Origin of the sequence: Mucilaginibacter lappiensis (assembly GCF_050433765.1) — a bacterium.
GTDB classification, from domain to species: Bacteria; Bacteroidota; Bacteroidia; order Sphingobacteriales; family Sphingobacteriaceae; genus Mucilaginibacter; species Mucilaginibacter lappiensis_A.
The window spans coordinates 1-57,671 of sequence record NZ_JBNPWP010000008.1; the positions used below are offsets into that span (position 1 = coordinate 1).

General features: G+C 42.9%; 34 protein-coding genes (1 of these 34 running past the window's edge). 22 read left to right on the forward strand and 12 right to left on the reverse strand.

Features of this window, described 5'->3' with window-relative positions; translation table 11 throughout:
- Positions 1-281: 281 nt before the first annotated feature.
- From M2273_RS21740 to M2273_RS21750, 3 genes are all read right to left on the reverse strand, one after another.
- Complete coding sequence (locus tag M2273_RS21740; RefSeq protein ID WP_429399880.1) at positions 282-581, reverse strand: hypothetical protein; 300 nt, start codon at positions 579-581, stop codon at positions 282-284.
- A 94-nt stretch (positions 582-675) separates the two neighbouring features.
- Complete coding sequence (locus M2273_RS21745; protein WP_429399881.1) at positions 676-1,392, reverse strand: pirin family protein; 717 nt, start codon at positions 1,390-1,392, stop codon at positions 676-678.
- Positions 1,393-1,541: 149 nt separating this feature from the next.
- A complete protein-coding gene (locus M2273_RS21750; protein WP_429399882.1) occupies positions 1,542-2,129 on the reverse strand; it encodes a Crp/Fnr family transcriptional regulator in 588 nt (195 codons plus the stop codon).
- Positions 2,130-2,442: 313 nt separating this feature from the next.
- On the opposite strand from M2273_RS21750, the gene M2273_RS21755 reads away from it, so the two are divergent.
- From M2273_RS21755 to M2273_RS21775, 5 genes are read left to right on the forward strand one after another with little or no spacing between them, the layout of a single operon-like run.
- Positions 2,443-3,615 carry a glycoside hydrolase family 172 protein gene (locus tag M2273_RS21755; protein WP_429399883.1) on the forward strand — a complete coding sequence of 391 codons (1,173 nt, stop codon included), beginning with the start codon at positions 2,443-2,445 and terminating at the stop codon, positions 3,613-3,615.
- 22 nt (positions 3,616-3,637) lie between these two features.
- Complete coding sequence (locus M2273_RS21760; RefSeq protein WP_429399884.1) at positions 3,638-4,495, forward strand: fumarylacetoacetate hydrolase family protein; 858 nt, start codon at positions 3,638-3,640, stop codon at positions 4,493-4,495.
- Between the two features lie 7 nt (positions 4,496-4,502).
- Positions 4,503-5,717: a DUF6786 family protein gene (locus M2273_RS21765; protein ID WP_429399885.1), complete on the forward strand. Its 1,215-nt coding sequence runs from the start codon at positions 4,503-4,505 to the stop codon at positions 5,715-5,717.
- Positions 5,718-5,756: 39 nt separating this feature from the next.
- Positions 5,757-7,034, forward strand: coding sequence for an L-fucose:H+ symporter permease (gene fucP, locus M2273_RS21770; protein ID WP_429399886.1), 1,278 nt, complete (start codon positions 5,757-5,759; stop codon positions 7,032-7,034).
- 29 nt (positions 7,035-7,063) lie between these two features.
- Positions 7,064-7,852: an SDR family oxidoreductase gene (locus tag M2273_RS21775; RefSeq protein WP_429399887.1), complete on the forward strand. Its 789-nt coding sequence runs from the start codon at positions 7,064-7,066 to the stop codon at positions 7,850-7,852.
- A 73-nt stretch (positions 7,853-7,925) separates the two neighbouring features.
- Here the strand turns inward: M2273_RS21775 and M2273_RS21780 are convergent, their stop codons facing one another.
- Positions 7,926-8,702: a GLPGLI family protein gene (locus tag M2273_RS21780; RefSeq protein ID WP_429399888.1), complete on the reverse strand. Its 777-nt coding sequence runs from the start codon at positions 8,700-8,702 to the stop codon at positions 7,926-7,928.
- Between the two features lie 5 nt (positions 8,703-8,707).
- Positions 8,708-11,497, reverse strand: a complete 2,790-nt coding sequence (locus tag M2273_RS21785; protein ID WP_429399889.1) for an outer membrane beta-barrel protein — start codon at positions 11,495-11,497, stop codon at positions 8,708-8,710.
- Between the two features lie 507 nt (positions 11,498-12,004).
- Here M2273_RS21785 and M2273_RS21790 point away from each other — a divergent pair.
- From M2273_RS21790 to M2273_RS21820, 7 genes are all read left to right on the forward strand, one after another.
- Positions 12,005-14,590, forward strand: a complete 2,586-nt coding sequence (locus M2273_RS21790) for a Kelch repeat-containing protein (protein WP_429399890.1) — start codon at positions 12,005-12,007, stop codon at positions 14,588-14,590.
- 480 nt (positions 14,591-15,070) lie between these two features.
- Complete coding sequence (locus tag M2273_RS21795) at positions 15,071-18,247, forward strand: SusC/RagA family TonB-linked outer membrane protein (RefSeq protein WP_429399891.1); 3,177 nt, start codon at positions 15,071-15,073, stop codon at positions 18,245-18,247.
- Between the two features lie 14 nt (positions 18,248-18,261).
- Positions 18,262-20,187: a RagB/SusD family nutrient uptake outer membrane protein gene (locus M2273_RS21800; protein ID WP_429399892.1), complete on the forward strand. Its 1,926-nt coding sequence runs from the start codon at positions 18,262-18,264 to the stop codon at positions 20,185-20,187.
- 11 nt (positions 20,188-20,198) lie between these two features.
- Entirely contained in the window at positions 20,199-20,954 is a 756-nt protein-coding gene (locus M2273_RS21805; protein ID WP_429399893.1) for a DUF3823 domain-containing protein, read from the forward strand.
- A 98-nt stretch (positions 20,955-21,052) separates the two neighbouring features.
- Positions 21,053-23,233, forward strand: a complete 2,181-nt coding sequence (locus M2273_RS21810; protein ID WP_429399894.1) for a hypothetical protein — start codon at positions 21,053-21,055, stop codon at positions 23,231-23,233.
- Positions 23,234-23,275: 42 nt separating this feature from the next.
- Positions 23,276-24,295, forward strand: coding sequence for a hypothetical protein (locus tag M2273_RS21815; protein ID WP_429399895.1), 1,020 nt, complete (start codon positions 23,276-23,278; stop codon positions 24,293-24,295).
- A gap of 232 nt (positions 24,296-24,527) precedes the next feature.
- A complete protein-coding gene (locus tag M2273_RS21820; protein WP_429399896.1) occupies positions 24,528-26,804 on the forward strand; it encodes a GH92 family glycosyl hydrolase in 2,277 nt (758 codons plus the stop codon).
- A gap of 278 nt (positions 26,805-27,082) precedes the next feature.
- On the opposite strand, the gene M2273_RS21825 is transcribed toward M2273_RS21820, so the two are convergent.
- Positions 27,083-28,402 carry an amino acid permease gene (locus M2273_RS21825; protein WP_429399897.1) on the reverse strand — a complete coding sequence of 440 codons (1,320 nt, stop codon included), beginning with the start codon at positions 28,400-28,402 and terminating at the stop codon, positions 27,083-27,085.
- 172 nt (positions 28,403-28,574) lie between these two features.
- Here M2273_RS21825 and M2273_RS21830 point away from each other — a divergent pair, with 172 nt between their 5' ends.
- Positions 28,575-29,300: a hypothetical protein gene (locus tag M2273_RS21830; protein ID WP_429399898.1), complete on the forward strand. Its 726-nt coding sequence runs from the start codon at positions 28,575-28,577 to the stop codon at positions 29,298-29,300.
- Positions 29,301-29,489: 189 nt separating this feature from the next.
- The gene (locus tag M2273_RS21835; protein ID WP_429399899.1) at positions 29,490-31,286 is read left to right on the forward strand and encodes a c-type cytochrome; all 1,797 of its coding nucleotides are present in this window, start codon (positions 29,490-29,492) and stop codon (positions 31,284-31,286) included.
- 19 nt (positions 31,287-31,305) lie between these two features.
- Here M2273_RS21835 and M2273_RS21840 read toward each other — a convergent pair whose 3' ends face one another.
- The gene (locus tag M2273_RS21840) at positions 31,306-33,825 is read right to left on the reverse strand and encodes a hypothetical protein (RefSeq protein WP_429399900.1); all 2,520 of its coding nucleotides are present in this window, start codon (positions 33,823-33,825) and stop codon (positions 31,306-31,308) included.
- Positions 33,826-34,205: 380 nt separating this feature from the next.
- Between M2273_RS21840 and M2273_RS21845 the strand changes: the two genes are divergently transcribed.
- The 4 genes from M2273_RS21845 (at position 34,206) to M2273_RS21860 (ending at position 49,905) form a co-directional block, all read left to right on the forward strand.
- A complete protein-coding gene (locus M2273_RS21845; protein WP_429399901.1) occupies positions 34,206-46,196 on the forward strand; it encodes a gliding motility-associated C-terminal domain-containing protein in 11,991 nt (3,996 codons plus the stop codon).
- A gap of 79 nt (positions 46,197-46,275) precedes the next feature.
- Positions 46,276-47,277 carry a PorP/SprF family type IX secretion system membrane protein gene (locus M2273_RS21850; RefSeq protein WP_429399902.1) on the forward strand — a complete coding sequence of 334 codons (1,002 nt, stop codon included), beginning with the start codon at positions 46,276-46,278 and terminating at the stop codon, positions 47,275-47,277.
- 12 nt (positions 47,278-47,289) lie between these two features.
- The gene (locus tag M2273_RS21855; RefSeq protein WP_429399903.1) at positions 47,290-49,272 is read left to right on the forward strand and encodes an OmpA family protein; all 1,983 of its coding nucleotides are present in this window, start codon (positions 47,290-47,292) and stop codon (positions 49,270-49,272) included.
- Between the two features lie 300 nt (positions 49,273-49,572).
- Positions 49,573-49,905, forward strand: a complete 333-nt coding sequence (locus tag M2273_RS21860; protein ID WP_429399904.1) for a hypothetical protein — start codon at positions 49,573-49,575, stop codon at positions 49,903-49,905.
- A gap of 248 nt (positions 49,906-50,153) precedes the next feature.
- Here the strand turns inward: M2273_RS21860 and M2273_RS21865 are convergent, their stop codons facing one another.
- Complete coding sequence (locus tag M2273_RS21865; RefSeq protein ID WP_429399905.1) at positions 50,154-50,951, reverse strand: SDR family oxidoreductase; 798 nt, start codon at positions 50,949-50,951, stop codon at positions 50,154-50,156.
- Positions 50,952-51,052: 101 nt separating this feature from the next.
- Here M2273_RS21865 and M2273_RS21870 point away from each other — a divergent pair, with 101 nt between their 5' ends.
- The 3 genes from M2273_RS21870 to M2273_RS21880 are packed head-to-tail and all read left to right on the forward strand — an operon-like array spanning position 51,053 to position 53,198.
- Positions 51,053-51,487, forward strand: a complete 435-nt coding sequence (locus M2273_RS21870) for a winged helix-turn-helix transcriptional regulator (protein WP_429399906.1) — start codon at positions 51,053-51,055, stop codon at positions 51,485-51,487.
- Positions 51,484-52,587 (forward strand): DNA alkylation repair protein, encoded by a 1,104-nt coding sequence (locus tag M2273_RS21875; RefSeq protein ID WP_429399907.1) that lies wholly within the window; start codon positions 51,484-51,486, stop codon positions 52,585-52,587. Before M2273_RS21870 ends, M2273_RS21875 begins: the two co-directional genes overlap by 4 nt.
- 29 nt (positions 52,588-52,616) lie before the next feature.
- Positions 52,617-53,198 (forward strand): Crp/Fnr family transcriptional regulator, encoded by a 582-nt coding sequence (locus M2273_RS21880; protein ID WP_429399908.1) that lies wholly within the window; start codon positions 52,617-52,619, stop codon positions 53,196-53,198.
- Here the strand turns inward: M2273_RS21880 and M2273_RS21885 are convergent.
- Positions 53,195-53,680, reverse strand: coding sequence for an N-acetyltransferase family protein (locus M2273_RS21885; RefSeq protein ID WP_429399909.1), 486 nt, complete (start codon positions 53,678-53,680; stop codon positions 53,195-53,197). The two genes, M2273_RS21880 and M2273_RS21885, sit on opposite strands and share 4 nt — an antisense overlap.
- Before the next feature lie 53 nt (positions 53,681-53,733).
- Entirely contained in the window at positions 53,734-54,474 is a 741-nt protein-coding gene (locus M2273_RS21890; protein WP_429399910.1) for an SDR family oxidoreductase, read from the reverse strand.
- 222 nt (positions 54,475-54,696) lie between these two features.
- Here M2273_RS21890 and fabF point away from each other — a divergent pair, with 222 nt between their 5' ends.
- Positions 54,697-55,941: a beta-ketoacyl-ACP synthase II gene (gene fabF / locus M2273_RS21895; RefSeq protein ID WP_429399911.1), complete on the forward strand. Its 1,245-nt coding sequence runs from the start codon at positions 54,697-54,699 to the stop codon at positions 55,939-55,941.
- 92 nt (positions 55,942-56,033) lie between these two features.
- Here fabF and M2273_RS21900 read toward each other — a convergent pair whose 3' ends face one another.
- Both M2273_RS21900 and metK read right to left on the reverse strand, forming a co-directional pair.
- Positions 56,034-56,930 (reverse strand): NAD(P)-dependent oxidoreductase, encoded by an 897-nt coding sequence (locus M2273_RS21900; protein ID WP_429400101.1) that lies wholly within the window; start codon positions 56,928-56,930, stop codon positions 56,034-56,036.
- 140 nt (positions 56,931-57,070) lie between these two features.
- A protein-coding gene (metK, locus tag M2273_RS21905) for a methionine adenosyltransferase (protein WP_429399912.1) crosses the window boundary here: on the reverse strand, positions 57,071-57,671 show its 3' end. Its footprint extends 650 nt past the window's final position; 601 of the gene's 1,251 nt are visible here — the last part of the coding sequence; its start codon lies off the right edge, out of view — the gene reads right to left on this strand; its stop codon occupies positions 57,071-57,073.

Below are 57,671 nucleotides of genomic sequence, written 5' to 3' on the forward strand. Positions count from 1 at the left end.
GCTGTCACCACTGAATAAAAAGAAAGCCTGGGGTAGTGTGATTCCTTCCCTGGGGAAGGGGGGAGGAAGGGGTTTAGTAAGCATTGCAAGTTTGTGTCGCGTGTAGAAACCCCTCCCTGCCACTGCACAATCACCTCACCCCTCCCGTGGGGAGGGAATATATATGGGGATTATAATCTTCAGAATCCCTGTGGGCTTATTTAATAGCCAATAAAGAGAAATCCCGGCTCATAAAAAAGACGCCTGTGATGCGTCTCTACAATAGCTGGAATCGGTAATTGTTATTCCAGTGCTTCATATATCTCCGCGCTCAGCAAGCCACTCCCACCGCCATAATGCTGTACTATTTTAATATCAGGATTGCGGGAGGTGAAATAAGCGCATAACTTATCTTCTGATGGTTCTTCAATGCCTCCACCCAACAGTACCATGGCAAATGTTTGTTTGTCAAAGGTACTCATGGCTTCCTCATCGGTAATGCAGCCGGTTGCATTCCAGGCCGGGTTATTATTTACGAGGCGTATTACGGTTGCCAGTATCTCTGGATGGCGGCCTATAACTAATATTTGTGTTTGGTTCATTGTTTGAAATTTAACATTATCCCTTTGTTCAGCACCCCTCCTTGCCTTTGGCAAAAGAGGGGGCCGAACAACTCATCAATCATCAATAAAAAACTTAAAACTCCATTGGGACATCTATTAGCAAAAATTCTGCATCTGTAAGGGCGGTTATCTTAAATTGATCTGTATCCCAAATGCCCAGTGCATCACGTGTATTTAATAGCTCACCATTAATTTCAACCTGGCCGCTGAGTACAAAAGCGTAAACGCCATTACCTTGTTTTTTGATAGCATATTCGGTATCAATCCCTTTATCAAACTTACCGAGGTGAAACCAGGCATTCTGGTGGATCCATACGCCTGCATCATCAGCATTCGGCGATAATACCTGCTGTAATTTGTTATGTCTGTCTTCTAAATTAAGGGTTAGCTGATCGTACCGGGGCTCTACATTCTTTTTGTTGGGATATATCCAGATCTGTAAGAATTTAACCTGGCTGGCCCGGTCGTTATTGTATTCACTATGATAGATTCCGGTACCGGCGCTCATGGCCTGTATATCGCCATTTTTTATTACAGCCACATTGTTCATGCTGTCTTTATGCTCCAGATCGCCTTCTAATGGTATGGAAATAATCTCCATGTTATCATGCGGATGTTTGCCGAAGCCCATACCGGCATCCACCGTATCATCATTCAATACGCGCAATGCGCCAAAGTGCATCCTGTCAGGATTGTAATAGCCCGCAAAACTAAATGATTGATAACTGCTGAGCCATCCGTGGTTGGCGTGGCCGCGGGTTTCGGCTTTATGTAAAATGGTTTGTGCCATAATGTTTGCTTTTAAATTGTACACAAATTTAAGGCAACAAGAATGGTGTACACTTGATGTACATTAAGAAAGTCATAAGTCTGGAGTTTTGAGTCTTAAGTCATAAAATAAAGTCGAGTCACCATGACTTCTAACTAAGGCCTTTCGACTTAAAACTTCTTCCTCACCATCTCACTCCGCATCCGGCTAAAAAACTCGGGAGTAACGCCAATGTATGATGCTATTTGTTTTTGTGGCAAGTGATCAATCAGGGTAGGATAACGTTTGCAGAAATTATTATAACGCTCTTCGGCAGTAAGGCTCAATCCATCGATCAATCTTTGCTGACTGGCCACTAATGAATTTTCAACAAGTATCCTGAAAAAGTGCTCAAACTTAGGTATCTGCAGGTATAATTTTTCCTGGTTTGCTTTTGAGAGCAATAGTACGTCGGTATCCTCCAATGCCTCAATATTAAGGATGCCCGGTTTTTGTGAGAGCAGGCTGTACATATCGGCTATCCACCAATCTGGCGGGGCAAAGCTCAGCACATGTTCAATGCCGCCCTTATCAACAGTATAACCCCTTAAACAGCCGGCGGTAACAAAGGCCGAATGTTTACATATATCGCCATCGGTAAGCAAAAACTGTTTGCGCTTTAGTTTTTTAGGTTGCAGATAGGTGGTAAAGATATCCTGCTCCTCTGTGGTTAAATGGATATGTTTTGCAAGATTTTGAAGTATGAGGTTAAACGACATATGCAAAAATGAATTTTATTTATTTTATAAAGGCAGTGTATAAGCAATTATTCTTTTTGAGGCTTATTTTTTTTAATAAAATGTAAATTAGCCTTTATAAGCCTGTAATATCCTGCCTTGAATTTGATGTAAATTAGCTTTATTAATGCCAAAATAAAGGTATGTTATGCTTATAAAGCAGGATTTATAAGTTGAAAATTATTAATATGATTGTGAATACCTTAGGGCCGTTTACCCGCAGGTAATTTGCAAACTATGTAAACCCGATATGCATTTCCAATTAATGCATGAGTAATTATTAATAGATAACCTTATGATGAAGAATTATGCTTTAATAATCTGGATGTTTGTTCTTGCTACATCGTCTGCATTTGCTCAACAAAAATTTAATGGCCTTGATGTAAACCTGGGTAATATTTACCGCTTGTCCGATGCCAAAACACGGTCGATAAGTCCCGAGAATTTTAATGGCGAAAAGGGAAAAGGGGGCATGGCCACCACCGGAACCGGCGCCAATGCCGCGCGTGACCTGGGGCAAACCTGGAAAGTAAGTCCGAGCGTAATTATAAAAAAAGGAACCACTTATACCATTGCCGAAATTGATGGCCCGGGTGCTGTTCAGCATATCTGGATGACACCTACCGGCAACTGGCGTTACTCCATACTCCGTTTTTACTGGGACGATGAAACAACCCCATCTGTTGAAGTGCCGGTTGGCGATTTTTTTTGCATGGGCTGGGGTAAATACTCACCATTGCAGTCGCTGGCAGTTGCAGTTAACCCGGGCAGCGCGTTTAATTGCTACTGGCCAATGCCATTCCGCAAAAAATGCCGCATAACTATGGAAAACATTGATGACAAGGATATGGTGCTATATTATCAGGTTGATTACACACTTACACAAGTTCCTGATGATGCCGCGTATTTTCATGCGCAGTTCAGAAGGGTAAACCCATTGCCTTATAAAAAAGATTTTGTTTTGGTGGATAGCATTAAAGGCAAAGGGCAGTATGTGGGGACTTATCTGGCCTATGGCTCCAACAAAAACGGCTGGTGGGGCGAAGGCGAGATCAAATTTTTTATGGACGGCGATACCAAATTTCCTACCATAAATGGCACAGGAACCGAGGACTATTTTTGCGGATCGTATGACTTTGACACCCATCATAAGGATGCTAACGGTAAAGAGGAAGAGAAGACAGAATACACTGAATTTTGCAGTCCTTACAGTGGCTTGCACCAGGTGATCCGCGGCGACGGACATTACAGTATTGCGCAGCGTTTTGGTTTATACCGCTGGCACATTGCTGATCCGATACGATTCGAAAAAAGTTTGAAGGTTACCATCCAGGCATTGGGCTGGCGGCACGACGGCCGGTATATGCCTTTGCAGGATGACATTGCATCAACCGTGTTTTGGTACCAGAGCGGCCCGCACGGCCCTTTCCCTAAACTCCCCTCACGTGACGAACTGGAAGTTAACTAATGTTGAAACTTAAATCTGCTTGATGAAACTATATAAAATAACGAAAGGCGTTCTTTTGGAATATAATGACTCCGCTTATATTATTGACGATGAATGGGACAGCCTGATTAATCGTGATGATTTGGCTGCGTATCTGCAATTGATATCTGAGGATACTACCGCGATAAGCGCGGAAGTAAAAAATGAATATTTGAGTGATAAGATATTGCCGCCAATAGGTAGCCAGGAAGTTTGGGCGGCTGGTGTTACCTACCTCAAAAGCCGGGATGCCCGGATGGAAGAATCGGAAACTTCGGGTGGTGCAAGTTTATATGATAAGGTGTATGATGCTCCCCGGCCCGAATTATTTTTTAAAGCCATAGCACAAAGGGTGGCAGGCCATAATACCGAGGTTTATATCCGTAAGGATTCGGAATGGAACGTGCCCGAGCCCGAGCTTACCCTGTTCATCAATTCTAAAGGAATTATTCAGGGTTATACAATAGGTAATGATATGAGCTCGCGGAGTATTGAGGGTGAAAATGCTTTGTATCTGCCGCAGGCAAAAATATACGAAAAAAGTGCTGCGCTTGGCCCTTGCCTGCTGGTAACATCAACACCTATTGCTACGGAATCGGTCATAAAAATGATCATTAAGCGTAAGGGCGAAGCTGTTTACGAAGATGCCACAACAGTATCACGTATTAAGCGTTCTTTTACCGAACTGGTGGGTTATTTATATAGCGAATGCGATTTCCCGGTAGGGTGTTTTTTAATGACAGGTACTTGTTTGGTGCCGCCACCTACTTTTACGCTGCAGCAAGGCGATGTGGTGGAGATCACGATTGATGGGATAGGGACGCTGGTAAATACTATCGGACTAAATCCAAAACATAAATAATAATGGCATGAGAAGGGTTAATGCTTTATTTTTTGCTTTATTGATGACCTGTTTAAATGCATGTGATACTAAAATGGACCAACCCGCCGAAGGTACCTTTGGGTACGACCTGAAATTTTTAAAAGCCAAAGACAGTGTTATTGTTTTAAGAAGTAACGATGGCAATGGTCAGGTGATAGTTTCGCCAAAATACCAGGCTAAAGTATTTACATCAACAGCTGGTGGTGCAGTGGGCAAAAGCTTTGGCTGGATAAATTATAAAACATTTGATGCCAAAGAGCCCGACCCTCATATGAACGCCTACGGTGGTGAAGACCGCCTGTGGCTTGGCCCCGAGGGCGGCAGGTTCTCCCTGTTTTTTAAGCCCGGTACCAAAATGGAGTTCGATAACTGGCATACCCCACCTGCCATTGATAATGAAAGCTGGGATCTGGTTTCGGAAACCGGTAAAAAAGCCAGTCTGACGAAAAACACCCACATACAAAATTATGCAGGTACAGAATTAACCATAAAACTACAACGCGACATTGAAATATTGGAGCCCGCCGATATAAAACAAATGCTGGGGATTGATGATCCAGGAACTACGGTAAAATCTGTAGGGTTTAGTACTACCAACACTATCATTAACAGTGGCACTACAGCCTGGGATAAAACCAGCGGTGCACCTTGTTTATGGAACCTTGATATGTTTACGCCATCGCCAAAAACGGTAATTGTTGTACCTTTTCAGGAAAAGGCTACGGGCAAAATTGCCACCACAAACTACTTTGGCGAAATACCAAAAGACAGGATCAGTTATAAAAGCGGTGTATTATTATTCAAAGCGGACGGAAAATCGCGCGGTAAGCTGGGTATCCCACCAAACCGGGCCAAAAATATGGCTGGTAGTTATGATGATGCCAACCAGGTGTTAACCATTACGCTTTTTGATCTGGATAACAAAGCCGATTATTTAAACCAGGAATGGAAACCCGATACCGCGCCGTTTACCGGTGATGCCGTTAATGCTTATAACGACGGCCCGTTGGCAAACGGGAGCCAGATGGGCCCATTTTATGAAATTGAAAGTGTATCGCCGGCAGCATTCTTAAAACCGGGCGAAAGCTTATCGCACAAACATAGTGTGTTTCATTTTACCGGCGATAAGGAAGGTCTGAATAAAATAGCCCTGAAAACTCTGGGCATTTCACTTCATGATATTACAACAACATTTAAATAAACCAGTTAAAACCTAATTATAAACCAATTACAATCTCCAATGTCAAAAAATAAAGATCTGTTTGCAGTAGCCCTTATCACTTCCCTGTTTTTTATATGGGGCTTTGCTTTAAACCTTAATCCCATATTAATACCTCACCTTAAAAAGGCTTGTCAGTTAAGCGATCTGCAATCATCATTGGTTGATTCCGCATCATATTTTGCTTATTTCTTGTTACCCATACCCGCCGCTCAGTTCATGAAGCGTTATGGTTATAAAGGCGGGATATTGTTAGGTTTGATAATTTTCTCTGTAGGAGCATTCTTATTTTACCCTGCATCGATAGTAAGAAACTATGCGTTTTTCCTCGGAGCATTGTTCATTATATTTTCAGGAGCAGCTTTCCTGGAGACTGCGGCCAACCCATACATTACGGTGATCGGCGATCCGGCAGGAGCTACACAGCGTATAAATTTTGCACAGTCGTTCAATGGACTGGCAGCCGTGCTGGCACCATTTGTAGGAGGACTGGTCATTTTATCAGGTAAAACTTTAACAGCAGCACAGGAAGCGGCCATGTCGCCAAGTCAGTTAAATGAATATTTGAACAAAGAAGCATCATCGGTACAAATGCCTTTTATCATTATAGGCGTCGGTGTATTAATAGTGGCTATACTTTTATTCAGAACACATTTGCCTGTAATTGTTGAAGAAGGCGAAGGAATGGAACATCATGAAAGCTTATCGGTTTTTCAAAGAATGGGCTCTCTTTTTAAAGAAAAGAATTTAAGAGCAGGAGTAATAGCACAGTTTTTTTATGTGGGCGCACAGGCCTGTGTAGGTAGTTTTTTCATCCGTTTTTCTGAACGTGTAGCCGGAATGGATGAAAAATTAGCAGCAAATTACTTAACAGCCGCCATGCTTGCGTTTTTGGCAGGCCGGGCTATCGGGACATTCTTAATGACCTTTATTAACCCGGTAAAACTCCTGGCTATTTTCGGTATTACCAATGTAGCATTGATCGTATTATCGGTTTTTTTACACGGAAAGTTCCCTGTATTCGCGTTAATTGGTGTTGAGTTTTTTATGTCGATCATGTTCCCGACCATATTTTCATTAGCCATCCGTGGTTTGGGTGGCAAAACAAAAGAAGGTTCATCCCTGGTGATCATGGCTATAGTTGGCGGGGCTGTTTTCCCGCCCATCATGGGTCGCTTGTCTGATATGACCAATATACAGGTGGCCTACCTGGTACCGGCAGCCTGTTTCTTGTTTGTATTTTATTTTGCTGTTAAAAACCTGAAGGTAAAAGAGGTAGAAATAGTTGTAGCGCATTAATAAGTATTGAATAATTATAACATATAAAGATGAATTTAGAACTCACAGATAAAGTAATTATAGTAACCGGCGGTGCAAAGGGCATCGGCGAGGGGATTGTAAAAGTTTTGGCAAGCGAGGGCGCTATACCGGTTATAGTTGGCCGCGTTGAGGCCGATAACCTTAAAGTGGTACATGAAGTGGAAGCTGCAGGCGGCAAAGCCTTCCAGGTGGTAGCCGAGCTTACCGACCCCACAGCAAGCGAAAAAGCAGTAAAGGCGGTTGTAGCCCAATTTGGCCGTATAGACGGACTGGTGAATAATGCCGGTGTAAATGATGGCGTGGGTTTGGAGAGTGGGGATTATGAAGGTTTTGTAGCATCGTTACATAAAAATGTGGTGCATTATTACCTGATGGCGCACCATGCTTTACCTGAATTAAAAAAATCAAAAGGCGCTATATTAAACATCACTTCAAAAACCGCCGATACCGGACAGGGACATACCTCGGGCTATGCCGCAGCAAACGGGGGTCGTAATGCCTTAACCCGGGAATGGGCTGTTGAACTGTTAAAGTATGGGGTACGTGTAAACGCTATTGTGGTAGCCGAGTGCTGGACCCCACTATATGCCAACTGGATAAAAACACTATCGGACCCAGAAGCCAAGCTGCGCGAAATTGAATCAAAAATACCACTGGGTAACCGCATGACCACCTCCGAAGAAATTGCCAATACCACCGCTTTCTTACTATCACCAAGATCAAGCCATACAACCGGGCAACTGATATATGTTGATGGTGGTTATGTGCACCTTGACAGGGCGCTGGCCAATGCCTGATGAGGGCGTATTAAGCATATAAAAGCCTTACGAAGCTTCAACTTCGTAGGGCTTTTATATTATTGCTGACAGGTTACAGCGAAAATGCTTTTAAATACAAGGGACCCTGAGTATCCCAATTCTTCATTACTGATACCAGTTTATCATGCAGTTGTTTGTTATTTACCGCTTTCCCTTTTTTAGGTGGGGTAAGGGCTTTATCATCAACAGGCATATCGGTTACTTTGGTTGCAAACCAGGTAACGTTTTCATGGGGCAGGGCTACGCCTAATATCATTCCGGGTAAACCGCAAAATGACTCAGGTCCTCCGGGTACGGGTATCTCTTCGGTATAAAAGGCTACCACATAAATAGAATCAAGCATTAAGGCGTTGGCCCGGCGACAGGTATAGCCGGCAATATCACGGGTTTCATTTGTAATTTTCCAGGAAATTTTCCTTGTGCTGTCTTTTACCAGAAAAATTTCTTCAAATACATTTTTCTGGGTAATGTTTGTGCCGGTACTAAGATCTGTAAAAACATTATTTACCTGGTTTGACAGCGGACCATTTGAAAAAAAATTGTTCGAAACGTTTTCAGGTTCAATGGGGGTAAATAATGTTTTATTATTACCAAAGGTCAGGGTGCTTTTTAATACCTTGAACTGTTTTTGCGATCTTTTATAAGCATCATAAGCGGGTTGCAGATAACTTTCATTATCCTTATTAATTTGTTTTTGAAAAACGGCAAACATATTAATGGTTTTTTCAAAAGTAATAGTGCCGTTCTGTGTAAAATGCTTGTTTTGTGCAAATAGCCGGTTGCCGCTAAGCACAAATAAAAAAGTGATTGATAGCAGAATGTATTTCATGGTCATTATTTTTTAGGTGTGCCGCCGCCCATGTGGTTAAAATCCCAAACAAGCGAAAGCATAAAATATCTTCGTATAGTAGTATAGCGTTCCTGGGTAAGAAAATTGGTAGAGCCGGTTCTGCTGTAGCCTGTGTTTTGATTTAGCAGGTCATTACCCGAAATGGATAATTTCAGACTTTCATCCTTTAAAAACGATTTACTGATATTGGCATTCAAGGTAGTCCGTTTAAAATCCTCACTAAATGCCTGTGTTGCGGCATTGTACTGATAGTTAGCATCGGAACTTATTTGGAATTTTCCGGGCAGATAAATATTAAATCCTCCGTAAGCATTAAACCCACGACCATTATTGTTTACCTGTTGCTGCAATGACGATGAGTTAACGGTATAGGTAGGACCGGCACTTGTCCAAAAGTCATATTTTTTTTGTTTGTATACTGAAAATCTCAATTGCGCCGTGTAAGTATACGATTTGGTTTCATTTAGCAGATTATTGGTCAGGTTATAAAACGTGTTTCCATTTGCTCCCAGGTTAATCCCCCCATTTATATCTGTTTTAAAGAGTTTTTGGCCAAAGCCTGTGTTAAAATAAAAATTAGATGTCTGCTTATTTTTCAGGTTTGATGACTGATAGGTACTTGCCCCCGCCGAGTCGGTAACTACATTACTCACAATAGGGTTCATCGTGCGTGAATAAGAACCATTGAGGTAGATAGACTGGCTGCTTAATACCTTATAGGAATAGTAATAAAAGCTTAGCCGGTTGGTAAATGATGGCTTAAGATCGGGGTTACCTAAAGTGATATTCAATGGATCGGTATTTACTATTACAGGCTGTATTTGGTTAATTGTAGGCTGCGTAGTATTACCATTGTAGTTTAAAGAAAATGTTTGTTGCTGCGAAAACTTATATTGAAAGCTGGCCTGCGGGTTCCAGTTTACAAAATTACGTGTAATGGTGTTATTGGTAAATTCATCTATCTGTTTAAAATCCACGACTGATACCTTTGTACCAAAGTTGACAATGGTTTTATTTTTTTTATAGTTAAAAACCGCTCCAAACTGGTTTGATAGTTGGTTCAGTTTAAAATTATTACTTAGCGAACTGTCTAACAAAGTGTATTCGCCGGGCGCTGCCTGGTTGAATGATCGTCTGTCGGATCGGCCATTGTTTATCCCCAGCCCATAATTTACAATAACGGCAAATGTTTTGGTAAAGGGTTCTGAATAGGTAATATTGGTATTTAATACCGAAGTGTGGGTCAGCGTAGTTTTATATTGATCAATTTTGCGCATACTATCCAATCCGCCGCCAATGTTATAATAATCGATCTCGGATTTTAAAAAGCCTTTGGTTTCATTTTGATTGAGCGCCTCATTGATGTTTACAGAGAAGGTGCGGCCCACCTTTTTAAATTTCTTAGTATAAAGTATGTTAGCATTAAATATTTTTTGATCGGTGTTATTAAGTACACTCCTGTTGTTAGTGTTCAACAAAGTATCGTTACCTCTTAAGCTCCGGGTATTATATTTATCGTCAGTGATGCTGCTTTTTATGGTACCGTCAACCGCTATTTTTAAATTTGATGAGGTGTCAAGCTTAACAGTGTAGGTAGCATCAAGCTTTTGCCTGAACATGTGATTGTGAAAGGTTTGATCGTTATTAGAGGTAATGAATGTTCCGGGCAGGTTATTTTGGGTTAAAGTATTTTTGCTGCCATCAACATTTAATGAGCCTATTTTGTAATTGGTATTTAGTGTTTCCTTATCATTATTCCATTTAGTATCATAGTGTAAACCTCCGGATCGGGCCAATGGAATTCCCTGTCCGTTATATCGGCCGCTAAAGGAGTCCAGGTCATCGCCACCGCCACCATAAAAATAAAATCCGCCGTCATCACTAACCTGCAAACCAGTGCCCCCATATTTGGAATTATCATCCCAACCTAAACCTACCTTACCAGTGTTACCAATAGTGCCATAGGCCGAGAATTTTTGCTTCCCTTTAAACCTGTTGAACATGGCCTGTTCCTGGTAATAACCATCGGTACCGCCCTCGGCATCCAGCTTACCGAAATAGCCGTTCTTTTTATCCTCCTTAAGTTTAATGTTGATGGTTTTGTTTTTCACACCATCATCAATACCGGTAAATGCGGCCTGGTCGCTTTTTTTATCGTATAGCTGCACTTTATCAACCATATCCGCGCGCAGGTTTTTGGTAACCAGGGTAGGATCGTCACCAAAAAACTCTTCACCGTCAACCAGCACCTTGCTTACAGTTTGGCCCTGGGCGGTTATTTTGCCGTCCTTATCTACCTGTATGCCGGGCAATTGTTTAAGCAGATCCTCTACCTTAGAATTAGGCTGCACGGTAAATGCCGCCGCATTAAATTCGGTAGTATCGCCTTTTATTTTAACAGCGGCTACTTTGGCTTTAATAATAACCTCGGCCAGCAACTGCGACTTGAGTATCATTTTGATGCGCCCGAAATCGTGTGTGGTATGTGCAGAATCAAGCGTAAACCGATCTACATAATCGGCATAGCCCGGATAAGTCACCATCAATATGAATTTCCCTTTTTTTAGATTGTTCATTGCAAATGTACCGTTGCTTACCCGGGTAAACTTTTGAAGCATCGAATCTTTGGCTGCTAAAACCATCACAGTGGAATTTGTTAACTGGGCGTTGGATGCAGTATCGGCTACGGAACCATTGATTGAATAATTGTTTTGTGCAAACACAGAAATTGTACTTAAACAAAATATTATTAATGCAGAAATTGTGATTTTCATAAGGTAGATTATGGAAACCAAGATATAACTAAAAGTTTAGTATTCAAAGGAATTTAACACTTTAACCTGTAATTTTAACATTTAATAATGGCTGTTTTATATAACTTATTGATTTTCTTTCGCATATAAAATATACGTTTACTCATATTTTAACATCTCAATAGGATCAAAGCGAGCATCTTTTTGTGCTGGATAATATCCAAAGAAAATACCCATTACAGCACAAACAATAAATCATAATAATATATGCTACGCTGATACGAGAGCCGGCCATGACGGGGTTAGTGTAATTAGATTTGCTAAAACTACCAGCGCCATATCAACATTTTTCGGAAGTTTGAGTATAAATCCAGATGAACGGTTAACATTTTGAGTTGATAGTGGGTAAATAAAAACCCGGATGGGACAATTTCTTTAACCATCTGTTACTTAAAAAAAGTATATTTTAGCATTGTTATTTAAACGGCCAATCCCCTGGTTGGTTTAACTATAAACTTATGCTCCGAAATGGTAAAAAAAAGTAAAGTTTTATTGCTGAATTTAAAGCTATATAAGATCGTATTTCTTTTTATTATGCTGCTGCCGGCATTTAAAGGCAAAGCCCAGGGATTGATGTTTAACTCCAATGACAGTTTGCTTGGCGAGCGTACATCCTATACGGTTTTTAATACCGATGTGCCTACATTTTATGATCATTTAAGGATGAGTTTTGATCTGTCGTTGTGGGATAATGACCATTTGGGTTATGTATTTAACATAATTGATAATAAAAATAACTCCTATAGTTTAACATACATCTTTAATTACAAGGGTTCGCCAACATTAAACTTTAATATCGACAGCAAAAGCAATAAGATCAAAATACCGCTCAGCTTGGCCCAGTTAAAAAAAAGACATTGGATCAATATAAAGGTTGATATTGATCTGATAACCAATACTGTGGGGTTTTATGTAAACGGTAAGTGGTATAAAGCCACTGATTTTGGGTTTGATAGTAAAATAACACCCATTATTACCTTCGGGAAAAACCCACATTACTCTGATGTGCCCAAAATGGCTATTAAGAATTTAACTGTTGGCGATGGTAATAAAAGCTATGCATTTGCCCTAAACGAGTGGTCGGGTAAAAATGTATATGACAGCCACGATGAGATAAGGGGCCACGTGGAAAATCCGGTTTGGTTAATTAATGGCTCTTATTTTTGGGAAAAACGGGCCAACTTTAGTTTTAATGAAGTAGCGGGTATTAATTTTAATGCCAGGGATCAAACAGTGTTTATATTCAAGAGCGACTCGTTGGTGCTTTATGATATGAAAAATGGCATCATATCGGCCAGGGCCCTTCAAAACAAAATACCCATACCATTGCTGTTAGGTAAAAGCATCATAAATACCAAAGAGAACAAGTGCTACGCTTATGAAGTATTGCGTGCCGCTAAGCCTTCTCCGTGTATTGCCTCACTTGATCTGAGTACCTTAAAATGGAATGTAGTTGGCCATGCCAACATTCAGGAACAAAGGCACCACCACAATATATTTTATGATAAAGATCAGGATGGCCTCTATCTTTTTGGTGGTTATGGTTCATTTGCCTATCATAACGATTTTTTTAAGTACAACAAGCAGACTGATAACTGGGACAAAACGATATTTACAGGCGACAGGATATCGCCGCGTTTTTTTTCGGCCTGCAGTCAGGCTAATGGAAATAACGAAGTATATATTTTTGGCGGATATGGCAATCAGTCAGGTAACCAGATAGTGGGAGGGAAGCATTTTTATGATTTGTACAAGGTTAACTTAACCAACCATACCATAAAAAAATGCTGGGAAATAAAGCCCAATGAAGAGGATTTTGTACCAACCAATAACCTGTTCATTTCAAAAGATAAAAAATACTTTTACGCACTGTGCTATCCGCATGAAAAGCCTAAAACGCAATTAAGGTTATACAAATTTTCTGTAAAAGATGGCTCATACCAGGTAGTTAGCGGTACTATTCCGGTTACATCTGAGCGCATCGAAAGCGATATTAATCTATTTTTTAACCCAGCGCAGGAGGAGTTTTTTTGCACCATACAGGAGTTTACCACGCCTTCCAATTCAACCATCAGAATACTGGCTTTGGAGTTTCCGCCGGTAAGCCAGCAGGATTATGAAAGGTCGCAGCAGGCAACTGCCCCGGCTCCTCCGGTTTATAGATACGTAATAACAGGGATACTGGCTACCCTGTTAATAGCCGGAACGTTGATATACCTTAAAAGACGAAAAACAAATGAACCAACACAGCAGTATGATGAAGAGGGTGCCGCGGCAATAGTTCCTGTCAATAAAAAAGAGGACGAGAAAAAGGCCAATGCGGTTTATTTGTTGGGCGAGTTTACCGTGTATGATAAAAACAGCAGGGATATCACCTACCTGTTTAGTCCTAAAATAAAACAGTTATTTATCCTGGTACTGCTAAATAGTAAGGACGAAAGCGGAGTGGTATCCAAAAAAATATCAACCACTTTATGGCCCGATAAGGACGTTGTAAAAACAAAGAACATCAAAGGGGTAACCATTAATCACCTGCGTAACATTATTGCCGATATAGAGGGTATTGAACTTACCTTTTTAAATGATACTTATTGTTTTAAATTAGGTGATAATGTTTTTTGCGACTATTTTACCGTAACCGATGCCATTAAGCTGATGAGCAGTGCCGACAAATCTGCCGAGCTATCCATATTAAATTACTTTGATCTTATTGCGCGCGGCGGGTTATTACAGCATATCCCCGAAACCTGGCTCGACGATATCAAGCTGGTATATGAAGAAGCCCTGATGCCGGTAATATTGCCCGAGATTAAAAGGATATATGAAAGCGGCGATTTCAGGAAAGCGCTGGAGATAGCCCGTGTTGTTTTAAATATTGATCCCTTTAATGACGTAGCCTTAAAGTATAAACTAAAAGCGCTCAGGCGCATAAAGGGTATTGAATACGCCCGCAAAGTGTACGAAGAGTTTATAGCGGAATATGAAAAATCGCTGGGTATTGAGTACCCGGTTCCCTTCGATAAGATCTGCTCGAACAAAACAGATCAGCGTTAAGTTCTTATTTGTATTAAATAATAAGTTTTCAGGTGTTCAGTTTTTTGTGAGATGAAAAGCCTGAACAGTCCCGAACACTGACACAATTGTGTCAGTGTTCGGGTACACCCATCACGTCATTGCGAGGTACGAAGCAATCTCTATGCTGTACAGAGAAAACAGAAAAGTATAACCTGCATGATTGACCTGCCTGCATAGAGATTGCTTCGTGCCTCGCAATGACGCGCGGTGAAAATAAAGTCTTGTTTTTACTTAGAAGCCTGAAAAGTATCCCCTACCAAAGAAAGGTAGATTAATTAGCTATGGTTAATGAAATTTTAGCCGTGTTAATCCATTTATTAACCCATCTTTTAATACTGCCGGGTCTATTATTGTTATGCCAAATGAGCGCGTAGGTTGTAGCAAGCCGGTTTAACCAGCCTGTTTATATATAACACTCATTTGGGCAAATTATTATAAACCACTTTAACCAATTTATTTATGAAGGAAATTTTTACCAATTATGGTGGGTGCCATGGTATCCACTATGCGGCAAAATTTAAGGAAGTGATACGGCATGGTATCATAGCCCTTTTGTTTTTGCTTGTATGTTCTTCGGTTTTTGCACAAGGCAATAACCGCACCGGACTGGTAGCCGATGAGAAAGGCGAGCCGATGCCAGGGGTAAGTGTAAAAATAAAAAACACCACCATTGGAACGGTTACCGGTGCCGATGGTAAATTCAGCCTGAGTGTAACCAGTGGCCAAACTCTTGTATTTAGTTTTTTAGGTTATACCCCGCAGGAGATTGCCGTTACCAACCAAACCAATATTAGGGTAAGCCTTAGCCCCAACGCAACTAATATGAGCGAGGTGGTGGTAGTAGGTTACGGTACCCAGAAAAAAGCAACCGTTACGGGCTCTATCGCTTCGGTTACCAACAGCGAAATCGTGACCACCAAAAACGAGAACGTGCTGAACATGCTTGCCGGTAAGGTTGCGGGTGTACGTATTACCCAAAACACATCAGAACCGGGTTCATTCAGCAATACCTTTGATATACGTGGTTTTGGTAACCCGCTGGTAATTATTGATGGGGTGCCCCGTGATAACATAACGCGCCTTGACCCTAATGATATTGAAAGCATATCTGTACTGAAAGATGCCTCTGCGGCAGTTTACGGTGTACGTGCTGCCAACGGTGTGGTTATCGTAACAACCAAAAAAGGCAAAAAGGGTTCGGTAGAGTTAAACTACTCTGGTACCTATGGCTGGCAAATACCATCATACATGCCAAAACCCGTTGGCGCGCTCGATTATATGACGCTGGTTAACGAGCAATTGCTGCATAACGTAAACGGTGGCCAGGTAAAATATACCGATGCCGATTTTGCTGCTTATCGTAATGGTTCAAAAACCAGTACCGACTGGTATGCCCCGGTTTTTGCCAACAGCGCTCCGCAGCAACAGCATAACCTTAACGCTATAGGAGGTACCGAAAACACCAGCTATTTTATAAGTATGGGTGTTACCGATCAGGACGGTTTTTTCAAAAGCGGCGACCTGAACTATAAAAAATATAACCTGCGTTCAAATATTACTACAAGGGTAAACAAAAACCTTACCGTTGATGTGAACCTGAGCGGAACGCTGGAAGACAAGAACCAGCCTTATCAGGATGCCTGGTGGATCATTCGTTCCTTTTGGCGCCAGGTACCAACCCAAAGCATTTATGCCAATAACAACCCCGCTTATCTAAACAATGGCGAGGTTGACGGCTCAAACCCGGTGGCTATGTCTAACGCCGACATTAACGGTTATAAACTTATCGCCAACAAATGGTTACAGTCTACAGTATCGGCAACTTATAACGTACCGTTTGTAGAAGGGTTGAGTGCCAAGGGCTTGTATAACTATGACTATTACATGTCGAGCAATAAATTGTACCAAAGGTCATATAACCAGTATAATTATGATGCCAACTCCAATACATACAGCCCTATAGCCAACCAAACACCGGGGTCGCTTACCAGGCAGTTTTATGAAAAACCAAGCAGCTTAATGCAATTGTCATTAAACTATAACAAGGTTTTAAAAGGCGGTCATAATATTACCGCTTTGGCACTTTATGAAGAAAGAGAACAAAAGGGCGACAACTTTAACGCCCAACGCCAGCTATCGTTACCGGTTGATCAGTTAGGATCTGGCAACGCGTTGAACCAAACTGCAACGGTTGATGACGATTACCCTTTTGATTTTGTTACCAAATCGTTTGTTGGTCGTGTAAATTACGATTACAAATCAAAATACCTGGTTGAGTTTAGCTTCAGGGACGATGCCAACTCTAAAAACTCTCCACTTAAAAGATGGGGCTTTTTCCCGGGCGCTTCAGTTGGATGGCGGGTATCGCAGGAAGGTTTCTGGAAAAATTCATCGGCACTTTCATTTGTTGACGATCTGAAGATCCGCTTATCTTATGCCAGGCTGGGCGATGATACCAATCTTGATGGTTTCAATTACCTTTCCGGTTATAATTATCCGGCTACAGGCGGTGGCAACAATACCACTCCTCCCGGGTCGGTATTTGACGGATCTTTTGTTAACGGTGCGCAAAACCGTGGTATTAATAACCCATATATATTTTGGTTAGAAGCTAAAACTTATAATGCCGGTATTGATCTGGCTGCCTGGAATGGTTTACTGGGTGTAACTGTTGATGTTTTTAAGCGCGACAGGAGCGGTTTGCTTAATACCAGGGCCGATAATTTACCGGGGGTGGTAGGAGCAGGTTTACCACAGGAAAACCTTGACAGCGACCAGGCTCAGGGCTTTGATATTGAACTGAATCATCGCAACCATATAGGCAGTTTTAACTATTTTGTTAAAGGTACCTTTGGGTACACCCGTACCAAATGGATTAGCAGGGTACATTCGGTTTTTGGAAACTCACAGGATAACTGGCATGGTAACAACGATAACCGTTACAACGATATTTTCTGGGGATACGGTGCCGAGGGGCAGTTTCAGAATTACCAGCAGATCCTGAACAGTCCTCAGTTTGTATCACGTAATGCTGTTGTAGGTGATTATATTTTGCAGGACTGGAACGGCGACGGGGTGATCAATGATCAGGATGTACATCCTATTTCGAAAAACGTAAGTAATAATAACTATTCTAATCCAACAACAACTTTTGGTTTAACGCTTGGCGGTTCATACAAAGGGTTTGATATTAATACGGTATGGCAGGGTGCTGCCGGTATCAGCGTATCATATATTGAGCAGCTAAATATTCCGCTATGGGGCGGCGGCAGCGCGCTGGGCATGTTCCTGGACCGGTACCATCCAACCGATCCTAAAGCCGATCCTTATAATCCTAACACCGCATGGACACCTGGTTATTTTGCGCTTACCGGTTCAACAGCCAACACCAACTCGCTTTCAAATATCCACAGTGCGACTTATGTAAGGCTTAAATCAGCCGAACTGGGTTATACCCTGCCCGATGGAGTTGCGAAAAAATTAGGCATCAAAGGAGCAAGGATATTTGCAAACGGTTATAACATTTTAACCATTACAGGTTTAAAATATCTTGATCCTGAGCACCCATCGGCCAATTACGGTTATTTATACCCATTGGATAAAATATATTCTATTGGTGTAAATGTTAAACTATAATAATCATACAGATCATGAAAAAATACACATATATCATATTATCCGCTTTGCTTTGCTGGACAACGGCATGTAAAAAGCTGGATACGCTGCCACCAAGCATTGTTACCGACAACGATATTTTTACAAGCAGCGCGGGTATACAGGCCTATATGGCCCGTATGTACAGCACACTGCCTATTGAAGATTTCAGGTACTCACCACAAAGAGGTTTAAACTTTTTCTGGATCATCAGTCCGTTCAGCGCCGTTAGTGGCGAGGCTTTAAGCCGCGACCAGAATGGCGCCATGCAGGAAAGCCTGACTTTTGATAACAGGCCTACAACCTGGTCGCTTTGTTATGGACTTATCAGGGATGCCAACTATTTTGCAGAAACCCTGCCTAAATATGCGTCGAACTTTACACCGGCTCAAATTAGCGCATGGTTGGGCGAGGCTCGCTTTATCCGCGGTGCTACTTATTTTGCTTTGGTAAAACGCTACGGCGGTGTGCCCATTGTTGATAAAGTATTGCAATACCCGCAGCAAAGTATTGATGAGCTGAAAATTCCACGTACATCTGAAGAAAAGGTTTATGATTTTATAGCTGCCGACCTTGACTATGCTTATACCAATTTACCCGAAAGTAACCAGGTTGGCCGTGCCAATAAATACGTAGCCGCGGGCTTTAAATCAAGGGCTATGCTTTATGCCGGTTCCATTGCCAAATACAACCAGATATCATTTGTTGATGGCGGCGGTAACAGGCTTTGCGGTATCCCGTCAGCAAAAGCGGTTACTTATTTTAAAGCTGCTTATGATGCTGCTGTATTATTGGAAAGCAAATACAGCCTGTATAAAAAATCATGGGCAGCGGGCGACAAAACCGCACAGTATCAAAATTATGTGAACTTGTTTTTTGATGCCTCAAGCTCCGAAAATGTATTTGTACGCCAATATCACTACCCCGAATCGGTACATGGTTATGATGCCTACAATGTGCCACGCCAGCTCATGGGAGCCAATGGCTATTCTTCTGAGGTTAACCCTACACTAAACTTTGTGGAGATGTTTGACGGTATTCCTAAAAATGCCGATGGTACCATTAAAACTACAACTGGTGGTAAATATGATCTGTATACCAACACTATGGACCTGTTTGCCAATGCCGAACCACGTTTAAGAGCAACTGTAATTTTCCCTGGTGATGTGTTTAAAGGCATAAGCGTTGAAATACGCCGCGGTATTTATACCGGTAGTTCAGCTGGCGGCATCAGTCCGCTTTTACCGGCCGGCTCAACCGCGCATTACCCTACTGACAATATGGTACAGTCGGCAAATGCAAGTCAAACCCCTTATAAATTGCCAAACGGCACAACCATGAATCCGGCTGGCTTAAGTGGTTATTTCACCGGCGATGGTACCTGCTCCGTATCCGGTTTCTCTATCCGCAAAAACCTGGTACCAGATAAGCCAACATCAGAAGTGCTGGAGAACCGCTCTGACCAAACCTGGATAGAGCTGCGTTATGCCGAAGTATTGCTTAACCGTGCCGAAGCTGCCTATGAATTAAATTCATTGGGCCAGAATGATAAAAACTATATACAGGACGCGTTTGCCGATATTAACCAGATCAGAGAAAGAGCCGGAGCTACCTTGCTTACCGGTGCTTCTGATCTGAACAACATCAACGTAATACGTACCGAAAGGAAAAAAGAGCTTGGTTTTGAAAACAAAACCTGGTGGGATATGAGAAGATGGAGAGTTGCCGATAAAGAACAGAACAGCACCATTTACCGCACATTGATGCCGTTTTACTCAGCAAATGATGGTAAGTACTTTTTTGACGCCCGTTTAGATGAGCGCAATTCACGCTATACTTTCGATGTTCGCTGGTACTATGAGCAAATCCCGCAGGGTGAGATACAGAAGAGTCAGAATTTAATTCAAAATCCGGGTTATTAATTTTAAGAGAGATGAAAAAACTATTTTATAGTATAGCATTAAGCGTGATAGTTGCCGCGGGCAGCTCATGCAAAAAGGTTGATAATTACGCCGCACCAAACGTAACATTAAAAGGCGTGGTGAAAGATGCCTCCACAGGCGAGAATATACAAACCGAGCAGGGATCAGGTACAAGGATCAAATTATTGGAAATAAGTTGGAGCAGCAATCCAACACCATATTATGTATCTTCGTACCAGGATGGTACCTACAGCAACACCAAGCTGTTTGCCGGAAAAGACGTGATATCGGCCGAGGGCCCTTTTGTACCGTTGGTACAGGTTGACAATACCGGCAAAACCATTGTTGACAAAAGCCAGACTGTTGATCTTAAAGATGTAACCACCGTTAACTTTTCGGTTGAACCATTTTTAAGAATAGTGTGGATAGGCGAACCGGTTATTAATGCCGATGGCACCATCACCGCTAAATTTAAATTTACCCGCGGTACCAATGATCCTAACTTCCAGCAGAATATTACGGATGTGTCATTGTTTGTTAACTCAAACAAATACGTGGGCAACAACAACTATGATAATCGTTATACGCCAAAAGTAACTTACGATGGTACAGCGGGTAATGATCTGGTTGGCCAAACCATTACGCTTACAACGGTTGGTGGCGCGCTGCCGGGTAAAAGAGAATACTTTTTAAGAGTAGGCGCAAGAATAGCATATGGTCTTAACTATTATAATTATACCGACGTTAAAACGGTAGCTGCTCCTTAAAAAATTAATATACCTGTGTGCAGAGGGCTCCCCTATGGTCAGCTGCACACATGGTTAAATAAAATCCATCGCCCCTGAAAAAAACAAAATATATACAGATGAAAAACATTTTATTTTCGTGTTGCCTGGCGGCATTATCCTTAACGGGATATGCGCAAACGGGCAAGCCGGCAAAACTGCCGGAAAAAACAGCCTTTCAAACCAGTAGTCCCTGGATCCCTGAGATTGACGTACGGTCGGACATTGCCATTGTTTACGGCGCTAATGACCGGCCCGGTTTAACCTTTGAGCAGCGGGTACAATCATGGCGCGATCATGGTTACCAGGTAAACTTTATGACCGGTATAGCCTGGGGCGATTATAAAGATTACTTTTTGGGTAAGTGGGATGGCATAAACCACCTGGGTGTAGGGCAGGTTACCATGAAAGGCGATACCATTTTTCACGGTAAAAACATGCCTTATGTAGTGCCCGATAAATCATTTATCGAGTACATGAAAACCGCGGTTGTAAAAAAAGTGATCAACGCAGGTATCACCACTATTTTTTTAGAAGAACCTGAATTTTGGGCACGTGCGGGCTACAGTGCGGGCTTTAAAGAACAGTGGCAAAAATACTACGGTTTCCCATGGAAACCCCAGGATGCATCGGCAGAGAATACCTACCTGTCGAGCAAGTTAAAATACCACCTGTATTATGAAACTATAAAAGAGGTATCCAACTATGCCAAAGCATACGGCAAAAGCAAGGGTTTGGATATTAAAGTTTTTATTGCCACACACTCGCTGGTAAATTATTCGTCATGGCAAATTGTGAGCCCCGAAGCCAGCCTGGCCTCGCTGCCCGGTATTGATGGTTACATAGCACAAGTATGGACAGGCACCGCCCGTGAACCTACATTCTTTAACGGTCAACGCAAGGAACGTGTATTTGAAAACGCTTTCCTGGAATATGGCTCGGTAGTATCCATGACCGCCCCAACCGGCCGCAAAGTGTTTTTCCTGACCGACCCGATTGAAGACTGGCCGCGCGACTGGAGCGATTACAAACGCAACTATCAGGCTACTTTCACCGCCAAATTATTATATCCCATGGTTGCCGACTACGAGGTAATGCCATGGCCCGAACGTATCTACACCCACCCATACAAAGTAGCCAACAGCGATGCCAAGGTATTGATCCCGCAGTATTACTCCACCCAAATGCAGATCATGGTAAATGCTTTGAACAGCATGCCCGTATCGGCCAACAGGGTATCTGGTGTGAACGGTATTGGCGTGCTGATGAGCAATACGCTAATGTTCCAGCGTTTCCCTACGCATAATGGTTTCGAGGATCCGCAGTTCTCTAACTTTTACGGACAAACCCTGCCATTGTTAAAACGCGGCGTTCCGGTGCAAACGGTACACATGGAAAACCTCCAGTATGCTGCCTCATTAAAAAATGTAAAAGTATTGGTAGTGAGCTACTCTAATATGAAGCCGGTATCGGCGGCTATACATACCAGTTTAGCCAATTGGGTAAAACAAGGTGGTATTTTAATTTATTGCGGCCGCGATGATGATCCTTACCAATCGGTAATGGAATGGTGGAACACTAAAGGCAACAAGTTCACAGCACCTTCGCAGCATTTATTTAAACTGCTCAACATCAGCCCAACCGGTGATGACCAGAAATTTAAAGTAGGCAAGGGCGCGGTTTATGTGATGAGGCAAAACCCTAAAGAGTATGTACTGGAAGCCGGTAAAGATGATAACTACATCAGCACCGTAAAACAGGCTTACGAAAAAGATGCCAAAGCAGGCGAGTTGCCATTTAAAAACAGCTTGTATCTGGAGCGTGGTCCTTATGATGTGGTATCGGTACTGGACGAAAATGCCGACAGCAAACCCTACACCATCAAAGGCCCGGTTATCGATCTGTTCGATCCGCAATTGCCTGTGTTGACTGAAAAAGTGGTAAACCCCGGCGAACAATCATTATTGTATGTAGTGAACCGTGTTCCCAACAAAAAACAGCCGCAGGTTTTAGCCTCGGCATCAAGAATATATAACGAAAATGTACAGGGCAGCAGCTACGCTTTTGTAGCCAAAAGTCCGGCAAAAACATTGAACAGTGTAAGAGTATTGTTACCTGCGCAACCAAAGGAAACAAAGGTAACTGATAGCACAGGCCAAAGTATCAGCGATGTGAAAACTTCATGGGATGCATCGTCAAACACCTTATTCCTGGGTTTTGCCAATAGCCCTGATGGTGTAAAGGTTGATTTAAAGTGGTGAAAAATATAAAACCAATTATATAAACCTCAAATACCAAAACCTATGAAGAAGAAAACCATGATGATGAACAGCCTTTTAATTCTGTTATTATTTGCTTCGTGCCAAAAAAGCGGCAATACATCAAGCAATAAGCAGCAGGACAACAAACAAACGGTAACCGCGGCGCCACCGTCTGACACGCCGAGGGCCGCGCTTCGCAGTATTATTGAAAACGTAACCGCAGCCGACGGTAAAATATATGACGCCAAAGATAATACGGGTAAAACTATGGATTGTCTCAAGATCATTGCCAATCCTTCGGGCGGTTATATTGGGGTTTATCATACCATGATCAACGGAACTTTCAAAACCAATGTAGCGTCATCAACCGACCTGCTGCACTGGACATGGATCCGTGAGCTTGCAGGAAGCGGTAACGGAGGGGCATCACAGCCTACTATTGCAGCTACCGCCACAGGTGGTTTTGTGATGGTTTGGGAGCAGGAACCGAACAACCACCTTAAATTCAGCTACTTTAACAGCTGGACAGACCTGCAGAACGGTGCGGTTGCCAAAACATTCGAGGCGCCGCATACGCTGTCGACCTGTGCAGAGGGTACGCCTAATATTTATTCGGCCAGCAGTACTGCTGTTGATGTAGGCTTTCATTACTGGTCAAACTGTGATGTTGACCGCCAGGCCCGTGGTACCACCACCTGGACATCATGGAGCGCCAATTCGCAACCGCAAATTGATAATGCTATTTTGTACTGGGGCGTAAAAGGCAACATTGGCGACAGGGATGGTACCCTGAAATTTCAGAATTTTAACTTCGGCCTTATTGAAGGGCAGGGCGCTAAAAATGATTTTGGAACATGGCGTTGTTACCTGTATGACTATCAAACAGGTAATGCCGATAAACTGAACATCCATACTGACGGTGGCAGCCAGGCCTTTGCAAACCCTACCATTACCGCATTAACGGTTGATGGGCAGCCGGCGTTGGTTATCACGCAGTTTATCCCTTCGCAGTTATCTGCAAACGGCGAGGCCGGCGAATTGATCTATTACAAAAAATTATAAAATAAGCAGCGTTGCGCAATTGAATTCGGCATGATCTGTGCCCCCTTAAAAAGGGCACAGATCATTATTGTTTAATCATTACGCATGCACTGGCATGTACACAGTATAGGGAGCTGAAGATAGATTGTAAAAATATAATTGGTATAATATAAAGTTTGGTATTCAGCCTGTATATTGCATCGTTGATTAAACGTTTTAGCAGAGTCAGAACAAAGCACACAAATAAGTAATAATGAAAAGAGTATTTCTTTGGGCATTTGCCTTTTTACCATTGATCTCATCGGCACAGGTTGAAAAAACCACCAGCCCTGTTGATTATATTAACCCCCTGATGGGTACTTCATCCAAGCCAACCCTGTCAAACGGTAATACCTACCCGGCTGTGGCCCTGCCCTGGGGTATGAACTTTTGGACACCACAAACCGGTAAAATGGGTAATGGCTGGCAATATACTTATGAGGCCGATAAAATACTGGGTTTTAAACAAACGCATCAACCATCGCCCTGGATGAACGATTATGGCATGTTTTCCATATTCCCGGAAACCGGCAAATTGAAGTTAAATGAAGTGCAGCGGGCCAGCTGGTTCTCACATAAAGCCGAGATAGCTAAGCCATATTACTATAGCGTTTACCTGGCCGATTACGATGTAACCACCGAAATTACCCCGACAGAACGTGCGGCAAGTTTCAGGTTCACTTTCCCTAAAAGCGATAGCTCGCATATTGTGATCGACGCGTTTGACAAGGGATCATACGTAAAAATAATTCCGGGCGAACAAAAGATCATCGGTTACAGCACTAAAAACAGCGGCGCTGTGCCTGCCAATTTTAAAAACTACTTTGTTATTTATGTTGATAAACCTTTTGAGCTGGCATCGGCATGGCACAACTGGCAAACAGATGGCTCGTTAGAATATACCGGCGACCATGCCGGCGCGGTGATCAGCTTTAAAACCAAAAAAGGGGAGCAGGTACACCTGCGGGTGGCTTCGTCCTTTATCAGCATTGAGCAGGCCGAACTCAATTTAAAACGTGAGGTTGGTACCGATAAATTTGAAACTACCTGTCAAAAAGGAAAAGATACATGGAACAAGACCCTGAGCCGTTTAACCCCTGAGGGTGGCACTATCGACCAAACCCGCACTTTTTACTCCAGCCTGTACCGCATGCTTTTCTTCCCCAATAAAATGTATGAGATTGATGCTAAGGGGCAAAATGTACATTATAGCCCTATCAACGGAAAAACACTGCCCGGCTATTATTTTGCAGGTACAGGTTTTTGGGATACTTTCAGGGCATTATATCCTTTCCTGAACCTGGTTTACCCATCTATTAATAAAGAGATGCAGGAAGGTTTGATAAATTCATACAAAGAAGGCGGTTGGCTGCCCGAGTGGTCGAGCCCTGGTTATGCTGATTGTATGATAGGCAATAACTCCGCGTCGGTAGTTGCCGAAGCCTATTTAAAAGGCTTGCGTGGTTATGATATTAACACCTTATATGAAGCGCTGAAACATGGCGCCAATAATGAAGGGCCAAACGCTACCGGCCGCAGAGGGGTACAATATTATAACACCCTGGGTTATGTACCTTATGATGTAAAAATTAATGAAAATGCTGCCCGTACGCTGGAGTATGCCTATGACGATTTTGCCATATACCAGTTAGGTAAAGCGCTTGGAAAGCCTGCGTCTGAAATAGATATTTACAAAAAACGCAGCCAGAACTACCGTAACCTGTTCGATCCGCAAACCAAACTGATGCGTGGTAAAAACAAGGATGGTTCGTTCGAAACTCCTTTCAATCCGTTTAAATGGGGCGATGCCTTTACCGAGGGTAATAGCTGGCATTACAGCTGGAGCGTGTTCCATGATATACAGGGACTTATTAACCTGGTGGGCGGCAAGCCACAATTCGCAGCCAAGCTCGATTCTGTATTTACCATGCCGCCGGTTTTTGACGATAGCTATTACGGAACAGTGATTCACGAGATCCGTGAAATGCAGATAGCGAATATGGGGCAATATGCACATGGCAATCAGCCTATACAGCACATGATATACCTGTATAACTACGCCGGTGAACCCTGGAAAACACAATACTGGGCACGCGAAACCATGAACAAGCTGTATAAAGCCACACCCGATGGCTATTGCGGCGATGAGGATAACGGACAGACCTCGGCGTGGTATATATTTTCGGCCATGGGCTTTTACCCGGTAACCCCCGCCAGCGACCAATACGTATTAGGCGCGCCACTATTTAAAAAGCTAACCGTTAAGCTTGAAAATGGCAAAACCATCATCATAAACGCGCCTAAGAACAGCGTTGCTAATAAATATGTAACCAGTCTTACTGTTAACGGCAAACCATACAGTTTTAACTGGCTTAGCCACAAAGCATTGTTGAATGGCGCCGTTCTTAATTTTGACATGTCGGCCACGCCAAACAAACAACGTGGAACTAAGGCTGCCGATGTACCTTATTCTATGTCGAATGAAAAGTAGGATTGAGTTTAGAGTGATGAGTTGTAAGTCATAAGTATCTCAACGCGTCATTGCGAGGAACGAAGCAATCTCTATGCTATACAGAGCAAAAATAAGCCCTTGAAGTTTAAACTTCAAGGGCTTATTTTATTAAAAATCATGTCATTGCGAGCGCAGCGTGGCAATCTCATCATGCAGGTCGCACAAGCAAAGTTTGCTACTTATCCTGTGAGATTGCCACGCTGCGCTCGCAATGACATAGTTTACTTTGCAATTCCCGTAAGCCAGGCAACCACCCGCTACTCCGCGCCGCTATTCTTCTTATAAGCCAGCCACACATAAAATGGTATACCGCCCATCAGCAGTAAAAAACCATAGTATACGGCTTCTTTACCCGTTCCGGCAATGGTCCATAAGGCATAGCCAAAGGCCAAAATAGCCAGTATAACGGCACCCGTTAAGCCATTAACCTGCTTTTGCTTTACCCTGATGATCAGGTAGGCGGCTGCCGATAGCAGATAGGGGATCAATATAGATAGTAAGGATAACAACAATAAAAACCTGAACTGCTCTACCAGTCCTTTGGTGTAGTTCATGCTCATGAAAAGAGATACCATGACACTGCTCACCAAAATACCTACGTAGGGTACACCCTTTTTATTTTGCCTGGCAAATACCGCGGGGAATAATTTATCATTGGCAATGGCAAAGGGTACCTGACCCTGTAATAGTGTCCAGCCGTTAAGCGAGCCAAAAGCGGCAATGGCTATCCCGGCGCTCACCCAGTAACGGGCGTTATTACCATAAATCACCACGGCAGCATCGGCAAAAGGAGTAACCGAACGTTGCAGCGCGGCAGACGGGATAATGCCCATCACACTAAAACTGCTCAATATGTATACCAGCGTAGCGATCAGTAAACCCAGTAAAGTAGCGCGGGGAATTGTTTTTTCGGGATTGGCCACGCTGCCGGCCGGTACCGTAGCACTTTCGATACCAATAAAGGCAAACATGGTCATGGTGGCAGTAGCCATTAAAGCGCCATATATAGTAGTATTACTGCCATTGAAAGGGATAAAATTTTTGGACTGGATAAAAAACAAGCCACCTATAGCCACCAGTACAAGCGGGGCTACCTTTAAAATAGTAGTGATCAGTTGTACTTTACCACCCGTAACTACACCTCTGGTATTAATATACGTAAGCAGCCATATAGTACATAGTCCGGTTGATATAGCTATAACAGAGCTGGATGCCAGTACCGGGAAAAAGGTACTCATGGCGCTAACAAAGGAAATGGTTATAGCAGCGTTGGCGCATGAAACCGCTAAATAATAACCCCAGGCTACCAGGAAACCAGCAAAATCGCCAAGACCGTTGCGGGTATAAGCGTAAGGACCGCCCGTGGCATGGGGCAACAACTTGCTCAGATTACTGAAAACTTTGGCTAAAAAGAATGAGCCTATAGCCGAAAATACCCAACCTAATAAGCCAATACTACCAAAGGAGGCCATAGCGGCGGGCATCAGGAATACCCCGGCGCCAATCATATTACCTACCACGAGGGAGGTACTTGTCCATAAACCTAATTTATTTTTTTCAGGGGATGATGCGGGCATAACGGTGTGATTTTTTTGCGAAGATAAGATAGGATATTTATTTCCTTAATCCCCAAAAATGGGGCGGATGGATCGAAATAAGTATTACTAATAAATGCGTACCCATTAGATGCGTTAAAAAAAGTTAAAAATTACTCAAGATCAAATAGTTGCGCTAATTTTATTTGTACCAATGAAACTTGAAGCCACTATATTAATTGTTGCCATTTGCCTGATCACTTCTGAACGGGTCAAAGGGCAGTCACCTAAAATACAGCAGGGTTTGTTGCTTAAAAGCGCTACCGTCATCAGGTTAGGTAACGTGCGGGTTTTAAATAAACGCAGTGGGACAGCTGCAAGGTCAAACACAGTTGGTGTGTTTAATATTGCGGCCATGCCGGGAGATACCCTTCGGTTTGAGAGCGCCAGTTACCTAACCAACGAGTTTGTTGTTACCGACCTGGCTGATAAAATAATGTACCTGCAGCCAGTAATTGAACTGGCGGAGGTAGTGATAAAAGAAAATTCTATTATCCGGGAGATCAGGGAAACTCAGAAAGGCTATCGTAAAAAAAGTGTTTTTTATACCGGGACACCGCATTACTATTACCTGTTTTTAAAGCCCATGACCTTTATTTATGAGAATTTTAAAAGTGAGGTTAAAGACGCCCGCAGGTTTAACCGTTTTGCCAAACGGGAACTGAATGCTTATGAAGTTGCCAAACGGTTTAATGATTCACTTATCAAAAAGGTAGTTCCAGTTGACGCCGATAAAATTGACAATTTCAGAGCTGATTATGCCCCTTCGCTAAAGCTGCTAAATACCATGAACAATTATGATCTTATTAATTACATAAAGGATAGTTATGAGGATTATAAAAAGAAAAATGGTGGTAATAAACAACCAACGCAGCTATAAACGTTATCCTTCGGGATATTTCAACCCTATATTGCTACTACTTTATATCCATAACGGTTAATATCTGCCATATTTCAGGCAAAAGTTCCAATCTTTATAAACATTTAAAGCGTAAAATCCTTTTATACCAGGATATACTTGCCGCTAACAAATACCCGTTCAAATTACACTAATCTACCCGGAGCCATAATGAAGAACCACCAATTTCAATATCTGAAAAACATTATAAAAACGCTACTCTATAAACCGGTTACCTGCTCCCTGATTACAGTTGCCGCTCTTTTCATCATCAGTTTTACGATTATAGTCAAAAAAGATCCGCTCCCGGTTGCCGATAAGAACAACGGGGGATTGTTTTTGCCTGGTAATTTTAAAGCGGTTGTAGTGGTTGATAGTCTGGAGGGCGGTGCCCGTCATCTGGCGGTTAATGGTAATGGCGATATTTATGTAAAGCTCCGGTTTCCTGATTCTATTGGGGGTAACGTAGCCCTGCGCGATACCAACCATGATGGCAAAGCCGATATCATTAAAAAATTTGCCGATTATGAGGATAAGGGAAGTTATGGTACAGCTATGCGTGTCCATAAAGGATATCTTTATTTCAGTTCGCAGATTAATGTGTACCGGGTAAAGCTTAACCCCCAAACGCTGGTTCCCGATGGCAAGCTGGAACTGATAGTTCATGATATACACCCCGAGCATGAGCACGATGCCAAGCCTATAGCGTTTGATAACAAAGGCAATATGTATGTTGCTTTTGGGGCGCCATCAAACGCGTGCCAGGTACAAAACAGGGTACCCGGTTCTATGGGTATTAAAGGCTGCCCTTTGTTAACAGATTACGGCGGGATATGGCGGTTTGATGAAGCAAAGCCCAATCAATTGCAAAAAGATGGGATGCGTTATGCAACCGGCCTACGCAGTGTGGTGGCTATGGACTGGAACACCACCGACAGTTGTTTATACGTTGTAGCACACGGGCGCGATGACCTGCGCCTGCAATTCCCCAAAAAGTTTAGTGCGTGGCAAAGCGCAGTATTACCGGCCGAAGAATTTTTGAAGATAAAGGAAGGCACTGATGCCGGGTGGCCATACTATTATTATGACCCCATTAAAAAGAAGAAGCTATTAAATCCGGAATATGGAGGCGACGGAAAAAAGGCAGGGAACGGTGCAAAATACGCCCAACCCATTATGGCCTTCCAGGCGCACTGGGCACCCAATGATCTGCTGTTTTATACCGGTAACCAGTTTCCTGAAAGGTATAAGAATGGCGCTTTTATTGCCTTTCATGGTTCAACCAACCGATCGCCTTACCCGCAGGCTGGCTTTTTTGTTTGTTTTGTGCCTTTTAAAAACGGAAAGCCGGTTGGCTCCTGGGAAATTTTTGCGGATGGTTTTACAGGCCGTACTACCGTGATTAGTGTGAGTGATGCTGTGTACAGGCCAATGGGGGTTTCTATGGGGCCCGATGGATCATTATATGTAAGCGATACAGAGAAGGGGAAGGTATGGCGGATATTTTACCAGGGTGATAAAACTAAATTCACAAGCGCTCAACTGGCTAAAATGGAATTAAGGAAAAAGTTGCCAGGCTTTAAGATTCCGGATGTGATGCGTAATAACCTGATGACCGGCATGTTAACAGGTGGGGCTAAAATTTACGCTACTTATTGCGTTAACTGCCATCAAAAAGACGGCAAGGGCGATGGTAACCTGTTCCCGCCATTAGGTGGCTCAGAATGGGTTACCGGTGGTAAATTTATGGAGAAGGAACCGGCCATCAGAGTTTTACTTAATGGCCTTGAAGGTCCGGTTAAGGTTAAAAATAAACCGTATAATAGTGTAATGCCCAAGCATGATTTTTTAAGCGACACCCAAATTGCCCAGGTACTTACTTATATCCGCAATAATTTTGGTAACAACAGCAGTTTGGTTTCCACATTAGAAGTTAAAAAAGTACGTGCAGAGTTGAAGGTAAAATAACTTTGTCATTAATCTTTATTCAGAGAACATTGGTATCAGTGCGTTTTTGTTTAACAAAAATATCGGGGCTTAAAGAACTTTCCCGTAATAATTTGGCGTGGTTATAGGATATCTGTTTATATAGCTGCGGATCAAGGTTCATCAATTGCTCGTTGTTTAAAACGGTAAAGTATATAAATAATTTAGATAGCCTGTTCCCTGATTCATCAGACACCTGGTTTAAGCAATTCAAATACCCGTTAATAGCCGAATAGTCATCTGATATAATGGCATTTTTTACTTTAAGATCATAAAACAGGGATTTCATGAAGGGTGTATATAAATACTCTTCCTGTTTATACGATGCTGAAATGGTGTTGTTGCTATTCAATAATTCGGTTTTGTTATCCAGAACAAAGTGAGCATCAGATGCCGCTATTTTCAAAAAGTAATTATATGCAAATGATGTTTCGGCGCTTGTTTTATTTACTTTATTAAGCGCGTTAACAAATCGCAGCGTTTTAATGGGCTTTTGGCAAATAAATGTAGCGTATGCCGCCAAAAGATAAACAAGGTCGTTGGCTTTTTTATCATACATGCTTTCGCCTTGTTTGGGCGGATTAAAATAGAACCGGGTCACTTCAGCAAAAAAATCTTTTCTGATCATACCATATTTAAAGTATTGATATATGGCATTGAGGCAGTGTAAAGGATTTATAGCAAATTGCTGAAAATAATGCTGCGGGAAGCTTTTAAGTTTTGCCAGGCAATCTTCCAGTTGCTTAATTTCTAACTGCAGTATGGCTATGGTTGCCAGAGCGGTATAGGTAAGTACTTTTTTATGATCCGAAAGTTCAAATTTCAGCAAGGTTTGTAACGCTTTTTTGTAATCAACATGAACCATCTCTATTCCAAAAAAGTAATAAAACAGTCCGTCGCCACAATCCTGTTTAAAATAATTTGCTGTGGTTTCTGGGTTATTGGATGCAAAACAAACCCTTTGAAGCAGATCACCTAAAAAAAGGATCAATTCTGATTTTTCTTTGGGGTTAAGGGCGGTTTGTGCTAAAAGCTCAAAACTTTCCTGCTGCCCGTTCTTAACGGCATGTATCACACACCATTTTATTACAGGTAATTTATGTTCACTTTCATTAAAGGCATTATTAATTGATTTAATCAGGTTCTGGTCAAAACGTTGGTTGTTCTCTAACAAAAGTTTTCTGGCAATGGTAAATTCTAAAAAGTTATTGCTGCCAAATTGTACCAGTGTTTTAAACTGAAAATCATTGCTTGAATTCACTTCTCTTAAAAAACCTATGCTTAATAACTCATTATAAGCATGGCTGTATTGTTTTAACAGATCATTACATCTAAACTTATCTAACTCATATATCCCATTCTTAAAATCCATTTCATCAACCAGCTCTTTGAGTAACAGGATCTTTTCGGTTGCATAATGCCCCAGGTAAACCTTATTCAGTATAAATATGGATATCAGTTCATAAATGCAGATATGATCAATATTATTAAGCGAAAAATTATTTTTATGCTGTTTGTAATAAAATTGGAAGTATAAGGGGTGGTTAAAATTATTGGCAACATCAATGGCTATAAAATTTTGGATACCCGGATTTATAGTTCGGCACAGTTCTCTTATCTCCTGTATATTAAACAGCGGCACATTGGTGGTTAGGTCATGATCTGTTATAAAGCCGGTGAACCAATTGTTGAGACCAAACTCCATATTGTGCTTGTTATTGATCCAGTTTGCCGATCGCATGGTTAAAACCAGCTTAAACCATTCATGCGACTGGTAAAAAGAGAAAATGTCCATCAACTGGTTTAGTACCAGTTCAAATTGGTCATTTTTGAACATGTGTTCATCAAACCCATCAATGATAAGGTAAAATTTGCCTCCATTACGTTTGTTTATATCAAACAGGGCTTCAATATCTTCCTCGTGCGAGTAGCCAAGCAGGGCCAGCAGCCAGTCGTTAAGGTCACGTCCACTTAAAAAAACGTTCATTAGGGCGCTGCTGCTAAAAAACAAGATGATATCATTACTGTTTGATTCCAGTTTTTCATCAATCCAGTGGCAAAGGCCAATTGTTTTTCCATAGCCAGAAGGGGCTGTAAATACGGTTGCCGTGTAGTCCCCTCGTAAAAATTCATCAAAATGATCATTAATAAATTTCCGGCGTATGGTTTGATTAAAGGGAATCCCCGAACGGTTTTTTAAAGCCTGTAGAGTAAAGTGTGTGATTTTTGCAGCATTATTACTAAGGGTTTTCCAATCAACATGCTCATTTTGCGATTTTTCAGAAGGTACGCTTTCCTGATCGCAAAAATCATCCCAGCCCGCAAAGCCGCAGTATTTTGCTAAAACATCAATGGTGAACAAAGATGGCTTGAACTTACTATATGCAAATCCGTATACCCGCTTTAATGTGGTTTCGCTTACTGTTAGTTTTGTTTTGTTGTAGATCTGTAATGCAAGGGCCTTGCAATCGCCCGGTGTAATGCTTCTAATATTGGCATTTGTTAGTACACGGGATTTCAATGTTTCAAATTGAACTGGTGAAAAGGATATCATAGGCTCAAAGCAATTAGGTTATTATTTTTGTACACGATTAATCAGAATATTTTTTTGTTGATTGTACAATTAATGTGGTTGTTTAATTATACGGTGTCCGTATTAACTAAGGTTGCAACCATATTTTGCTTAAATATTCGGTTTTAGCTATAATTTGCTGTGTTTACGAGTATAGTAGAGCTATATGTTTTAAAATAATATTTAATGAACAAAATGAACGATTATTAAATAAATGAACATCGTTTATTTTGTCTTAATGAAGTGAATAAGATGTATTAATAATATTCTTAAAGTGCTGTGTAGTTTTGAAATGTGTAACTATTTACACCTACCTTAATTACATTTGCATGAAAACCTTTACCTTTTATAGCAGGTACATAATAGTGTTATGCCTGTTATTGTGTGCTACCAGCAAAATATTTGGACAACGCCATTTTGCAACTACCCAGCAAAGCGGTGCTACAGGTTTACTTTGTTTGGGCTGCGTAGTTACTGAACAAGGAAACGCTATTGATGCAAATCTGCAAACTCACTCCACTTTAAACGTACCGGTTGGCCTGTTGGCCGCAACATACCAGGAATTAATATTTCCGGCTCAGGCTGCTGCCAATACCCCATTAACAATTAAATTAGGAACAGGTAACAACCTGCTTGATGTAACAGCACTTGGTGGGGTAACTATAACTCCATATAATGGCAATGTAGCGGGTGCGTCAATTACTGCCCCAACACTGGCGAGTGTAGCCAGTAGCAATAACCAGCTGGAATTTATCTTTTCGCCGACTACAGCTTATACCAAGGTGAGGGTAACGCTTAACGGGGGGCTTTTGGGCGCTTTAAGCAGTATATATTTATATGATGCTTTTTATACTACACCTGGTCCTCCGGTTTGTAATACAGCATATGATGAATTGCATGGTATATCATCGGCATTACTTAATCTTGGGATAAATGTAGGCGGGGTGGCAAACCCTCAAAATGCGATTGACGGGAATATTAATACAGCATCAACCTTAAATGCAGGTGTTGGCGCATTAGGTGCATTCGCGCAACAAACTATAATTTTTCAGTCGCCATCAATTGTAGGCGATTCTGTACGCCTTACCATATCCTTACCAAAGGCACTATTGGATGTGGGTGTTTTAACAAACATAGGCATATCAACATTTAATGGCAATACAGATAATAACGATACCCAGCAACTAAGCGGGTCATTGCTGCGTTTGCGCCTGCTTGATCTTACCAATAACAGGCAGCGGATAGTTGTTACCTATGCACCCACCAAAGTATTTGACCGTGTTCAGCTGCGGCTGGGGGGAGGTATAGCAAGTGTATTATCATCCCTGGATCTTTTCGAGGCCGAAGTAATTATACCTAAACCTATCATAAAAATTAATAATGTAGCAGTAACCGATGCGCAATTATGTGCCGGAAGTACCATAGCATTAACTGCAACATCAAATGCACCGGGCTCTACATTTAACTGGTACACCCAGGCAACTGGCGGAGCCTCCATTGCAACCGGCGCATCGTACACTACACCTCCTTTAACTGCAAATGCCACTTATTACGTATCGGCAACACGCGCAGGTTGTGCAACAGCTTCAGACCGGGCCCCGGTAGTGATCAATGTTAATAAAATTCCGGCTGCACCGGTTATAGCCAATGCCAACATTACGGTATGCCCGGGCTCAACCGCGGTATTTGCTGCACAGCCCATACCTGGTGTTACCGTTAACTGGTACACGGACCCAACCGGCGGAACTCCTTTATTTACGGGTAATACCTATACATCTGCTGCCTTAACCACAACCACAAGCTTTTATGCCGAAGCGGTAACAGGCGGTACCTGTGTAAGCACTTCGCGTACAAAGGTAACTGCAACTATAAGCCCGTTACCGGCCGTGCCAACATTAACTACGCCAAACGTAACCATTTGCGATGGTGATGTGGCCGTACTGGCTATTGCCTCGCCGGTAGCCGGACAAACATATAACTGGTATAGCACTGCCACTGGTGGTCCCTCATTATTTACAGGTACAAACTTTACCAGTCCGGCTTTAAATGCCAACACAATTTATTATGCCGAAGCTGTAAACGCAACAGGCTGTGCAAGCGGTACCCGTGTTGCGGCAACAGTTACTGTAACACCTAAACCTGCTGCTCCTGTTTTGGCGGTAAATAATTCAACTATAAGCGCTGGCCAAACTGCAACCATCCATGTAACTAATGCACAAACAGGCATTACTTATAACTGGTACACATCCGCCGCAGCGGCAACCCCTGTTTTTACAGGCGATCCTTTTATAACACCCGCGTTATTTAGTACCACTACTTATTATGTGGCAGCTGCCAACAGCACTGGTTGCCAATCGGCAACACGTACGCCAATAACCATTAACGTAACTATTAATAACAATTCGCCATGTACGTTTGCCAATCAACAAACACACGTCACAAATGGTTTATGTGTATTGTGTAACGTTCTCAATGATGCTCTTGCCGCTGATGCCGACACGACTACCGCGTCGACCATATCAGTGCCGGTAGGTCTTTTAGGCGGATCAGCTTCACAAACACTGCAATTTCAGCAACCAGGTTTTACCGGCGATACCATTAAGCTCGTATTTCAAAGCCCGGGAGGTCTGGCTGATGTTAGCTTACTGGGTAATATAACAGTAGCAGTTTATAATGGTGCCACACTGGTAGGTAGTTATCCGCTTAATAATTCATTACTTACTTTAAGGTTATTGGCGGGTACTAACCGTTATGCGGTATACGTGCCTGCAGTAGGAAATTATGATCGTGTACAGGTAACGCTTAACTCAGGTGTTGCAACGCTGCTTACATCGTTACAGATCTATTATGCTATACAGCAGTATCCAACACCTAAGTTTAATCCGGTTGCTCCTGAAATTTGCAAAGGCAGCTCTGCAGCATTGAATATTACATCACCTAACCCGGCTAACGGAACCTTTAAGTGGTATACTACACCAACAGGAGGGGCATCTGTAGCTACAGGTATAACTTATACAACACCTGCATTAACCGCAAACACTACTTATTATGTAGAATACAGCCGTAACGGCACCTGCGTAAGCCCGGTACGTGCTCCTGTTCAGGTAATAGTTGATGATCCACCGGTAAAACCAGTTGTAACACCAGCAAGCGCGACCATACTGGCCGGCCAAACCGCTACTTTTAAAGCTACTGTAGTTAATGGCGCTACTATAAAATGGTACACCGCGCCAACTGGTGGTACTCCTGTATTTACAGGCAGCACATTCACCACGCCGGCATTATCAGCCAATACAACTTATTATGCAGAAGCATCTTTAGGTAGCTGCGTATCGCCAGACAGAACTGTTGTACCGGTAACCGTTACGCCGATAGTAATACCAGATGTATCAGTAACCCCGCCTACACAATCAGTTAACGCGGGTACAACAGGTACTATAACTGCCAGCTCAACCACACCGGGAACACTATTTAACTGGTATACCACACCAACAGGTGGCACACCTGTATTTACAGGGGTAACCTTTGTAACTCCACCGGCATTTGCCAATACAACTTATTATGCCGAAGCTGTAGTAACAGCCACTGGCGCAAAATCAGCTACCCGTGCACCGGGCGTAGTGAATGTAATTGCTGTTGGTTCAGATCCGGTAGCTTGCAACGCTGCTACAACGCAAACAAATTCGGTTAACGGTTTATGTTTATTCTGCACTACCACTAATCCGGCCGGAGCAGTTGATAACAACCGTAATTCATTTTCACAAATACATGTACCGGTAGGTTTACTGGGCGGCTCCGCACAGCAGGTATTACATTTTACCAACCCGGGTATTGTAGGCGATAGCATAATTGTTGAATTGGGTATCCCTGGTTCACTGGCCGATGTAGGCTTATTATCGCAAATTAATATTGCTACTTATAACGGAGCAACCTATAACAATGACCGCTTTGCTGTAAACGGATCATTGATAAACCTTACCCTGTTAAACGGAACAAGCCGTTTCAGGATAGCATTTAAAGCAACCCACACCTTTAACGGCGTTGAGATCCAGTTTAACTCAGGCGTTGCCGGCTTGCTTAGCGCGGTAAACGTTTATGATGCTTATCAATCAGTAGCATCGCCGGTTATCAGTGTGCCAAATGTTAGCACCTGCCAGGGAACAACTGCTACTTTAACAGCAAATGCACCGCCAGCCAACGTAACTATAAAATGGTATACCTCAGCAACCGGTGGTACAGCTGTATTTACAGGCGCCACGTTTGTTACGCCGGTATTAAATACCAACACAACTTATTATGCCGAAGCCAGCTTTACTGCAGGCGGATGTGCACAGCCAGTGCGTACACCAGCAACGGTAACTGTTACACCGGCCCCTGCCGCACCGCTTGTTAATGCATCAACTATAACCGTATGCTCGGGCCAGCCGGCTACGTTTACAGCAGAAGCCGTTAGCGGTGTTACCTTTAAATGGTACGCGGCAGCAACAGGTGGCACAGCATTGTTTACCGGAGCACAATTTACCAGCCCGGCGTTAACTGCTACAACGTCCTATTACGTTGAGGCTACAGCGGGCACTTGCGGCAATTCAACCCGTACTAAGGTAACTGCTAATGTAGCTGCATCGCCAACGGTACCTGTTGTGTCACAAACTCCTGTACAAACCTGTTCTGGTTCATCGGCTGTATTAGCGGCAACAGGTCAGCCTGGTGTTACCTTCAACTGGTATACTACCGCTACCGGCGGAACCCCTGTATTTACAGGGCCACAGTTTACTACTCCGGCATTAACTGCCAGTACATCATATTATGTTGAATCTGCGTCAACAGGGGGCTGTACCAGTTCAACAAGGGCAAAAGCGGATGTGTCGGTTAACCCGACACCCGTTGCGCCTATTATCGCTGTAAACCCGGTTGGCGGACAGATCACCTCCGGGCAAACAGCTTCTTTAACGGCAACCTCAACTACCCCGGGAGCTATCTTTAAATGGTATGCAGCTCCAAACGGCGGTACTGCCATTTTTACAGGTGCCAACTTTACTACCCCTGCTTTAACATCAAACACAACTTATTATGTTGAAGCTTCAACAGCAGCAGGCTGTACAAGTACTACACGTACACCGGTAACCATCACCGTAAATCCAATATTCTCTACCTCGTGCGATTTTGCATCAACACAAACCAATGATGTAAACGGAGGCCTGCTTTGTGTGGGTTGCGCTGTGAATTTTCCAAATAATTCGGTTGATAGCGATACCACCAACTTTAGCCAGTTAAGTGTTCCAATTGGTTTGGTAGGTTCAAATGTGTCGCAAAGATTAATATTTGGCGATGCCGGGGTTGTTGGCGATACCGTGACCGTGAAAATAGCGGTTCCGGCAAGCCTTGCTACTGTAGGTGTTTTAAACCAGCTGCAAATTGCTTCATTTAATGGCACGACATATAATAACGACCGCATCAATTTAAGCAGCAGCTTACTGAAGATCACCTTGCTGGCAGGTAATCAAACTGCTTTAATAAAATTTGCACCAAAATCGGCATTTGATCGGGTCGAGATCAGATTTAACGGTGCTTTGGCATCAGTGTTTAATACGGTTAATATTTATTATGCCACCAAACAGGTTGAAGCACCGAGACTGGCCGCGAATACGGTAAGTATTTGCGCAGGTAGCACAGCGACCTTTACGGTTAATAATGCCCGTGCAGGAATAGCTTATAAATGGTATACCTCTGCAACCGGTGGCGCTTCTGTTCATACAGGTGCAACCTTTACCACCGCGGCATTAACTGCAACTACTACTTATTATGTAGAGAGCAGCCGTGCATCAAGCGGATGTGCTAACCCAAACAGGGTGTCGGCAACTGCCAATGTTACCCCATCACCGGTTAATCCGGTTCTGGCCCAGGCATCAGTGCAGTTATGTTCAGGTTCGCCAGCGGTATTAACCGTTTCACCAACCCAATCAGGCGTGGTGTATAACTGGTATGCGGCCGCAACGGGTGGTTCGCCAATATTTACCGGCGCTCAGTTTACAACCCCGGTACTTACCGCAAATATTTCTTATTATGTAGAAGCATCAGCTAACGGATGCGTTAGTCCGGCCCGTACAAAAGCCGACGCGGTAGTTAATCCAATACCTGTTGCGCCAACTGTTACTGTAAACCCAGCCGGCGGCCAGGTTACAACAGGCGGCACAGCTACATTAACAGCCAGTTCGCTTACAGCTGGTGCTATCATTAAATGGTACACCACACCAACAGGCGGCACAGCTATATTTACAGGCAGTCCATTTATTACTCCGCCTTTAACAGCAACTACAACTTATTATGCCGAAAGTTCATTAGCATCAGGTTGCGTAAGTACACAGCGTACCCCGGTAATTATTACCGTTACACAACCTATTGTAGTACCCGATGTGGCAGTTACCCCGCCTACTCAAACAGTTAATCCGGGTACGTCAGGTACTTTGGTAGCGTCATCAACTACCCCAGGCGCAACAGTATTTAACTGGTTCACTACACCAACAGGCGGCACCAGTATATTTACAGGAGCAACCTTTTCAAGTCCGGGTCTGTTTACTGCTACAACTTATTACGCCGAGTCAAGCATACCTGCTACCGGGGTTAAATCAGCCACAAGGGCATCAGGAATAGTTAATGTAAATGCCATTTCGCCTAACCCTGTTCCCTGCGATGCAGCTATTGCCGAAACAAACTCAGTTAATGGTATATGCTTATTTTGCGGCACCAGTAACGCGGGCGGATCAATTGATAATAACCGTAATACCTTTTCACAAATACACGTACCGGTAGGTTTACTGGGTGGAGCTGCACAGCAAACTTTACGTTTTGCTAATACAGGTATTGCCGGTGATAGTGTAACTGTTGAGTTAGGTATCCCGGGCTCACTGGCCGATGTAGGCGTGCTTTCACAAATTCAAGTAGCAACCTACAATGGTACAACTTTTAACGGCGACCGCTTTACTGTAAACGGCGCATTACTAAATATTACCTTACTGAACGGAACAAACCGTTTCAGGGTAACATTCAAAGCGGCTCATACCTTTGACAGAGTTCAGGTACTATTTAACTCAGGTGTTGCAGGTTTACTTAACGCGGTAAACGTTTATGATGCTTATCAATCTGTAGCTGCACCGGTTATCACCACAGCAAATGTTGCCACATGCTCAGGATCGCAGGCTACTTTAACAGCAACTGTACCAGCTAATGTAACCGTAAGGTGGTATACTACTGCAAGCGGTGGCACCCCAGTGTTTACCGGAGCGGTATTTACCACGCCGGTATTAACTGCCAATACAACTTATTATGCCGAAGCCAGCCGTACTGCTGATGGTTGCGCCCAAAGTGTACGCACACCTGCAACAGTAACAGTTACGCCGGCTCCGGCCAAACCGATTGTGGCTGCACCAAACTTAACGGTATGTTCTGGTCAGCCGACTACATTTACAGCACAGGCAGTTACCAGTGTTACCTTTAACTGGTACACTCAGGCTACTGGTGGTACACCTGTATTTACCGGCAATCCATTTACAACCGGACCGCTTTCGGCAACAACTACTTATTATGTTGAAGCTACAGGCGCGGGCTCTTGCGGTAGCTCAACCCGTACCCTGGTTACAGCGAATGTAACAGCAACGCCATTAGTACCTGTCGTATCACAAACACCGGTACAAACCTGTTCGGGTTCATCGGCTACCTTATCTGTAACATCAACCCAGGCCGGTGTTACTTATAACTGGTATACCGTGGCAACAGGTGGCACATCGGTTTTCACTGGCCCACAATTTACAACACCGGCATTAACCGCCAATAAATCATATTATGTTGAAGCAGTGGCAGGCAGCTGCACCAGCTCAACAAGAGCGAAGGCAGATGTTGTAGTTAACCCTACACCGGCGGCACCGGTTGTTACAGCGAATACTCCGGGCGGACAGATCACTTCTGGTCAGAAAGCTATTTTAACGGCTACCTCAACCACCGCTGGAGCTACCTTTAAATGGTACACTTCGGCAAGCGGCGGTACCGCAATCTTTACAGGCGCAACATTTACCACACCTGCCCTGACATCAAACACCACTTATTATGTGGAAGCTGTGTTGGCAGGCTCAGGTTGTACCAGTATAGTACGTACCCCGGTAACTGTTAAAGTAAACCCAATATTCTCTACCTCGTGCGATTTTGCATCAACACAAACATTTGATGTGAACGGTGGTGTAATATGTGCTGGTTGCGATGTAATTACGCCGGATAATGCTGTAGATCAGGATACCGTAAACTTTAGCCAGATAAAATTACCAATAGCCATATTAGGATCATACGTAGGACAAAAATTAATATTCAGCGATGCCGGAACTGTTGGCGATACCGTAAGGGTTAAGATCTCGATACCGGTAAGCCTGGCAACTGTAGGGGTACTTAACCAGATACAGATTGCCTCCTACAATGGCGCTACCTATAACGGCGACCGTATTAACTTAAGCAGCAGCTTACTGAATATCACGATTCTGGCTGGCGGGCAAACTGCTTTAGTCAAATTTGCACCAAAAGCTGGCTTTGACAGGGTTGAGATACGCCTTACCGCTGGTGTAGCATCATTGTTCAATAGTCTTAACGTTTATTATGCCAGCAAGCAGGTAGAAGCACCAACGCTTGCTGCAAATACTGCAAACATTTGTTCGGGTGGCTCGGCTACTTTTAGTGTGAGCAATGTACGTGCGGGTGTAACTTATAAATGGTATACTGCGGCAGTAGGCGGAACACTTGTTCATACAGGTGCAACCTTTCCTGTTACAAACGTATTAGCTACTACTACTTACTATGTAGAAAGCAGCCGCACCTCAAGCGGTTGTGCTAATCCAAACAGGGTAGGTGCAACAGTTAACGTTACACCATCGCCACAAAACCCGATACTGGCAAAAGCCTCATTTGAAATATGCGCAGGCGAAAGTGTCACGTTCTCCGTAACCAATGCTAATGGTGCTACCATTAACTGGTACGATGCACAAACAAATGGTAACCTGGTACATACAGGTGCAACCTTCACCGTATCTCCGGTATCTGATATTATTTACTATATCGAATCTGCAAATGGTACCTGTATAAGCCCTGCACGAACCGTGGCCACTATTAAGGTTAACCAATTGCCTCAAAAACCAAGTGTACTATCCAATAACGTAGATGTTTGCGCAGGCAGTCCTGCTGCATTAGCTGTAACTACTCCTCAGGCGGGCGTTACTTATAACTGGTATACTGTAGCAACCGGCGGTGCTTCTGTACATACGGGTGCAACCTTTACTACTCCGGCTATTACGAAAAACATAACCTACTATATTGAGGCCACAAACGCAACCAATTGTATTAACAACGGTGGCCGCACGGCTGTTAATGTAACACCAAACGGTTTACCTGTTGCACCAACCCTAAGCGCTACAACAACCCAGGTGTGCAATGGTGGTACTGTTATTATAAGCGTTAAAAACCCAATAGCCACTTTACAATATAACTGGTATAAAACGGCAACAGGAGGCTCATCTGTATTTACCGGAACAATATTCACTGCCACTAATTTAACAGCCAATATTTCATACTTTGTTGAAGCAGTAAGTGCGAGCAGCTGTAACAGTGCAACCCGTACCAAAACCGATATCATTGTGTTGCCAATACCACCGGCTCCGCAGGTACAAGCAACCGGGGGCAGCTTAACTATTTGTTCAGGATCATCAATTACGCTGAACATAGTTAATCCGCAAACAGGTGTGGTTTACAGATGGTATAACGCAGCAGTTAATGGCACACTGGTATTTACCGGTACTGTGTTTAGTACACCGGCTTTAACTGCTAATACAACTTATTATGTGGAAGCCGCAAACGCGGGTAATTGTACTTCGTCTGCCCGCACATCGGTGCCGGTTACAGTTAATCCGATCCCTGCCAATCCGGTACTGGCTTCTAATCCGCCTGTATGTTTAGGCAGCCCGGCAACCATATCAGTAACACCAGTAACAGGCATAACTTATAAATGGTATACTACAGCAACCGGTGGTACACCTGTATTTACAGGTAACCCTTATAAAACCGGGCTAATTACAGCAACTACTGATTTTTATGTTGAAGCAATAAATAGCACCAATTGTGGCAGCAGCAGCCGTACGTTAGCCGAGGTTACTATTAACCCTGCTCCATCTGCGCCGGTTATTGCCAACGGTGCTACCGCGCCGACATGTGTGGGATCTCCTGCTACTTTATCAATTTCTAATCCTCAGGGTGTACTTACTTACAAGTGGTACACTACAGCAACCGGCGGAACACCGGCATTTACAGGCAGACAATTTATTACTCCTGTATTAACAGCAAATACAACTTACTATGCCGAGGCTGTAAACAGTGGTGGCTGCGGATCATCAAGCCGTACACCGGTTCAGGTGATCATCAATCAGCTTCCGTCAACACCTGTACCGGTAGCTCAGGGCGGTTCATCCACACCATCGGTATGTTCTGGTAGCTCGGCTGTGTTAACGGCATCAGTTACACCAGCAACAAGCGTAACCTTTAAATGGTACACCACGGCAACCGGCGGAACACCAGTATTTACCGGAATACCGTTCACTACTGCAGCAGTTACAGGTACTATAACTTATTATGTTGAAGCAGTAAGTAATGTAAGTGGTTGTACATCAGGAATACGTGCCCCTATAACAATCACTATTGATAACAGCAAGGCGCCTGACCCTACAGTTGATGCCGCAGGTTTAATTACTTGTCAAAACAGTGCTACTACCATCAATATCACCAGTCCTGTTGCCGGTACCATTTATAACTGGTACACTGTGCCGGCCGGAGGAACTTCTGTACACATAGGATCAAGCTTTAACACACCTGTATTAACAGGCGATGCAACTTATTATGTTGAGGCTACAAACCCTCAAAGCTGTAATTCATCAACAAGGGTACCGGTTAATGTTACCGTAACACCGCAACCATCGGCCCCAACATTTACAGTACAGTCTCCGGTACAAGTATGTCGCGGCAGTTCAACATCAATCTCTGTTGCATCGCCACAAGGAAGCCTTACCTATAACTGGTATGATTCTGCTACAAAAAACAACCTGATATTTACAGGGCCAACCTTCCAAACCGGACCGGTTAACGCCAACGCCACTTATTATGTGGAGGCCATAAATGGTTCATGCGAAAGCGCATCATTAGCCAGCATACAGGTAACTGTGGTTGACGCGCCTGGCTCCCCTCTATTGGTTGAAGGTGCTTCGATATCAGGCTGCCAGGGTGGGCAGGTACAATTGCACATCTCTAATCCGCAGACAGGCTTTACCTATAACTGGTACAGTTCGGCAAGCGGCGGTACCCCGCAGGCTTCGGGAATAAGCTTTACCACTCCGGTACTTACTACCAACACCATCTACTTTGTAGAGGCGGTGAATGTTACCGGTTGCCCATCTGCTTCGCGTACAAACGTTACTGTTAATGTAACATCGGCACCGGTAGCGCCGCAGGCAAGTGCACAGGGTACATCTATATGCCCTGGGGTAAGTACCATTATATCCGCAACAAGCGCCACACCTGGAGCAATTATTAAATGGTTTGCCGATGAAACAGGCGGTGCGGAACTGGCTACAGGAATAGACTTTACAACACCCGTACTATCGGCCAATACCACATATTACGCCGAAGCCCAAACAGCAGGTGGTTGTGTATCAACTGTAAGAACTCCGGTAGCGGTTACTATTCTTAGTCCGCTGGCCGCTCCAATACCATCTGTAAGTGCAAGCACCACATCAAGTGTAAGCTTTGGCTGGGCTGCTGTAACAGGTGCAACAGGTTACCAGATAAGTACTGATAACGGGCAGCATTTTGTTGCACCAAGTTCAGGAGCTAATGGTTTAACTCATGTGGTAAGCAACCTGCAGCCAGGCGAGAGTGTAACCATTATTGTACGCGCCAGTGGAAACTCTGATTGCCAACTGAGTGCTAACTCAGCAGCGGTTACCGGTACAGCCAGCAATCCATTTGGAAACGGATTATTTATACCGAATGTGTTTACGCCAAATGGCGATGGCAACAATGATCTGCTGCAGGTTTACGGTAATACCATCAAGAGTTTAACCCTGTCGATATATGACCAATGGGGCGAGCTGCAATACCAGACAACTAATAAAACAAGCGGATGGGATGGTACGTATAAAGGCACCAAGCAGCCAGTAGGGGTATATGTTTATTACGTGGAAGCTACTCTGAATGATGGTCAGGTAGTGAAGAAGAAAGGTACAGTTACGCTATTACGATAAGGCCTCTATATATGCTGTACCATGCCGAAGTGTATGGTACAGCATATGATGGCCACATCACAATTAATAAATCTACACTATGAAAAAAAGAGTTATAATTATCATGGCAATGCTGCTCCAGATTGGGGCAATAAGTCAACTAAAAGCGCAGATAGACCCACATTTTTCGCAGTATTATGCATATCCATTATACTTGAACCCGGCATTAACCGGCGTAATAAATGGTGATACCCGTGTAAACGCGAATTTTAAAAACCAATATGCAACCATCAATAATGCATATCAAACCGGCGCGGTATCTGTTGATTTCAGGCCGACAGAGAAACTTAGTGTAGGGTTTAATGTGCTAAATCAGGCTGCCGGCGATGTAGGTTACAATTACTTTTCGGCTTATGGATCCCTGGGCTATGCCATTGCGGTATCAAATGATGGCTATAAAAAAGTAAGCTTTGGTGTACAGGCAGGTGTTATTAACCGCAGCTTTGATCCCTCAAAAGCACAATTTGGCAGCCAGTTTAATCCCAGCAGCGGCTTTGATCCTACTTTGCCAAGCAATGAAAACTTTTTAAATACAAACGCTACTGTTTTTGATGCAGGTGCAGGCGTTTTTTACTATGACGGCGATCCTTTACATAATGCCAATTTATTTGGTGGTGTAAGCTTAGCGCACCTTGCCCGGTCAAAAGACCCGTTTGCGGTTGATGGCAGCAGCAGTAAATTACCTATACGCTATACTATACATGCAGGGGTGCGCATAAAAGCGTCTGAATATTTTGACGTGATTCCCCATGCCATTTATATCAGGCAGCAAAAGGCCGAAGAAAAGGCGGTGGGAGCCTATTCTGAATTAAAACTACAGGAAGATAAAGGGTTAATATTTGGGGGCATGTACCGTTTTAAAGATGCTGCAATTGCCAATATTGGCTATCATGTTAACAGCCTTATTATAGGTGCCAGTTATGATTTCAATACTTCATCACTTACCAAGGCCACATCGGGCAATGGAGGTATTGAACTATCAATAAGTTATGTATTTCGTAAACATATACAGGAACCGGACGCAATTTGCCCAAGGCTTTAAACTTTTATCAACATGAAGAAAATATTTTTTACAATACTTATACTGATCGTATTTAAAGGGGTTAATGCCCAGTATAGTAAGGACAATCCAAAAGTTTACGGCGACAAAGCATTTACCAATAAGGACTATTACGAAGCCGCCTTTTATTATAAAAGGGCTGCTGATGGATTGAGCCTTACCACCCTGCAGGCTATACCTTATCATGCGGGCGAAAAAGCTAATAAAAAGCCTGCGAAGAAGGAAGACCGGGCGTATTTATGTTATCAGCTGGCAGAATCATACCGCTTGTACGAGAATTACCAGGAAGCCGAAGGCTGGTACTACAAAGTGATCACTGAAAATTACGAAGCGCAATATCCTTTAGCCCGGCTTTGGTATGGTGTGTGCCTGCGGGCCAATCAGCATTTTGATGATGCCATAAAGCAACTGGAACAGTTTAATGCAAATTATAAAGGCGAAAGTAAGTATGGCGATATAGCACGAAAGGAAATAAAGAACTGCCGGTTTGCTAAAGAGCAATATCTGTATCCATTGTTAATTGATGTAGCAAAACTAAAGGATCCTTATGCATCTGATGGGTCAGACTATGCACTGATCCAGCATGATGGAAATAGCTATTTTACTTCATCGAGGTTTGTTAAAAATGATAAGAAACACCTGAACAGGATATACGCACTGACCAAGGATAAACCGGGCGCGGCTACTATTATAGATCTTAAAGGCAGCGAGGGCAAAAATGAACTGGAATACGGAACCCCATCATTAAATGAAACGGGTAAAAGGATGTATTTTACCCGTTGGTATAAACAGGGAAGTAAAACGGTACATGCCATTTATTACAGCGATTTGAATGATAAAGAATGGTCGGCACCCAAAAAAATGAATGGTAATGTGAATGCCGATGGTTTTAACTCCATACAGCCATTTGTAACGGCCGATGGTTTACGCCTGTTTTTTGCCTCAAATAAACCAGGCGGACAAGGTGGCGATGATATTTGGGTAAGTTATCTTGATTTTAATGGCGACGCTGTTAATTCAACCAATTTAGGAAGTACCATTAATACCTCATTTGATGAGGAGGCTCCATATTATGATCAGCCAAACAAAAAACTGATATATAGTTCAAAAGGATTTATTGGTTTGGGTGGATTTGACTTTTTTGAAAGCTTTAGCAAGTTAGATAAATGGAGCGAGCCTAAAAATATGGGTTATCCCATGAACTCGGCAAAGGATGATCTTTACTATTTACCCAATCATGATGATGCTAATAAATTTTACGTAAGCTCTGACCGTGAATCAGACTGTTGCCTGGGCTTGTTCGAGGCAGTTGATAAAAGACATATCCTGTCGGGCCTTGTAATTGATTGCGACACGCATAAACCGCTAGAAGGCGCCAAAGTAAGCTTTATTGATACGCTTACAAAAGATACCATAAAACAAATGGTAGTTAATAAAACAGGTCGTTATGCTTTTGATGTGACCACCAAACGCCCGTATAGCCTTAGACTTGAAAGAGGCTGTTATTTTGCAAAAAATGTTCCGGTAACCGCTTCTGGCACCATGCGCAACGATACTTTATATAACCCTGACATCTGTTTGCAGGCCTATACCCCTGATAAGCCAATTGTTATTAAAAACATATTGTATGATTTTAATAAGGCTACGCTGAGACCGGCATCAAAGCTTGTTTTAGATACGTTGATCATTGTACTAAAAGATAATCCTATAATAAAAGTTGAATTAGGTGCACACACAGATTCAATAGGTTCAGCTAAGTATAACGATAAACTGTCGCAAGCGAGGGCTCAATCATGTGTTGATTATATCATACTAAAGGGTATCGACAAAAGCCGCATATACGCTAAAGGCTATGGAAAAAGGAAGCCGATAGCACCAAATTCGCTCCCTAATGGAAAAGACAACCCAGCGGGGCGTCAACTAAACAGACGTACAGAGTTTAAGGTATTAAAGAACGAGGTAACACCTTGTAAATAAAAATTGCAATACATACAATATGAATTCCGTGACAAGCAATCTGCATGGGCTGCCAAGCAGGTACCTATCAGTTATATTATTATTAGCTACCGGTATGTGTACCTATGGGCTTATGAACTTAAGTAGTGTGGCATTTAGGGTACCAAACTACAGGCCCGACATTGAACAATCAGACAAACTGGTTATTGGCTTATTTAATGTCATTATTGGTATAGTCGCTATTTGTACGGTAGTATTAATTACTAAATGATTAATTGAATTATAGAATATTAATAGTGTAAAGGATTTTAAAATAAGGTTATGATGAAGCAGGATACATTATCAGTAAGCAGACCGTTACTCAAGACCAAAGGTTTTTCAACATTGCATTTACAAATATTTGAATATATACTGATTGGTAAAACCAACCGGGAAATAAACAGGATGCTTGGATATACTGAGCGGTCGCACGCGGTGGTTGACCATTCGCGCAAAGTGATGAATAAGTTGCTGGCAATGGAAGATCTTCATAGAGCAGATTTTACGGAAAGGGTCATATATCCGCGTAAATTTCAGTTTTGGTGGAAAAAAATACTAAATAAACATAAAACCGAACTACAATTAATGGCCATAGCGCCTAAGTTTTATAAATAGCGTATTACGCCATAAAGTGTAGTTAGATGATTTGGATTTATAGAAAAGCAATGAGTACATGATAAATTGGTGTTAAAACAACAATAATCAAATAACCTCTGATTATTTATATATACCTGTAAAAATATATTTTTCATAAAAAGAGCGAAAAATTAACAAAGTGACCAACGGTTTACGGTAACACTTTGGTTTTTAACAGGATATTATATTGATAATTCATATTTATTTTATATCAGTTGTTATATTACTTATACCGTAGGGATAGTGCCGCCATCTATAACATACTCAGTACCACTCAGGTACGCGGCGCGGTCTGATGCCAGGAAAGCCACCAGTTCGGCTACTTCTTCGGGCATTGCCGGTCGCCCCATGGGGATTCCACCCAAAGAATCCATTAAACGTTTTAAGGCGGTTTCATAATTAGTGCCCGCGCTTTTGGCCATGTTTTTAATAAAGGTTTCGGCTGCTTCGGTTTGTATAAAACCAGGAGAAACAGTTAACACGCGCACCCCTTTTTGTGAAACCTCATTTGATAGCCCTTTACTGTAATTGGTTAAAGCAGCTTTGGCAGCCGCATAAGGCAGCGTTGAATCGTAAAGCGGCAGCGACCGCTGAATAGAAGATATATGGATAATTACACCTGAACCCTGGGCTATCATGGCGGGTAATAATCCCCTGTCTAACCGCACGGCTGCAAATAAGTTGGTATTCATGGCTGTATCCCAGTCGTCGTCAGTAAGAACGCCGAAGCCGCCATTGGGTGCGGTGGAGCCACCTGCATTATTGATCAGGATATCAACCCCGCCAAAGCTGCTTAATAGCTCATTGATAACCTTATCGGCTCCCTCACGGGTACTGATATCAGCCTGTATGAAGCGGGTTGTTTCGTGCTGATCTGCAGGGATGGTGCGGGCTGTTGTAATAACCGTTGCCCCGGCTTTTGCCAGCCGCTCGGCAATGGCTTTGCCGGCGCCTTTGGTACCACCTGTAACCAGTACCCGCTTACCTGAAAACTCCTGATCGTTTATTTCAATATTGTTTTTCATTATCGTATTTGTTTATGCTGAATTGCAATGACAAAATTCGTTCAGGCTAATTGCCCCTGCAATAAGGGAATAAGGATTCAGATAGGGATAAATTTATCCCTATGGTCTATTTAATTGGAATGCCCTACCTTTGTTTTATGTACGAAAAAAAGATCCAGATTGATCAGTATTGCGGCCTCGACCTGATAAGGGAAGTGCTGTACGGCAAATGGAAAATCCATCTGCTATATTACATTTCAAAAGGTAAAAAGCGGCCAAGCGAATTGCATCGCGAAATACCGGAGGCAACGCGCCGGGTATTGAATATGCAGCTGCATCAATTGGAAAAACACGAGCTCGTTACTAAAAAAATTTACCCTCAATTGCCTCCCAAAGTTGAGTATAGCCTTACCGCATTTGGCGAAAGCCTGTTGCCGGTAATAGCGCTCATGGGCGAATGGGGTGATGCAAATCGCGATCAACTGCAAAAAATGATCAGCAAAACCCACCCGGAACTGATACAAACAGAGGCTAAAGTAAGATCGATCAGCAGATGAGCAGTTTATTAAAGGATATTTACTCTGTTGGGTTTTACGACAGGTTTGCCGCAGTGCTTTTGGAGGTGATCCCAACATTTAACAAGCAACGTTTTATGGCGCTTACTTTTACCGATGGGTTTGAAAACATGGCGTTAAAGGAACGGATGCGACATAACGCCACCGTGCTGCATGAGTTTATGCCTGCGGATTTCCCAGCTGCCGTAACTGTTATGGAGAAACTCATCACCCGCCTGCGCAAACAGCAGTTTGGTGAAGATAGCCTGGCCATGATGTTTTTACCTGACTATATAGAGGTGTACGGTCTGGATCATTTTGAGCATTCGGTTAAAGCGCTGGAGTTTGTTACCCAGTTTGTAAGTTGCGAATTCGCGGTAAGGCCATTTTTGTTGAAGTATGGTGATAAGATGATAACGCAGATGCAGGCATGGGCATTACACGAAAATTATAAGGTAAGGCGTTTTGCAAGCGAGGGGAGCCGGCCACGACTACCCTGGGCCATGGCCATACCCGCACTTAAAAAAGATCCTTCGCCTGTATTGGTTATTTTAGAGAGACTGAAAAATGATCCGTCTGAATGGGTAAGAAGGAGCGTGGCCAATAATCTGAACGATATTTCAAAAGATCATCCGGCAGTAATGATGATCATTGCCCGCAGTTGGCAGGGCATAAGTAAAGAAACAGATGCTATTATTAAACACGGTTGCCGCACCCTGTTAAAAAAAGGTCATGCCGAAGTATTGGATCATTATGGTTTGGAGAGTAAAAACGTAACCATGAACGGTTTTGAGGTTTTAACACCCAATGTTAAAATAGGGGATGGCCTGGAGTTTGCTTTTTCGGTGAGCAATGATCATTCGGCAGCACAAACAGTTAGGTTGGAGTATGGCGTTTATTATAACAAAGCCAATGGGCAACTGGCCAAAAAAGTGTTTAAGATAAGCGAGAGGGTTTACCAGCCGGGCGAAAAGGCGGATATCAACCGGAAACAATCATTTAAACTGATCACCACCCGTAAATTTTATAGCGGTAAACATCAGCTTTCGATAATCATTAATGGAGAGGAAAAGGAAGTAAAAACCTTTAATATATTTGACTGATATTTTTTGTTGGTGTAGAGTTTATAGTTATGATCAATCCGCTTATTGATTTTTTGAGGCTTTTGAGGTATATCTCAGCAGAGGATGAAGCAATAATTGCTGCCTATTTTGAACACAGGTTTTTTAAGGAAGGCGATTTTTTGTTTAGCGGCCACCGGGTTTGCACCGAGATGTTTTTTGTATGTAAAGGTGTGCTGCGTATTGTAACCAACAACGACAAAGGCATTGATATTACGCACTTTTTTTACAAAGAAAACCAGATATGTACCATACTGCAAAGCTTTAATGACGCAACGCCAACCGATCCGGGTATACAAGCTGCCTGCGATGCCGAGGTATTGGTGATCACTAAAAGTAAACTGTTAGCGTTATATGAGCGGTTGCCTTACATGAAGGAGATCATTGATAAAATAAATCAGCAGCACCTGATTGAAAAGGTGCGGGTAAGGAATAGCTACCTGGGCGAGGATGCCGAAAATCAATATAAGCTGTTTATTATGCAGCAACCTGATATTGCCCTGCGCGTGCCTTTGAAAGATATAGCCAGCTACCTGGGCATAACCCCTCAATCCCTTAGCCGCATCCGTAAAAATATTAGCCGGGATTATTAATCTATCGCCCTGAACATGATATAGGCATCCACATAACCCAGTTGCTGGTGATTAAATCCATTAGGGATAGTGCCGATGATGCTGAACCCCAATTTTTCCCAAAGCTTTACCGCGGTTGTATTGGTACTTACCACAAAGTTAAATTGTATGCCTTTGTAACCCATTTCTTTAGCTATAAGTAAAGAGTGTTCACACAATTGCTTTCCTAATCCCCTGCCCCGGGTTTCGGGATGTACCATGTAACCACAGTTAGCAATATGGGCACCTAAACCAACCTGGTTAGGTTTAATAAAATAGGTGCCCAGTATTTTATGATCTTCTTCTGCAACGTAAACGTTCATGGTTGGTGCAAACCAAAGTTTGGACAGGTCTTCTTGAGGGGTATTGGGATCAAAAGCATAGGTATCGCCTGATTTTATAACTTTTTCAAAAATTTCCCAAACACCGTCAAGGTCGTTTATTGTAGCTGCTCTGATGATCATGTATTATAATGTGCTGTTTTTAAGTATAGCAGGCAAATATACTTATACCATACTTAAACCAGCACGGTACCACCATCAACTATAATATTTTGGCCGGTTCCAAACTGTTGTTTCATGAGGTATAAAAATGTTTCTGCAACATCTTCAGCCTCGCCTACACGTTTAACCAATAAAGAATCGCTGATGGATTTATACAAACCGTCACGATCAGCTTCGGGCATACTATTCCACAGGTTGGTTTTGATCACTCCCGGTACCACACTATTTACTCTTATCGGGGCCAATTCAACGGCCATTGCCCTCACAAAACCCTCCATAGCACCACAAATACTTGACGCTACTGACCAGCCTGCTCCGGGGCGGGCGCTTGCTGTACCACTGGTTAAAGAAATGGAGCCCCCCTGGTTTATGTGCGGTGCGCCATATTTAACGGCTGCAAACGCGCTCCAGTAACGGAGGTTAAAAAAAGTACGAGCCGTTTCTATATCCGTATCGGCAATGGTTTTCAGGTTCAAGTTTTCGCCGGCGGTGTATAATAGGTGGTCGAATGAACCGATCTGATCAAAAAAGTTTTTGATGTTTTTTTCTTCGCTCAAGTCTACCGCGTATCCTTCGCTGCCTTGCGGCAATTCTTTCAGTGCATTGTCAATACGTTGTTGATTGCTTGATGCGATAACAATTTTTGCGCCCTCGGCTGCCGCTGCTTTCGCAGTTGCCAGGCCAAGGCCCGAACTGGCACCCAATAATATTACTCTTTTACCTGCTAATGATCTGTTATTACTTTGATTGTTCATGATATATTTTTCTTTTGATGGCACAAAGTTCCGGACGTTGGGCCCGCATCCACTTACCAAATGGTAAAAACGAATTTTGGTGAGTTGTTTTTTGGGCAGAAAAAGATGAAAAATGCTGTGATTTTTTGTTGTATAACCGGGAAAAATATTTTACATTATAAATATACCATCCGGTATTTTTATAATTACTTTTGCCCCAAATTTATTTAACAGTTTTAAGCTATGTTAAAAAGAGTAGTGGTAACAGGCCTGGGCGCATTAACGCCACTGGGCAATAAAGTGAAGGATTTTTGGGAAAATGTAGTGGCAGGCAAAAGCGGCGCTGCAAGGATAACCCATTTTGATCCCTCTTTATTCAGGACACAGTTTGCCTGTGAGCTAAAAGACTTTAATGCTTCTGATTTTCTGGACAGGGCAGATCTGAAACGGACCGATCCTTTTACACAATATGCGCTCGTAGCATCTGACGAGGCGATCAAAGATTCGGGGTTTGAGTTTAATACCATGGACCCATTTGATGTGGGCGTAATATGGGGTTCGGGCCAGGGCGGTATGGAAACTTTTGAAGAGCAGGTAACCGGTTATGTACAGGGCGACGGGCATCCGCGGTTCAGTCCGTTCTTTGTGCCAAAACTCATTACCAATATGGCCTCGGGGATGATCTCTATCCGCAATGGTTATATGGGCATCAACTATACAACGGTTTCGGCATGTGCCACATCAAACACGGCTATTATGGATGCTTTTAATTATATCCGTTTGGGTAAAGCAAAAATTATTATCACAGGCGGTTCAGAAGCGCCTATAACACCGGCATCCTTTGGCGGGTTTAGTTCTATGAAAGCTATGTCGGCACGTAACGATGATCCGCAGGCTGCTTCGCGTCCTTTTGATGTGAACAGGGATGGTTTTGTGATGGGCGAAGGCGCTGGCGCTTTGGTATTGGAAGAATATGAACATGCTGTAAAAAGGGGAGCCTTTATTTATGGCGAAGTGAGGGGGGCGGCCATGACAGCCGATGCCTACCACATGACTTCTACCCATCCCGAAGGTTTGGGTGCGGCAAAGGGCATGCAACTGGCTCTGCAGGAAGCCGGCGCTGCTATTACCGATGTTGATTATTTAAACATGCATGCCACATCCACCCATGTGGGTGATCTTTCTGAACTGAAGGCAATATTGGCATTAACTAAAGGAGAAAAAAACAAGATCCAGATTGGTGCCACTAAATCAATGACCGGGCATTTACTTGGTGCAGCGGGCGCTATTGAAGCTATTATCAGTTTGCTTGCCATGCGTGACAGTATTATTCCGCCTACTATCAATACCACCACCTTAGACCCGGCCGTACCCCATAGCCTGAACATTGTTTTAAATGAGGCTATTGATTACCAGGTTAATTTAACCATGAGCAACACCTTTGGCTTTGGCGGGCATAACGGTATTGTGGTTTTTGGGAAGGTGTAAATTGCCTTTTGTCGTGCTGAACGCGTGAAGCATAACGTAAGACTTACGAAGTTTTTAAAACTTCGTAAGTCTGGTCGTAGCATAACAAATCCTTATTTACTTATCTGCTTAATCACAGCAATAATATCTTCATCGCCATGTTCTGCTTCTGCGGCCTGGAAGGTTTGGTAAGCTGCCTGTGCCAGCGGGGAGTTTAATCCTTCGGCTTTGGCCAGGCGCAGGTCTTTGGCAATATGTTTTAAGGCAAATGCCGCCTGATAATTATCATTCAAAATAGCATCTCCTTTTATTTTTGCAAAAACGTTGCTCATGGCACCATTATTAATAATAGTGAGCATGTCTTCGGTTTTAATATTATTTTGCTGGGCAAACAGCACTGTTTCGGCCAGGCCTTGCGCGTGAAAACCCAATAGGGTATTAATAGCCAGCTTCGCGCTGTTACCTGCACCTGTATCGCCCACCAGGATGGCCAGCTTGCCCAGTACTTCTAACAGTGGCTTTACCCGCTCAAATGTTTCCGGTAAGCCACCTGCCATAATCACTAACTGACCCTCCTGGGCTTGTTTCACACTGCCTGATACGGGTGCATCTAAATAATCATTACCCTGTTCCCTGCATAAAGCAGCCATTTGTTTGCTGATGCCTGGCGATACGGTACTCATGTTAATAATGATCTTCCCGGTAGTTTTAGCGCTAAGCAAGCCGCTATCTCCATTAAATATTTCGCTAATGGCTTCATCATTGGAAACCATGATGAAAACAATATCGGTTTGCTGTATCAATTCATTTGGCGAGGATGCTATAGCAACTCCCGTCGCTTTTAACGATGCTTCCTTTTCCTTACTCCGATTATAAACAGTTACGGGATATCCTGCTTTTATTAATTGTTGCGACATCGGGATACCCATGTTGCCAAGACCTATCCATCCTATCTTTTTTGTATTCATAGTTGATGTGTTATTTAATTTTTGTGTTGTGCAAAGTTTCACAAACTGTTTGGCAGTATGCTTACCAATTGGTAAAATCTTCTTTACCAATTGTCATTTTCTTACAGCCTATATAGGCATAAACAAAAATAGCGGTGAGTATTAACTCACCGCTATTTTTGTTATTACAGTATGGTTGGATTTTACAAACCAAAAGCTTGTTTTACCTTATCAACATAATCCAGTTTTTCCCAGGTAAACAGTTCAACTTCGCGTTTAAGCTCGCTGCCATCATGGGCAATAAATGATTTCGTTACCACTTCACTTGGCTTACCAAAATGGCCATATGCCGCGGTTTCGCTGTAAATAGGGTTGCGCAGTTTAAAACGGGTTTCAATAGCGTATGGGGTCATGTTAAAGATTTCTTCTACCTTTTTAGCTATCTCGCCATCGTGTAAATTAACTTTAGCAGAATTATAAGTGTTTACATAAATACCCATAGGTTGTGCCACGCCAATAGCGTATGACACTTGTACCAAAACCTCATCGCAAACGCCGGCAGCAACCAGGTTTTTAGCAATGTGACGGGTAGCATATGCAGCAGAACGGTCAACCTTTGAAGGATCTTTACCAGAGAAAGCGCCACCGCCGTGAGCGCCTTTACCACCATAAGTATCTACAATTATTTTGCGGCCGGTTAAACCGGTATCGCCATGTGGCCCACCTATAACAAATTTGCCGGTTGGGTTAATATGATATTTGATCTGATCGTTAAAAAAGTGGGCGTATTTTGGATATTTTGCC

Excerpts from the sequence above, each read along its gene's own strand:
- M2273_RS21885 (WP_429399909.1), bottom strand. The coding sequence starts at position 53,680 with ATGATCATCAGAGCAGCTACAATAAACGACCTTGACGGTGTTTGGGAA.
- M2273_RS21835 (WP_429399899.1), top strand. The coding sequence starts at position 29,490 with ATGAAGAACCACCAATTTCAATATCTGAAAAACATTATAAAAACGCTA.
- M2273_RS21805 (WP_429399893.1), top strand. The coding sequence starts at position 20,199 with ATGAAAAAACTATTTTATAGTATAGCATTAAGCGTGATAGTTGCCGCG.
- M2273_RS21880 (WP_429399908.1), top strand. The coding sequence starts at position 52,617 with ATGATCAATCCGCTTATTGATTTTTTGAGGCTTTTGAGGTATATCTCA.
- M2273_RS21745 (WP_429399881.1), bottom strand. The coding sequence starts at position 1,392 with ATGGCACAAACCATTTTACATAAAGCCGAAACCCGCGGCCACGCCAAC.
- M2273_RS21760 (WP_429399884.1), top strand. The coding sequence starts at position 3,638 with ATGAAACTATATAAAATAACGAAAGGCGTTCTTTTGGAATATAATGAC.
- M2273_RS21860 (WP_429399904.1), top strand. The coding sequence starts at position 49,573 with ATGATGAAGCAGGATACATTATCAGTAAGCAGACCGTTACTCAAGACC.
- M2273_RS21800 (WP_429399892.1), top strand. The coding sequence starts at position 18,262 with ATGAAAAAATACACATATATCATATTATCCGCTTTGCTTTGCTGGACA.
- M2273_RS21780 (WP_429399888.1), bottom strand. The coding sequence starts at position 8,702 with ATGAAATACATTCTGCTATCAATCACTTTTTTATTTGTGCTTAGCGGC.
- M2273_RS21785 (WP_429399889.1), bottom strand. The coding sequence starts at position 11,497 with ATGAAAATCACAATTTCTGCATTAATAATATTTTGTTTAAGTACAATT.
- M2273_RS21810 (WP_429399894.1), top strand. The coding sequence starts at position 21,053 with ATGAAAAACATTTTATTTTCGTGTTGCCTGGCGGCATTATCCTTAACG.
- M2273_RS21820 (WP_429399896.1), top strand. The coding sequence starts at position 24,528 with ATGAAAAGAGTATTTCTTTGGGCATTTGCCTTTTTACCATTGATCTCA.
- M2273_RS21890 (WP_429399910.1), bottom strand. The coding sequence starts at position 54,474 with ATGAACAATCAAAGTAATAACAGATCATTAGCAGGTAAAAGAGTAATA.
- M2273_RS21750 (WP_429399882.1), bottom strand. The coding sequence starts at position 2,129 with ATGTCGTTTAACCTCATACTTCAAAATCTTGCAAAACATATCCATTTA.
- M2273_RS21765 (WP_429399885.1), top strand. The coding sequence starts at position 4,503 with ATGAGAAGGGTTAATGCTTTATTTTTTGCTTTATTGATGACCTGTTTA.
- fabF (WP_429399911.1), top strand. The coding sequence starts at position 54,697 with ATGTTAAAAAGAGTAGTGGTAACAGGCCTGGGCGCATTAACGCCACTG.
- M2273_RS21855 (WP_429399903.1), top strand. The coding sequence starts at position 47,290 with ATGAAGAAAATATTTTTTACAATACTTATACTGATCGTATTTAAAGGG.
- M2273_RS21865 (WP_429399905.1), bottom strand. The coding sequence starts at position 50,951 with ATGAAAAACAATATTGAAATAAACGATCAGGAGTTTTCAGGTAAGCGG.
- M2273_RS21790 (WP_429399890.1), top strand. The coding sequence starts at position 12,005 with ATGGTAAAAAAAAGTAAAGTTTTATTGCTGAATTTAAAGCTATATAAG.
- fucP (WP_429399886.1), top strand. The coding sequence starts at position 5,757 with ATGTCAAAAAATAAAGATCTGTTTGCAGTAGCCCTTATCACTTCCCTG.
- M2273_RS21755 (WP_429399883.1), top strand. The coding sequence starts at position 2,443 with ATGATGAAGAATTATGCTTTAATAATCTGGATGTTTGTTCTTGCTACA.
- M2273_RS21775 (WP_429399887.1), top strand. The coding sequence starts at position 7,064 with ATGAATTTAGAACTCACAGATAAAGTAATTATAGTAACCGGCGGTGCA.
- M2273_RS21825 (WP_429399897.1), bottom strand. The coding sequence starts at position 28,402 with ATGCCCGCATCATCCCCTGAAAAAAATAAATTAGGTTTATGGACAAGT.
- M2273_RS21830 (WP_429399898.1), top strand. The coding sequence starts at position 28,575 with ATGAAACTTGAAGCCACTATATTAATTGTTGCCATTTGCCTGATCACT.
- M2273_RS21740 (WP_429399880.1), bottom strand. The coding sequence starts at position 581 with ATGAACCAAACACAAATATTAGTTATAGGCCGCCATCCAGAGATACTG.
- M2273_RS21850 (WP_429399902.1), top strand. The coding sequence starts at position 46,276 with ATGAAAAAAAGAGTTATAATTATCATGGCAATGCTGCTCCAGATTGGG.
- M2273_RS21815 (WP_429399895.1), top strand. The coding sequence starts at position 23,276 with ATGAAGAAGAAAACCATGATGATGAACAGCCTTTTAATTCTGTTATTA.
- M2273_RS21845 (WP_429399901.1), top strand. The coding sequence starts at position 34,206 with ATGAAAACCTTTACCTTTTATAGCAGGTACATAATAGTGTTATGCCTG.
- M2273_RS21875 (WP_429399907.1), top strand. The coding sequence starts at position 51,484 with ATGAGCAGTTTATTAAAGGATATTTACTCTGTTGGGTTTTACGACAGG.
- M2273_RS21870 (WP_429399906.1), top strand. The coding sequence starts at position 51,053 with ATGGTCTATTTAATTGGAATGCCCTACCTTTGTTTTATGTACGAAAAA.
- M2273_RS21795 (WP_429399891.1), top strand. The coding sequence starts at position 15,071 with ATGAAGGAAATTTTTACCAATTATGGTGGGTGCCATGGTATCCACTAT.